At 73.6% G+C, this 57,303-nt stretch carries 50 protein-coding genes and 1 pseudogene (2 of these 51 only partly in view); 34 read left to right on the forward strand and 17 right to left on the reverse strand.

All coding sequences use genetic code 11. The features are described from left to right. Positions 1–522: the start of an LLM class flavin-dependent oxidoreductase gene (locus tag OG900_24290; protein WUH92921.1), read on the reverse strand. 555 nt of this gene lie to the left of the window's left edge; only the first 522 of its 1,077 coding nucleotides appear in the window; it begins with the start codon at positions 520–522; its stop codon lies beyond the left edge, outside the window. A gap of 294 nt (positions 523–816) precedes the next feature. Next, positions 817–1,899: an aldo/keto reductase gene (locus tag OG900_24295; GenBank protein ID WUH92922.1), complete on the reverse strand. Its 1,083-nt coding sequence runs from the start codon at positions 1,897–1,899 to the stop codon at positions 817–819. Positions 1,900–2,076: 177 nt separating this feature from the next. Between OG900_24295 and OG900_24300 the strand changes: the two genes are divergently transcribed. The 4 genes from OG900_24300 (at position 2,077) to OG900_24315 (ending at position 5,063) form a co-directional block, all read left to right on the forward strand. Next, entirely contained in the window at positions 2,077–3,006 is a 930-nt protein-coding gene (locus OG900_24300) for an AraC family transcriptional regulator (protein ID WUH92923.1), read from the forward strand. A gap of 148 nt (positions 3,007–3,154) precedes the next feature. Continuing rightward, a complete protein-coding gene (locus tag OG900_24305; GenBank protein ID WUH92924.1) occupies positions 3,155–4,123 on the forward strand; it encodes a hypothetical protein in 969 nt (322 codons plus the stop codon). A gap of 95 nt (positions 4,124–4,218) precedes the next feature. Then, positions 4,219–4,665: an SRPBCC domain-containing protein gene (locus OG900_24310; protein WUH92925.1), complete on the forward strand. Its 447-nt coding sequence runs from the start codon at positions 4,219–4,221 to the stop codon at positions 4,663–4,665. Positions 4,666–4,736: 71 nt separating this feature from the next. Beyond that, positions 4,737–5,063, forward strand: a complete 327-nt coding sequence (locus OG900_24315; protein WUH95900.1) for a metalloregulator ArsR/SmtB family transcription factor — start codon at positions 4,737–4,739, stop codon at positions 5,061–5,063. 37 nt (positions 5,064–5,100) lie between these two features. Here the strand turns inward: OG900_24315 and OG900_24320 are convergent, their stop codons facing one another. The 5 genes from OG900_24320 to OG900_24340 form a co-directional block, all read right to left on the reverse strand. Then, positions 5,101–6,729 (reverse strand): mucoidy inhibitor MuiA family protein, encoded by a 1,629-nt coding sequence (locus OG900_24320; protein ID WUH92926.1) that lies wholly within the window; start codon positions 6,727–6,729, stop codon positions 5,101–5,103. A 2-nt stretch (positions 6,730–6,731) separates the two neighbouring features. After that, positions 6,732–8,846 (reverse strand): DUF4139 domain-containing protein, encoded by a 2,115-nt coding sequence (locus OG900_24325; protein ID WUH92927.1) that lies wholly within the window; start codon positions 8,844–8,846, stop codon positions 6,732–6,734. 113 nt (positions 8,847–8,959) lie between these two features. Continuing rightward, positions 8,960–10,543 carry an ABC transporter substrate-binding protein gene (locus OG900_24330; protein ID WUH92928.1) on the reverse strand — a complete coding sequence of 528 codons (1,584 nt, stop codon included), beginning with the start codon at positions 10,541–10,543 and terminating at the stop codon, positions 8,960–8,962. 277 nt (positions 10,544–10,820) lie between these two features. Further along, positions 10,821–12,866, reverse strand: coding sequence for an ATP-binding protein (locus OG900_24335; protein ID WUH92929.1), 2,046 nt, complete (start codon positions 12,864–12,866; stop codon positions 10,821–10,823). Positions 12,867–13,008: 142 nt separating this feature from the next. After that, positions 13,009–14,304 (reverse strand): extracellular solute-binding protein, encoded by a 1,296-nt coding sequence (locus tag OG900_24340; GenBank protein ID WUH92930.1) that lies wholly within the window; start codon positions 14,302–14,304, stop codon positions 13,009–13,011. Positions 14,305–14,816: 512 nt separating this feature from the next. Here OG900_24340 and OG900_24345 point away from each other — a divergent pair. The 5 genes from OG900_24345 (at position 14,817) to OG900_24365 (ending at position 20,640) form a co-directional block, all read left to right on the forward strand. Further along, positions 14,817–15,788 carry an NAD(P)-dependent oxidoreductase gene (locus OG900_24345; GenBank protein WUH92931.1) on the forward strand — a complete coding sequence of 324 codons (972 nt, stop codon included), beginning with the start codon at positions 14,817–14,819 and terminating at the stop codon, positions 15,786–15,788. A gap of 55 nt (positions 15,789–15,843) precedes the next feature. Continuing rightward, complete coding sequence (gene sigJ, locus OG900_24350) at positions 15,844–16,770, forward strand: RNA polymerase sigma factor SigJ (protein WUH92932.1); 927 nt, start codon at positions 15,844–15,846, stop codon at positions 16,768–16,770. A gap of 27 nt (positions 16,771–16,797) precedes the next feature. Continuing rightward, a complete protein-coding gene (locus tag OG900_24355) occupies positions 16,798–16,947 on the forward strand; it encodes a helix-turn-helix domain-containing protein (protein ID WUH92933.1) in 150 nt (49 codons plus the stop codon). Between the two features lie 460 nt (positions 16,948–17,407). Further along, the gene (locus tag OG900_24360) at positions 17,408–17,929 is read left to right on the forward strand and encodes a hypothetical protein (GenBank protein ID WUH92934.1); all 522 of its coding nucleotides are present in this window, start codon (positions 17,408–17,410) and stop codon (positions 17,927–17,929) included. 23 nt (positions 17,930–17,952) lie between these two features. Further along, positions 17,953–20,640 carry a tetratricopeptide repeat protein gene (locus OG900_24365; GenBank protein ID WUH92935.1) on the forward strand — a complete coding sequence of 896 codons (2,688 nt, stop codon included), beginning with the start codon at positions 17,953–17,955 and terminating at the stop codon, positions 20,638–20,640. 93 nt (positions 20,641–20,733) lie between these two features. On the opposite strand, the gene OG900_24370 is transcribed toward OG900_24365, so the two are convergent. After that, positions 20,734–21,345, reverse strand: coding sequence for a TetR family transcriptional regulator (locus OG900_24370; protein WUH92936.1), 612 nt, complete (start codon positions 21,343–21,345; stop codon positions 20,734–20,736). Positions 21,346–21,464: 119 nt separating this feature from the next. Between OG900_24370 and OG900_24375 the strand changes: the two genes are divergently transcribed. The 3 genes from OG900_24375 to OG900_24385 all read left to right on the forward strand — a co-directional run bounded on the left by OG900_24375 (position 21,465) and on the right by OG900_24385 (position 24,339). Continuing rightward, the gene (locus tag OG900_24375; protein ID WUH92937.1) at positions 21,465–22,403 is read left to right on the forward strand and encodes an SDR family NAD(P)-dependent oxidoreductase; all 939 of its coding nucleotides are present in this window, start codon (positions 21,465–21,467) and stop codon (positions 22,401–22,403) included. A gap of 197 nt (positions 22,404–22,600) precedes the next feature. Beyond that, positions 22,601–23,512 (forward strand): hypothetical protein, encoded by a 912-nt coding sequence (locus tag OG900_24380; GenBank protein WUH92938.1) that lies wholly within the window; start codon positions 22,601–22,603, stop codon positions 23,510–23,512. After that, on the forward strand, positions 23,509–24,339 hold the full coding sequence (locus OG900_24385; GenBank protein ID WUH92939.1) for an alpha-L-glutamate ligase: 831 nt from the start codon (positions 23,509–23,511) through the stop codon (positions 24,337–24,339). Before OG900_24380 ends, OG900_24385 begins: the two co-directional genes overlap by 4 nt. Here OG900_24385 and OG900_24390 read toward each other — a convergent pair. Further along, the gene (locus OG900_24390) at positions 24,280–25,386 is read right to left on the reverse strand and encodes a DUF4037 domain-containing protein (GenBank protein ID WUH92940.1); all 1,107 of its coding nucleotides are present in this window, start codon (positions 25,384–25,386) and stop codon (positions 24,280–24,282) included. The two genes, OG900_24385 and OG900_24390, sit on opposite strands and share 60 nt — an antisense overlap. Positions 25,387–25,646: 260 nt before the next feature. On the opposite strand from OG900_24390, the gene OG900_24395 reads away from it, so the two are divergent. After that, positions 25,647–26,117 carry an SPW repeat protein gene (locus OG900_24395; GenBank protein WUH92941.1) on the forward strand — a complete coding sequence of 157 codons (471 nt, stop codon included), beginning with the start codon at positions 25,647–25,649 and terminating at the stop codon, positions 26,115–26,117. Between the two features lie 312 nt (positions 26,118–26,429). Here the strand turns inward: OG900_24395 and OG900_24400 are convergent, their stop codons facing one another. Together OG900_24400 and OG900_24405 are read right to left on the reverse strand one after the other, a co-directional pair. After that, positions 26,430–26,696, reverse strand: a complete 267-nt coding sequence (locus OG900_24400; GenBank protein ID WUH92942.1) for a DUF6295 family protein — start codon at positions 26,694–26,696, stop codon at positions 26,430–26,432. A 270-nt stretch (positions 26,697–26,966) separates the two neighbouring features. After that, the gene (locus OG900_24405; GenBank protein ID WUH92943.1) at positions 26,967–27,731 is read right to left on the reverse strand and encodes a dienelactone hydrolase family protein; all 765 of its coding nucleotides are present in this window, start codon (positions 27,729–27,731) and stop codon (positions 26,967–26,969) included. A gap of 48 nt (positions 27,732–27,779) precedes the next feature. Between OG900_24405 and OG900_24410 the strand changes: the two genes are divergently transcribed. The 6 genes from OG900_24410 (at position 27,780) to OG900_24435 (ending at position 33,578) form a co-directional block, all read left to right on the forward strand. After that, on the forward strand, positions 27,780–28,286 hold the full coding sequence (locus OG900_24410) for a MarR family transcriptional regulator (GenBank protein WUH92944.1): 507 nt from the start codon (positions 27,780–27,782) through the stop codon (positions 28,284–28,286). Positions 28,287–28,398: 112 nt separating this feature from the next. Beyond that, positions 28,399–30,018, forward strand: coding sequence for an MFS transporter (locus OG900_24415; GenBank protein ID WUH95901.1), 1,620 nt, complete (start codon positions 28,399–28,401; stop codon positions 30,016–30,018). A gap of 302 nt (positions 30,019–30,320) precedes the next feature. Next, positions 30,321–30,830, forward strand: a complete 510-nt coding sequence (locus OG900_24420) for a SigE family RNA polymerase sigma factor (protein ID WUH92945.1) — start codon at positions 30,321–30,323, stop codon at positions 30,828–30,830. A 91-nt stretch (positions 30,831–30,921) separates the two neighbouring features. After that, positions 30,922–31,785 carry a hypothetical protein gene (locus OG900_24425; GenBank protein ID WUH92946.1) on the forward strand — a complete coding sequence of 288 codons (864 nt, stop codon included), beginning with the start codon at positions 30,922–30,924 and terminating at the stop codon, positions 31,783–31,785. A gap of 163 nt (positions 31,786–31,948) precedes the next feature. Continuing rightward, a complete protein-coding gene (gene tatA / locus OG900_24430; protein ID WUH92947.1) occupies positions 31,949–32,233 on the forward strand; it encodes a Sec-independent protein translocase subunit TatA in 285 nt (94 codons plus the stop codon). A gap of 214 nt (positions 32,234–32,447) precedes the next feature. Next, a complete protein-coding gene (locus OG900_24435; GenBank protein ID WUH95902.1) occupies positions 32,448–33,578 on the forward strand; it encodes a helix-turn-helix domain-containing protein in 1,131 nt (376 codons plus the stop codon). Positions 33,579–33,582: 4 nt separating this feature from the next. On the opposite strand, the gene OG900_24440 is transcribed toward OG900_24435, so the two are convergent. Further along, on the reverse strand, positions 33,583–34,092 hold the full coding sequence (locus OG900_24440) for a MarR family transcriptional regulator (protein WUH92948.1): 510 nt from the start codon (positions 34,090–34,092) through the stop codon (positions 33,583–33,585). A gap of 103 nt (positions 34,093–34,195) precedes the next feature. On the opposite strand from OG900_24440, the gene OG900_24445 reads away from it, so the two are divergent. The 5 genes from OG900_24445 (at position 34,196) to OG900_24465 (ending at position 43,582) form a co-directional block, all read left to right on the forward strand. After that, positions 34,196–34,747 (forward strand): YceI family protein, encoded by a 552-nt coding sequence (locus OG900_24445; GenBank protein WUH92949.1) that lies wholly within the window; start codon positions 34,196–34,198, stop codon positions 34,745–34,747. 234 nt (positions 34,748–34,981) lie between these two features. Beyond that, the gene (locus OG900_24450) at positions 34,982–35,725 is read left to right on the forward strand and encodes a hypothetical protein (GenBank protein ID WUH92950.1); all 744 of its coding nucleotides are present in this window, start codon (positions 34,982–34,984) and stop codon (positions 35,723–35,725) included. A gap of 9 nt (positions 35,726–35,734) precedes the next feature. Beyond that, positions 35,735–37,768, forward strand: coding sequence for a flotillin family protein (locus OG900_24455; protein WUH92951.1), 2,034 nt, complete (start codon positions 35,735–35,737; stop codon positions 37,766–37,768). Between the two features lie 14 nt (positions 37,769–37,782). Beyond that, positions 37,783–42,540, forward strand: coding sequence for a DNA repair ATPase (locus tag OG900_24460; GenBank protein WUH92952.1), 4,758 nt, complete (start codon positions 37,783–37,785; stop codon positions 42,538–42,540). A gap of 166 nt (positions 42,541–42,706) precedes the next feature. Further along, positions 42,707–43,582, forward strand: coding sequence for a hypothetical protein (locus OG900_24465; GenBank protein WUH92953.1), 876 nt, complete (start codon positions 42,707–42,709; stop codon positions 43,580–43,582). Positions 43,583–43,630: 48 nt separating this feature from the next. Here the strand turns inward: OG900_24465 and OG900_24470 are convergent, their stop codons facing one another. Both OG900_24470 and OG900_24475 read right to left on the reverse strand, forming a co-directional pair. Beyond that, positions 43,631–44,227, reverse strand: a complete 597-nt coding sequence (locus tag OG900_24470) for a phosphatase PAP2 family protein (protein WUH92954.1) — start codon at positions 44,225–44,227, stop codon at positions 43,631–43,633. After that, the gene (locus OG900_24475; protein WUH92955.1) at positions 44,224–44,889 is read right to left on the reverse strand and encodes a DedA family protein; all 666 of its coding nucleotides are present in this window, start codon (positions 44,887–44,889) and stop codon (positions 44,224–44,226) included. The genes OG900_24470 and OG900_24475 overlap by 4 nt, the downstream gene beginning before the upstream one ends. A gap of 113 nt (positions 44,890–45,002) precedes the next feature. Here OG900_24475 and OG900_24480 point away from each other — a divergent pair. From OG900_24480 to OG900_24500, 5 genes and pseudogenes are all read left to right on the forward strand, one after another. Next, positions 45,003–45,380 (forward strand): annotated as a pseudogene (locus OG900_24480) (BlaI/MecI/CopY family transcriptional regulator). 182 nt (positions 45,381–45,562) lie between these two features. Then, positions 45,563–46,474 (forward strand): M56 family metallopeptidase, encoded by a 912-nt coding sequence (locus tag OG900_24485; protein ID WUH92956.1) that lies wholly within the window; start codon positions 45,563–45,565, stop codon positions 46,472–46,474. Between the two features lie 385 nt (positions 46,475–46,859). Next, positions 46,860–47,279, forward strand: coding sequence for a YciI family protein (locus tag OG900_24490; GenBank protein ID WUH92957.1), 420 nt, complete (start codon positions 46,860–46,862; stop codon positions 47,277–47,279). Next, positions 47,276–48,421 (forward strand): RNA polymerase subunit sigma-24, encoded by a 1,146-nt coding sequence (locus OG900_24495; GenBank protein ID WUH92958.1) that lies wholly within the window; start codon positions 47,276–47,278, stop codon positions 48,419–48,421. The genes OG900_24490 and OG900_24495 overlap by 4 nt, the downstream gene beginning before the upstream one ends. A 230-nt stretch (positions 48,422–48,651) precedes the next feature. Next, positions 48,652–49,677 carry a DUF2786 domain-containing protein gene (locus tag OG900_24500; protein ID WUH92959.1) on the forward strand — a complete coding sequence of 342 codons (1,026 nt, stop codon included), beginning with the start codon at positions 48,652–48,654 and terminating at the stop codon, positions 49,675–49,677. A gap of 134 nt (positions 49,678–49,811) precedes the next feature. Here OG900_24500 and OG900_24505 read toward each other — a convergent pair whose 3' ends face one another. Further along, positions 49,812–50,234, reverse strand: coding sequence for an ATP-binding protein (locus tag OG900_24505; protein ID WUH92960.1), 423 nt, complete (start codon positions 50,232–50,234; stop codon positions 49,812–49,814). Between the two features lie 225 nt (positions 50,235–50,459). Between OG900_24505 and OG900_24510 the strand changes: the two genes are divergently transcribed. From OG900_24510 to OG900_24530, 5 genes are all read left to right on the forward strand, one after another. Continuing rightward, on the forward strand, positions 50,460–51,299 hold the full coding sequence (locus tag OG900_24510) for a helix-turn-helix transcriptional regulator (protein WUH92961.1): 840 nt from the start codon (positions 50,460–50,462) through the stop codon (positions 51,297–51,299). Then, positions 51,275–51,493, forward strand: a complete 219-nt coding sequence (locus OG900_24515) for a DUF397 domain-containing protein (GenBank protein ID WUH92962.1) — start codon at positions 51,275–51,277, stop codon at positions 51,491–51,493. Before OG900_24510 ends, OG900_24515 begins: the two co-directional genes overlap by 25 nt. A gap of 32 nt (positions 51,494–51,525) precedes the next feature. After that, on the forward strand, positions 51,526–51,729 hold the full coding sequence (locus OG900_24520; protein ID WUH92963.1) for a hypothetical protein: 204 nt from the start codon (positions 51,526–51,528) through the stop codon (positions 51,727–51,729). Between the two features lie 177 nt (positions 51,730–51,906). Then, complete coding sequence (locus tag OG900_24525) at positions 51,907–52,908, forward strand: DUF3533 domain-containing protein (protein ID WUH92964.1); 1,002 nt, start codon at positions 51,907–51,909, stop codon at positions 52,906–52,908. 100 nt (positions 52,909–53,008) lie between these two features. Then, complete coding sequence (locus OG900_24530) at positions 53,009–54,601, forward strand: pentapeptide repeat-containing protein (protein ID WUH92965.1); 1,593 nt, start codon at positions 53,009–53,011, stop codon at positions 54,599–54,601. A 38-nt stretch (positions 54,602–54,639) separates the two neighbouring features. On the opposite strand, the gene OG900_24535 is transcribed toward OG900_24530, so the two are convergent. After that, positions 54,640–55,791, reverse strand: a complete 1,152-nt coding sequence (locus OG900_24535) for a DUF3103 domain-containing protein (protein WUH92966.1) — start codon at positions 55,789–55,791, stop codon at positions 54,640–54,642. Between the two features lie 495 nt (positions 55,792–56,286). Then, positions 56,287–57,303, reverse strand: partial view of a rod shape-determining protein gene (locus tag OG900_24540; GenBank protein ID WUH92967.1) — the 3' portion only. 30 nt of this gene lie beyond the right edge of the window; 1,017 of the gene's 1,047 nt are visible here — the last part of the coding sequence; its start codon lies beyond the right edge, outside the window; the stop codon is at positions 56,287–56,289.

A 57,303-nucleotide genomic window follows, 5' to 3' on the forward strand; every position in this document is an offset into this window, starting at 1 on the left:
CGGGGTGCGGCCCTGCTCGGCGCCATGCGGCCGCGGGCTGACCGTGGAGCCCTCGACGGCGAAGAAGTCGCCCCGGTAGGTGACGTCCTCCTCGGTCCACAACCGCCGCACGATTTCCAGGAATTCGCGCGTGCGGTCGTAGCGGCGGGCCGGGTCGGCCTCCCCGTCGCCGTAGGCCGCCGCATTGTCCAGGCCGCTGACGATGTTGACCAGCAGCCGCCCGCCGCTGAGCTGGTCGAGGGTGGCCGCGGCGCTCGCGAAGTGCGCGGGCTGCCAGTAGCCGGGGCGTATCGCCACCAGCGGCTTGAAGGTGGTGGTGCGGGCGGCCAGCGCGGTCGCCACCGTGAAGGTGTCGGGCCGCCCCCAGCCGGTGCCGAGCAGCGCACCGCCCCACCCGTGCTCCTCGGCGGCCAGGGCCAGCTCGGTGGAGAAGTCGAGCGTGCCCCAGCCGGTGGTGGTGTCGTCGCCGCGGTGTCCGGGCTCGACGGTGTTGGGGATGTACCAGAGGTGTTCGTGGCTCATGCCAGGACTCCGTAGCGCAGCAGAGTGCGGGGCGATGACTGTGACCGCCCAGCGGGGATGTCCGAAGAGGTGTCGGAAGGCGCACACGCGCAGCGGCGGCGCGGTGGTACGACGGGCGGCCGCCGGCCGGTGCTACGGCGCCGACGGCCCTACGGACACAGTGCGCTCGCCGACCGCAGGAGGTCGACGTGGAGGCGGCAGACCAGCCTCGTTCCCTGATGCACACGCCAGACGGTAATCGAGGCCGCGGACCCTGGCAATGCGCGTCCGACCTGTGGCCGGGCCGCCGGGCGCTCAGTAGCGGACGTCGCTCTGCAGCAGCGGCGGATACACCGTCGAGGTCTCGCCGTCGACCGTCGCACCGGCGAACTGGAGCATCGCGCGCTGAGCGCCGTGCATCGGGGCGGGGTAGTCGAGGTCGGGTGCGGAGACCTCGTCCAGCAGGGCGAGGTGCTTCGGGCCGAGTTCCAGCTCCAGGGCCGCGAGGTTGGTGGTCAGGTGGTCCACCCGGCGGGCGCCGAGCAGCGGCACGACGGTGCCCTCGCGGGCGCGCAGCCAGGCCAGCGAGACGGCGGCGGACGTGGTGTGCAGCTCGCCGGCGACGGCGGCGACCGCGTCGATGACGGCGTACTGCCCCTCGTCGGGCCCGCCGACGAAGGCGGCGCGCGCGGAGTCGGCGACCTCGGCGCCGCGGCGGTATTTCCCGGACAGGAAGCCGTTCTTCAGCGGGCTCCACGGCACCAGCGCCATGCCCTGGTCGCGGGCGAGCGGCGCGAGTTCGCCCTCGACGGTGCGGGCCAGCAGCGAGTATTCGACCTGGAGCGCGATCAGCGGGCTCCAGCCCTTGAGCAGGGCCGTGGTCTGGGCCTGCGCGGTGACCCAGGCGGGGGTGTTGGAGAAGCCGACGTAGCGGACGCGGCCGGCGGTGACCAGGTCGTCGAGGGTCCGCAGGGTCTCCTCGATCGGGGTGTGCCGGTCCCAATTGTGCAACCAGTACAGGTCGAGGTAGTCCGTCTGCAGCCGGCGCAGCGTCGCGTCGAGCTGCGCGCGGACCGCGGTGCGGCCCGCGCCGCCGCCGTTGGGGTCGCCGGGGAAGAGGTTGCCGAAGAACTTCGACGCGAGGACGACGCGCTCGCGCCGGCCGGGGCGGGCGGCGAAGTAGTCGCCGAGGATCCTCTCTGAGTGGCCGTTGGTGTAGAAGTTCGCGGTGTCGATGAAGTTGCCGCCCAGGTCGAGGTAGGACGACAGGATCCGCCCGGACTCCTCGACGCTGCATCCGGCGCCTCCGGGGTCCTCCCCGAAGGTCATCGCGCCCAGCGCGAACGGGCTGACCCGCAGGCCGGAGCGGCCGAGGGTGACGTAGTGGTCGAGTGCCATGGGAGTGCTCCTCACGAGGGTTCTTCCGGTGGGTCCCGGCCGCTTCCGGCCGTGCTTCCAGCGAACCGCGGACCGCACCCCCACCGGTAGGCCGATCCGCGCGAGGTCTTGCACGATCCTGCTCCTCTGGCCCGGATCGGGCTTGCCTCCCTGCCCGCGCGGTGCTTCGGTGGCCGTATGCGTACCGCCGCCGACCTGCTGACCGAGATCCGCCACCTGGTCACCGTGCACGCCCGCCCCGACCTGCGGACCCCGGTCGACGGGCTGCTGCTGTCGAGGGTCGAGACGGCGGAGCCCGACTACTCGCTGACCGAACCGCTGCTGGTCGTCATGGCGCAGGGCGCCAAGCAGCTGCTGCTCGGCGACCGGGTCTTCGAATACGGCGCCGGGCAGTGCCTCGTCGTGACCGCCGACCTGCCCGTGACCGGCCACTTCGCCGGCGCCTCGCCCGACACCCCGGCGCTCGGCGTCGGGCTCGCGCTGCGGCCCGCGGCGATCGCACCGCTGCTGCTCGCCGCCCCGCCGCAGGGCCCCGCCGCGGCGGGACCGCGTACCACCGAGGGCCTGCCCGCGATCACCACAGGCCCTGCGGGGCCGGAGCTGCTGGACGCCGTGGTCCGGCTGCTGCGGCTGCTCGACCACCCCGCCGACCGGCCCGTGCTGGCCCCGCTGATCGAGCAGGAGATCATGTGGCGGCTGCTCACCGGCCCGTACGCCGGTGCGCTGCGCCAGATCGGCCGTGCGGACAGCGGCCTGGCCCTGGTCGGCCGGGCCATCCGCTGGATCCGCGACCACTATGCCGAGCCGCTGCGGATCGCCGACCTCGCCGGGCTGGCCGCGCTGAGCCCGTCGGCCTTCCACCGGCACTTCCGTGCCGTCACGGCGATGAGCCCGCTGCAGTTCCAGAAGCGCATCCGGTTGCAGGAGGCCCGCTCGCTGCTCGCGGTAAGGCCCGGTGACGTGGCGGGCGTCGGGCACCTGGTCGGCTACGACAGCCCGTCGCAGTTCAACCGCGAATACCGGCGGCTCTTCGGTGCACCGCCGGGCCTCGACGCGGCCCGGCTGCGCGCGGCCGCCGGGGTGCCGGGGGCGGCCCGGCTGCCGTGAGCTGAGGGGCCTGGGCTCCCGGTCGCGGGCAGCCGCACCCTGCCGGGGCTAGGCAGCGGCGGGGCTGGTTGCCCCGGTCGGCCCGGCCGCACAGTGAGGCGACCGGGCCCGGGATCGACGGGCCCACCTCGGCAGGAAGCAGACAACCGTGCTCTCGAAGTCCGTACGAAGCCTCGTCGTCGGCGTGCTGGCGTCCGCGACGCTCGCCGTCGCCTGGCCTGGCGCGGCCGGCGCCGCCACCGCGCCCGTGCCGCACGCCCGGGTCGCCGCCCACTTCGACTTCGCCGCAGGCCAGATGCCCGAGAACATCGCGCTGGAGCCTGACGGCTCCGTCGACCTGACCTTCGCCGGCGCCCGCCAGATCGCCCGGATCGACCGGCGGGGCGCGATCCGGGTGCTGGCCACCCCGCCGCTGCCCGCCGACTCCGGCGTGCACACCCCCGTACTGGGATTCCCGCTGGTCACCGGCCTGGTCAGGGCCTCAGGCGGCACGCTGTACTTCCTGTACGCCACCGGCACCGCCGACCTGACCGGCGTCTGGCGGCTGGCCCCGGGCGGCGTCCCGCGGCGTATCGCCGCCCTCCCGGCCGACGGCCTGCCCAACGGCCTGGCCCTGGACCCGGGCGGCCGCGTGCTCTACGCGACCGACTCCGTCAAGGGCGTCATCTGGCGCGTCCCGACCGCGGGCGGCCGCGCCACCACCTGGGCGTCCGGCCCCGAACTGGCCTCCACCGGCTTCCTCGGCGCCAACGGGATCAAGGTCCACGGCGGCGCCGTCTGGGTCTCCGACCTCGACCAGGGCACCCTCGTCCGCTACCCCGTCACCCGCAGCGGGCGGGCCGGCCGGCCCCGTATCGTCGCCACCGGACTGGTCGGCATCGACGACTTCGCCTTCCTCCCGCACGGCGACCGCGTCCTCGCGGCGCTCAACGGCCCGAGCGAGGTCGCCCTGGTCGAGCCCGACGGCAGCCACACGACCGTGCTCTCCGCGGCCGACGGCCTCCAGAACCCGACGGCGGTGGCGGTGCGCGGCAGCACCGTCTACGTCCCCTCCGCCGCCTACACCACGAAGCAGGACCCCAACCTGCTCACCGCCCGCATCCCGGGTCACACCTGAGAGTGATGGTGCAACTCCGGGGTTGCGTCTCGCCGGCGGGACGTGCAACCCTGGAGTTGCACTGGTCGTGAGACGGACGGACGAGGGAGCTTGCCATGGCTGAGGACCGTATCGAGCGCGAGACGCTGATCGAGGCGTCGGTGGAAAGGGTCTGGTCGCTCGTGGCCGAGCCGGGTTTCTGGGCCGCGGACGCGGGGAGTGTGTCCGGGACGGTGGCCAGGGAGGGCGAGCTGGTGGTGGCCAAGCACGCGGAATACGGCGAATTCCCGGTGCGGGTGGAGAAGGTCGACCCGCCGACGTATCTGGCGTATCGCTGGGCCAGCGCCTTCGCCGGGCAGGAGCCGGCGGACGGCAACAGCACGCTGGTGGAGTTCACCCTCACCGCGGAGGGGAGCCGGACGCGGCTTCGGGTCGTCGAGAGCGGGTTCGCGGCGCTGAGCGGCTCGGAGGAGCTGCGCGGCGGAGCCCTCCGGGACAATACGGGCGGATGGGCGCAGGTCATAGGCGACCTCCAGGCCCGCGCGGAACAGAAGGCGGGGTGACCGACGCGGAGAGCGGGACCGGGACCGCCGGGACCGGCGAGGGCGGCCCAGGTGGCGGCGGCGTCGACGTCGTGCTGGCGGCGCTCGTCGACCCGACGCGGCGCCACCTGCTCGACCTGCTGGCCGCGCAGGGCGAGGTGACCGCCACGACGCTGGCCGAGGGGCTCCCCGTCACGCGCCAGGCAGTGGTCAAACACCTCGCCGTGCTGGACGCGGCGGGCCTGGTCGGCGGCCGCCGGGTGGGCCGCGAGGTGCGGTACGAGGTCCGCCCGGCGGCCCTGGACGCGACCGCCCGCTGGATGGTCGCCCTGGCCGCCGACTGGGACCGCAGGCTGGCCCGCGTCAAGCGGGTCGCGGAAGCGGCGGAAGCGGCGGAGGCCGCGGAGCGGGAGGGGTGACAGGCCGCGCGGTTCAGCCGCCGCGCGGCCGTGCGGGCTACAGGCCGGTCACCGAGCTGGCGGCCGTGATGTCGTAGGCGAGGGTGATCTCGCGGTGGGCGCCGGGTGCCAGGCGGAGCGTGTAGTGCGCGATGCCCTCGGCGTCGAGGGTGTCGGGCGGCGGCTGGCAGTCGGCGGTGCGGAGGTCGACCTCGACGGCGGAGACCTCCGAGACGGGGACGCGCTCGCGCACGGTGATCTCGTGCTCGGGGTCGCCGGGCCGGGCGTCCAGGCGGGAGACGAAGAGGCGGACCCTGCGGGTCAGGACGGTGCGCTGGTTGATCGCCGCCAGGCCCGTGGTGTCACGGCTCTCCTCGGTGTGGCGGACGACCCGGAAGGTGTCCTCGCTGCCGAAGGGGACCTCGAAGTCCTCGCCCGCACCCGCGAAGTCGAGCTTCCCGCGGCCGACGAAGCCGCTGCCGCGGACCAGGTCGACCGGCCCGGCGAGCAGCACATGACCCGAGGTGTTGGTGAGGCGGGCGGTGGTGACCACCAGCGGGGACAGTTCGGGGACGCAGGCGTTCTCGACGGTGCAGGGGGCGGTGAAGGACGTCACGTGCACCCGGTGCGGGCGGTGGTCGGAGGGCACGCTGACCGGGTGCGGCGCGGCCAGCACACGGACGTCGCCGCCGTCGTGCAGTCCGGGCAGCGCGGCGGAAGCGGCCGGGGACGCGTCGCCGACCGTACGGATCTCCTCCTCGCGGAGGTTCACCTCGACCGTGCGCCGCTCCTCCACCGAGCGCTCCCGCAGCGTCAGGACGTCGTCGGCCAGCACCGGCGGGCTCGCCGCCAGCGTCGGGCGGGCGGTGGACAGCGTCAGCCGCACCCCGGTCCAGTCCTCGCCGGTCTGCTGCCACACGAAGGCGTCGGTCTCCACCCGTACCGACTTCCGGTCGGCGGCCAGCGTCGCCCGGTAGGCGGGCCGCCACAGCGCGCACGGCACGAGGCCCGTCACCCGCAGCTCGGCCGTCGCGTCCCGCTCCGCCTCGACCACCACGTCGAGATAGGCGGTCAGCTGCTGCGGCTCGGTCTCCACCGCCGCCAACGCCTGCCGCGCCTCGCGCAGCTCCTCGGCGAGGTCGTGCAACCGTCGGCGCAGCTTGTGGAGTTCGCCGATGCGCGGCTCCGCCTCCTGCTCGACCCGGTCGAGCCGGTCGGCCCACCGCTCCGGGTCGGCGTCGCCGCCGCCCGCGCCCTGCACGATGTCGCGGTGCAGATCGGTCCTGGCCTGCCCGACCACCGCGAGCGCGCTCTCCAGCCGCTGCCGCAGCAGTTCGGCGTCGGCCGACTCCTGCTCCAGCTCGTGCACTTCGCGGCGCAGCCCGGAGGCGTCCCGGCCGGGTTCGCCGGGCGGGGTGGGGGTGTAGGTGCGGACGACGCGCGCGTCGACCACCCGGGCGCCGCTGTCCGCGGCGAAGTCGGCACGCAGCGAGCGGTCCGCGGTCAGCGGGGTGACCGGGCCGACCCGCAGCCGGGTCACACCCTCGGCGAGGGTCACGGCGCCGGTCCGCTCGACCTGGGCGCGGTCCTCCATGAGGGTGACCGCGGTGATCGGCAGCGCGGTCAACTCGGGCAGGCCGCCCGGTGTCCCGTCGTCCTGGCCGGTGTGCAGGGTGTCGTCGTCCACGGTCAGTTCCTCCTGTTGCCGCCGACGACGGCCTTGCCCGCGGGCACCCGGATCTCGTAGCCCCCGTTGAGGGTCGCGGTGCCGCCCGGCTCCAGCGCCACCCGCCAGCCGCGCACCCCGCGCACGTAGTCGTCCTCCTGCCCGTCGACCGGCCGCTCGGCCGCGGCCCACGGCGGACGCGCCTTGTGCTCCTCGATGCGCACGTCCTTGTCCGCCGACACCGGCACGCGCTCGCGCACCTGGACGACGACCGGGTAGGGCAGCCGGTTGGCGACGTCGATCTCCACGGTGTGGTCGAGCACGGTCGTACCGCCGCGCAGCCCGGCCGTCGACTCGCGCATGTGCGCCCGCCGCGCGACCCGTACGCTCTCCGCGACGCCCACGCCGACCGCCTGCCGCTGCCCGGAGGCCAGCGTCGGCAGCGGGGCGGTGAGCACGAAGTCGCCGTCGACCATGACGTCCACGGGACCGGCGAGCAGCGCGTGCGGCGAGGTGTTGGTGACCAGGACGGTGCCGAAGACCGCCGGGTCGACCGCGGGCACGCACACGTACTCGAACTCGGTGCTCACCGGCACCTCGCTGACCGGCACGGTGTGCCAGCGGCCGTCAGCGGCCACGTCCACCGGGGCGGCGGTGTCGAAGCGGTAGTCGAAGGACCCGGCCGACTTCCGCACGTCCACGGCGTGCGCGGGCCGGGCGAGGGCTGAGACCGCCGCGGCCCGCCGCCGGTATTCGGCGGCGATCGGGTGCGCGGCCCGGGAGGCGGGCCGCAGGGTGCCGCGCTCCTCGCCCGCGTCGGGCCCGGCGAGCGTCAGCCGGGCGTAGTCCAGCAGGTCGGCGCCGGGCGCCAGGGGAGCGGCATCCGCCCTGTCCGCGCTCTCCGCCGCTTCGGCCCAGCCGTCCGGTGCGCCACCCCCGGGGGCGGCCGCGGCGAGGGCGGTAGGCGGCATGGCACCGCGGGAGCGGGCCATGGGCGCGGCCGGTGCGGAAGGAGCCGGGGGCGGCGCCGTGGCGGGAACGAGCGTGTCGGCCACGGCCCCGTAGCCGACGGCCACCGGCGGGAAGGCGGGTATGGGCGCGCCCAGCGGTGGCGGCGGGGGGAGGCTGGAGGCCCTGGGCACGGCGGCGGCGTCGTAGCCGGTGAAGAGGTCGGCGAGCCCGGCGGGCGGCTCGCGCCAGCTCAGGTCGGCGGGCGCCTCCTGCCGCCGCCCGATCCGCAGCGACCGCAGCTCGGGCAGATCGGGCCGCCGCAGCAGGTCCGCGGTGGACAGCCCGAGCCGCACCCCGGCCCAGTCCTCCCCGCTGCGCTGCGCCACACAGGCCCGCAGCACCAGCGTCCCGACCCCGCTGCGGCCGTCGAGCCGCAACTGGTAAACGGGCGCCCAGGTGGCCCCGGGGACGTGGTACTCCAACTCCAGCTCGACCGCGCCGGGTCGGGCGGGAGCGTCGGGCGCGGGGCCGCTGCCCGGTTCGTCCGCGTCCCCGGCGCCGCTCGCGAGGGCGCTCTCGGGGGCGCGGCCCGGCGCAAGGGTCACCAGGGCGGTCGCCGTCGGGGCCGCGCGTCCCGTGTCGACCGCGCTCGACGCCTCCGCCACGCGGTGGCGCAGGACGTCGGACTCGTGGTCGGCCTGGGCGAGTTCCTCCTCGACCGCACGCAGGCGGCGGTGGAGGACCGCGAGCCGCGAGTCGACGAAGCCGGCCAGCGCGAGGATCGACTCGACCGGCGCCCAGCGCGGCGGGTCGCCGCGGCGCGGGGCCGGAGGCTCGGCGCGCAGGGCGGCCACCTCCGCGACCTCGGCGGCGAGCCGCTCCTTGCGGTCCCGCAGCCGCGACTGCCGGTCCTCGGCGTCCTCCAGGTCCAGCCGCAGCCGCGGCAGTTCGTCACCGCGGCGCAGCGTCGCGCCGAATTCGACGCGGATGTCGGTGACCCGCAGCCCGCCGGCCCCGTCGGCGCCGCCCGCCCCCTCCGGCCCGCTGACGATACGGCCGCGCAGCGACTCCTCGTAGAGGGTCGGCGGCAGCCCGGTGACACGCACGGTCACCGTGTCGCCGCCGCCGGGCGGCAGTTCGAAGCGGGCCAGCCGGGTGCAGACGGCGCCCGAGGAATGCACCGCCACCGATGTCACCGCGGACGATGCCACAGGGCCGCCACCAGCCGATATGCGCGTGCTCGCGTGCACCGTCGCTCCCCCTCAGGACCCTGGCCGTGCTCTCGTCCGTACCCTACCGGTCAGCCCACCGGCGGGGCCTGATCGGGCCATTTGACCGTCTGGACGCGGGGGTTGCCCTGCGGCATGAGGCGGATGATCGGAATCGGCTTGGCGACCGGATTGCTGCCGGTGTGGCTGGTCTGGTAGTTGGCGGTGAACTGGATGGGGCCGCTGGAGCCCAGCACCTTGTGCGCTCCCTGGAGTGCGCCCAGTTCGTTGACGACCGCGTCGGGCTCGGGCTGCGGCTGCTCGGTGAGGCGGATCGCCGAGGTGGCGGTGAGCACGGCGTCGTAGGCCATCATCGCGTTGCCGTCGCCGAGGTAGCCGCTGGGGAAGAGCGTCTGGAAGGACGTGTCGAACATCCGGAAGCCCCGGGTGCCGTCCGCCACGGCCGCGGCATGGGCCTTGTCGTGCCCGGCCGACGCCTTCCACTCCTCGGGGTGGGCCACACCCGCGTAGTCGACGGTGACATGGCCGCGCAGGTCCGCCCGCAGTTGCCGGCTGTCGGGCAGGTTGGTGACGTCGTCACCGCTGACGATGCGGATCTGCTTGTCCAGGCAGGTGTTGGAGAAGGCGTGCACCAGCACCCCGAGGTCCTGCCCGCGACCGGCGAACAGCACCACCGCGGGCTGCGGTTCCTGCGCGGCGCAGATGTTGGTGGTCATCTGGCTGATCCTGGTGGCCACTTCGGTCTGGTGCCGCTTGCGCTCCTCCGCGGACTGTCCGTCCCGGTCCCGCTCGGTGGTGTCGTAGGGCTCCACGCCGACGATCTGGTGGCCCCCCGGTATGTCCCTGAACTTCTTGAAGCCGCTGACGAGCGTGACGTCGTAGGAGTCACCGGCATTGCCGTCCTCGACCAGCACCGCCCGCTTGTAGTCGGACTGGACGTAGGACAGGGCCGCGGCCATGTTGTCCACGTTGCTGGGCGAGGCCCGGACGAAACCCTTGATGTTGTCGTAGTTGTCCGAGGTGAGGGTCGCGCCGAAAGCGGGAATGCTGTGCGCGGTCAGATCGCGTATCGCGCTCTCCGTGCCGGCCAGGCTCAGGCCGAAGCCGGTCACCGCCGCGATGTGCCGGCCGCGGTCGTCCTCGATGTTCGAGACGGCCGCCTGCCAGGCGTTGGCCTGGTAGCCGTCGCTGCCGATCAGCAGCTGGATGTAGGGCGTGATGCCCTCGACGTTGTTGCGGTTGGCGTAGTACTGCGCCGTGAAGGCGCCCTCGATCTGCTCCAGGGCGTTCGGCATCGACAGGATGCTGCCCTTGTCGGCGGATATCGGCAGGATCATCACCACGCTCACGTAGTTCGTCCGGTGGTTCTCGACGATCCTCCGGTTCTCTTCGCGGACCTTGTCCTCGGCGGCCCGCAGCGAGGGGTGGAAGGCGTAGCTGCCGTCCGTGATGCCCACGCATTCGCCGTTCGCGCCCTGGTGGGTGACGGTGGTCGCGCCCTTGCGCATGCACGGCTTGTTCAGCAGGTGGTCGATCGGCAGGTAGACGCCGTAGGCGGCGAGGGCCAGCGCCAGCACGCAGGCCACGGCCAGCAGCCTCCTGGCACCGACCGGGAGGCGCGCGACATACCCGCGAACGGAGTCGAGGACGTGCACGTCAGTCCTGCTTTCTTGTCGGGGCGGACTTTCCTCCTCGCTTCCTTCGCGGACGGCCTCGTACCTCGGCCGGCCACTGCGGGAGCTCGGTCGTCAGTCCTGCTTTCTTGTCGGGGCGGACTTTCCTCCTCGCTTCCTTCGCGGACGGCCTCGTACCTCGGCCGGCCACTCCGGGAGCTCGGTCGTCAGTCCTGCTTTCTTGTCGGGGCGGACTTTCCTCCTCGCTTCCTTCGCGGACGGCCTCGTACCTCGGCCGGCCACTCCGGGAGCTCGGTCGTCAGTCCTTCCAGTTGTTCTCGATGCGGCGGAAGAGTCCCGCCTGCCGGTAGAGGAGTTCGTTGTCCTCGGTGATCTCCGCCAGGTGCTCGTATCCGTCGGCGATGGTGTGGGCCAGCTGGTGCGCCGGGTCGAAGGAGCGGTCGCCGTGCAGCCAACGGGCCACCGCCAGGCGGGTGATGGTCCTGCGCCGGTTGCGCGCCTCGGCGGGGCCCGCGAGCGAGGTGACGAAGGTGCGCGGGTCGAGCGGGGTGCTCAGCCGGTTGGGCGCCGCGGTGACCTGGTCGAGCACGCGCAGCCAGTCCTGCGCGGTCGCGCTGCGCTCGTACTCCTCGTCCAGGTGGCCGACCACCGTGGTCAGCGGCTCGCGCCGGGCCAACTCCACCTGGGCCAGCGTGTGGTGGTGCCGCAGCGGCGCGTCCGCGCGGCTCGAATAGTGCGTCGCGTAGCCCGCGTGCACCGCGCGCCAGGTGTCGGGGGTGCGGGCCAGCCAGCGGCGCAGCAGCAGGGCGATCAGCGGGTGCAGCCGGGTCGCGTCGCCCTCCGGCGTCTCGTCCAGCCACATCGAGGCGGTCAGCCGCAGTTGCGCGGAGTCCGCGTCGACACCGCTCCACCCCAGGTACTGCAGTGCCGCGTTGCAGGCGCCGCGGCGCAGGCCGGGCGTCGCGGCCAGGACCGCCATCGCGTTGAGCGGGGCGTTGTCCTCGGGCGCGAGCCTGCCGTTCGGGCCCGCGGTGAGGTGGTCGGCGAGCACGCGCCGCAGCAGGTAGTCCTCGACGGTGGAGTCGGCCCTGGCGGGCGCCGGCCAGTGGTCGGGCAGCGCGTGGTCGGTGGTGAGCCGCCCGGTCAGCAGCTGCCGCGGGTCGAAGGGCTCCGGCGCCTCCGCGGGCGGGCGGTGCGGGTCACGCGGGGGAGTGCGGCCGAAGCGGGCCAGCAGGTGCGCCAGCCGGTCGGTGGACTCCGGGTGCCCGCCGGCCAGTTCGTAGAGGAAGTCCGCGTCGCGGTTGTGCCGCCCGAGCACGCTGCTCGCGCACAGGGCGAGCACCTGCTCGCCGTTGAGATCGGCCAGCGCCACCGGATACCACCACACCGGGTGGCCGTCGCCGCCGGGCGCGTACGGGTGGCGTAAGCCGAACTCCAGGCGCTCGTCCGTCGGGTCGAGCAGCCGGTCCGCCTCGGGCCGCACCCGGCCCCGCTGGACGGCCACCACCACGGCGGGGTCGGGGCGTTCGCCGGCCGCGGCGGACTCCCTGCGGCATTCGGCGAGCAGTTCGAGGAAGAGGTCGGCGGTCCTGCCGCCCGCGTTGTCGAGTAACAGCAGGCAGTTGCGCGGGCGTTGCATACGCGGCCAGGAGTCGTTGAAGTCGGACCGTAAGTCCGCGAGCAGCGCCGCGCACAGGGTGCGCGCCACCACCCGCGGGGTGCCGGTCGGCGTGTCCTGCGCGTGGTGCTGCCGGTAGAGCTCCCACAGCGATTCGTATTCCCGCCCGCCGTCGCCGCGTTCCGCCAGCCAGCGCAGCGCCTTGCTGTCCCGGTGCTTGCCCACCGCGGAGTGCAGCGCGCCCAGCAGGCCGGTCAGCACGTCGAGCAGGCCGCGCTGCTCAGGGCTGAGCAGCACGGCGGCCCGGCTGCCCCAGTCGTTCAGCGACGACTGCGCCTGCGCGTCCTGGGCGCGGGCCCGCAAGTACGTCTCGAAGGCGGTGCGGCCGCCGCCGGTGTCCACGAAGCTCAGCGCCTTGAGCAGCATCGCGGTGCGGGGGAAGTCGATCGCCCTGATCCCCGCGATGCGCCGCCCGAGGCCGCGGACCGCCGCGAGCACGATGTCCTCGACGCCCTGCGCCGAGCGAAGGTCGAGCCGCACGCTCAGGCAGTCGTCGGCGCACTGCGCCCACAGCGTGTCGAGCAGCACCGACCCGCCGGACCCGCGGGGTCCGGCGAGCAGCACGATCGGCAGCGGTCGCTCCGGCACCCCGCGGCGCACCAGGGCCGCCTTGGTGTAGTCCACCACCCGCTCACGGCCGTGCAGCCTGGCCTTGGCGTCCGTCATCCGACCCCGTCCCCCGCTGCTGCGGACCGTCACCCGGCCCGCACGATGTGCTACCGCTCGGAAGGGGGATCGTAATGCGTCCGGCTCGGGACCGGTCCCGTAACCGGGAATTCGGCCCAGGGCGTCGGCAGGGGGCGGCCCCTTACGAGGCCATGGCCTGGACGAACTGCTTCGGCGCCATCTGCCGGTTGAAGACCTTCTGCAGATCCGTCAGCATCTTGGCCGACACGTCCGGCGCCAGCGCCTGGTCCCAGGACTGCGTGAAGGTCGGCGCGTCCGCGACCATCCCGTAGATGAAGCCGGTGTATTCGGGGTTCACCCCGCCCATCAACTGGCCCTTGATACCGGCGATGGCCGGCACATGGCCGATGGACAGCAGGTCCGCGATGTACGACGGCTGCGCCACCGTCCTCTCGATGAAGTCGACGGCACCGGCCTTGTCGGCTGACTTCTGCGTGACGGAGAAGTAGTTGCAGGGGTTGCCGACCACGTTCTTGGGGTCGCCCTTGCCGCCGGGCACCGTCGGGAAGGTGGTCCAGCCGAGCTTGCCGGCCTTGACGAGGGCCGGGGCGGTGGTGAGGAGGTCGGCGTAGGCCCAGGAGCCCATGAGTTCCATGCCGGCCCGGCCGCTGGACAGCAGCGCGTTGGCGCCGCCGGAGTCCTGGCCGAGGGTGCTGTACTTCTTGCCGAAGGCGCCGCGGTCGACCAGGTCGCGGATCATGGAGAGCGCGGTGGCGACGGCCGGGTTGTCCCACGCGCCGGCCTTGCCGGCCTCGATCGCGGCGAAGGCCTGGGGGCCGCCGACCCGGTCGAGCAGGTATTCCAGCCACATCAGTTCGGTCCACGACTGCGAGCCGGCCAGGGCGATCGGCGTGATGTGCCGGGCCTTGAGCCTGTCGATGTCGGCGAGCAACTGGGCCCAGGTGGCCGGGGGTTCCTTGATGCCGGCGGAGGCGAAGACGGTCTTGTTGTAGAAGAGCGCGACGGGCTGCACGCCTTCCATCGGGACGCCGTAGACCTTGCCGCCGACGGTGCCGCCGGCCAGCACGCTGGGCAGGAACTCCTTCTGGAAGCCGGAGTCCAGCCGGGAGGTGAGGTCGGCGACATTGCCGGCCTCGACGTACTCGGCGAGGTTGCCGCCGCCCCAGTTGAGGAAGACGTCGGGGGCGTCGGCGCCGCCGAGTCCGCTCTGGAGCTTCGCCTTGTAGGGGTCGTTGATGAAGGTCTTCATCGTGACCTTCGCGTGGTGCGCGGTGTTGTAGGACGCGACGGAATTGCGCTGCACGGGGTTGAGGGTGTCGTTCTGCAGCGACCACACCGTCAGAGTGCCGGACCCGGCGGCCCCGGAGCCCTTGCTGCCGCAGGCGGACGCCGTCAGCGCGAGCGCGGTGACCGCGGCCACCGCTGCGGCGGTCCGCAGGGTGGCGAAACGTTTCATTCTCGGCACTGTCGGCACACGCTCCTCCGGGGAGCCGAGGAGCGCGGCTCCGATCCGTTCGGTGAGGTTTACGAAAGTTACGTTGGGAGGACCGTAGGATTGCAGTGACGTTTCGTCAACCGGTCGCCCGGTAACGGTGCGGACACGTAACCGTCGGGCGGGCGCCGCGTACCACCAGGTCAGCGGCCCCGACTCCGGGGTCGGCCGCCGGCCAGGCGGCGTCGGCGGGGCGGACGCCCGTATCCGGAACACCGGCCGGGTGGGGGCCCGGTCGGGCGGATCCCCGCGCCCTGCGGCCGTCCGGTGACGGCCCGCGTCGGCCGCCGATGAACGGCCCGAAGCAACGGCTGCGGACGGCCCGGCCCGGCTGCGTACCGCACCTCGCCCACCCCTGTGACCCGGATCACTTCTCGCGGCTGTCACGGGATCGCACGGTCGCCCGTCCTGATGCCGTCACCGCGCGACCCGGTCACGGCAGGGCCGCCGCACCACGAACTCAGGAGCCCGTCATCATGCGTGTTCTCGTCGCCGGAGCGAGCGGCGTCATCGGCAGCCGTCTCGTCCCCTTGCTGACCGCCGTCGGCCATCACGTGGTCGCCCTGGCCGGCAGCCCCCGGCGCACCGGCGCGCTCGAAGCGCTCGGCGCGGACGTGGCCGTCGCCGACGCCCTCGACCGCGCCCGACTCCTCGCCGCCGTGCGGCAGGCCGCGCCCGACGCGGTCGTCAACCTGCTCACCGCCATCCCCGCCGACATCAACCCGCGCCGTCTGGCCAGGGACTTCGCGCCCACCAACCGGCTGCGCACCGAAGGCACCCGCAATCTGCTGGAGGCCGCGCGGGCGGTGGGCGTACGGCGGATCGTCGCCCAGGGACTCGCGTACGGCTACCAGCCGGGCGCCGGACTCGCCAACGAGGACGCCCCGCTGTGGCACGACGCGACCCCCCGCCAGTTCGCACCGGTGCTCGCCGCGCTGATCTCCCTGGAGGAGCGGACCGTCGCGGCGGGCGGCACGGTCCTGCGGTTCGGGCACCTGTACGGCCCGGGGTCCGCCTATGCCGCCGACGGCGCCTTCACCGCGCAGGTACGGGCGGGCAAGGTCCCCCTGGTCGGCGGCGGCCATGCGGTGTTCTCCTTCACGCACGCCGACGACGCGGCCACGGCGATCGTCGCCGCACTCGACCGCGTGGCAATCGGCGTCCTCAACGTCGTCGACGACGAACCGGCCCCGCTGCACACGTGGCTGCCGGACTTCGCCGCCCGACTCGGCGCACCCGCGCCCAAGAGCGCTCCGGCCGCGCTGGCCCGGCTCGCCGTCGGCGGCTGGGGCGTCGCCTTCATGAACCGGCTGCGTGGCGCCGACAATGCCAGGGCCTGCCTCGCCCTCAACTGGCGCCCCGGATACGCCTCGTGGCGCGACGGCCTGCCCGTCGCGGACGCCGCCGTCACCCGGGCGGGTGCCCCGGGCTCGCGTCCCGCGGCATGATGCGGAGGCCGGGGCGCCCCGCACCGGGTGGGGAGGACCGAAGGAGGTTCCGCCGATGACCGCCACGCCCCGGCCTGCCACGGCGACCTCCGAGGCCGTCTTCGAGGAGTACCGGCCGCTGCTCCTGGGCCTCGCCTACCGGCTCCTGGGCAGCATGTGGGACGCCGAGGACGCGGTGCAGGAGGCGTACGTGCGCTGGGCCGCGGCGGACCGTACCGGGATCCGCGTGCCGCGCGCCTTCCTCGTCACCGTCGTCTCGCGCCTGGCCCTGGACCAGCTGCGGTCGGCGCGCGTGACCCGCGAGGCGTACACCGGGCCGTGGCTGCCCGAACCGGTCGCGTCCGACGCGTTCGGACCGTCCGGGACCGCCGAGCTGCGGGACTCGCTCGCGTACGCGACGCTCCACCTCATGGAGCGGCTGACCCCGCCGGAGCGGGCGGTGTTCGTGCTGCGCGAGGCGTTCGAGCTGCCCTACGACGAGATCGCCTCGATCGTCGGTGTGACAGCCGCGAACTGCCGCCAGTTGCACAGCCGCGCCGGCCGCCACCTCGCCGCCGACCGCGAGCGCTTCCGCCCCGACCCCGCCGCGCACAGCGAACTGCTGGGCCGCTTCCTCGCCGCGGCCCAGCAGGGCGACCTGGCCGCCCTCACCGACCTGTTGAGCGAGGACGTCGTGGTCTGGAACGACGGCGGCGGCAAGGTCCGCGCCGCGCTGCGCCCGGTCGAGGGCCGCGAGGCCGTCCTGGCGTTCCTGACCGGCCTCCTCGCCCGCTACGGTCTGGGCGAGACCCGCCTGGTCAGGGTGAACGACGGCTCACCCGCGGCGTGGACCCGACTCGACGGCAGCCACCAGCTCGTCACACTCGACATCCGCGAAGACGGCCTGATCCACGGCATCTTCGCCGTCCTCAACCCGGCCAAACTCACCCGCGTGGCCCCCGGTCGTGACCAGGGGGCTCCGCACGCGGGCGGCGTACCGTAGAGCCACCGTCCTTGACCGGGGGTGGACGTGGGCGTATTCGAGTCCCGAACGGGTGACCGTATCGCGGAGCTTCGACTGCGGCGCCGTCCGTCCCAGGAGGCGCCGGCCGACAAGGCAGGCCTGTCGGTCGACGTCGTCCGGAAACTGGAACAGGGCCGGGGACCTCCGCGAGGCTGACCACGGTCAATGCCCTGGCGCGGACGTCGGACACCGAACCGTCGTTCCTCGTGGGCCAGCCCTCGACGTTCGTGGGTTCTCCCGCGGTGGAGTCCGAACCGCCCTCGGTGCTCGCGTTGCGCCAGGCGGTGTCGCGCTGACCCCCGCCGTCCGCCACCTGCTCGCCAACGCGCCCTTCAGGACCCGGCGTTACGCGGAGGCGGCGGAGCAGTTCCGCGCGATCGGCGGCTACGCGGGCGCCGTCCCGTGGACGTATTCCCACGACCCGCTCAAGAAGTTCGTCCACGCGCGGACCCACACCTTCACCGAAGGGGAGAAGGCGGGACGCCCCGCGGCCCCGCCGCGGACCACCGTCTGAGCCCCCGGCCGGATCCGTCCCCGCTCTCCGGGCCAATGCCGGGGACAGCGCCCCCGCTACGGGCTACCGTCTCCTCAACGGCTTTCGCGTACAGGGGTGTTCATGCTGGACGAAGCACTCGCCGCACTCGCGGCGTCGGGGGGAGCCGCTGTCGCCACGGCAGCCGGCACGGACGCCTGGACCGGCCTGCGGGCAGGGCTGGCCCGCTGGTTCGGCCGCGGCAGCGAGCGCCGGGAGACGGCGGTGCTGCAACGGCTCGACCAGACCGGCGCGGAATTGGCCGAGGTGGAGCCCGCGCAGGCGGAGACCCTGCGGTCGGCCTACCGGGCGATCTGGCAGACCCGCATCATGGACCTGCTCGAAGACCTCGAAGACGACGCGGAGCGCGCCCGCGCCGCCTCGGGTCTGCGCGAGCTGCTGGCCCGGCTCCCCGCCGCCCAGAGCCAGGTGAGCGCCGACCACGGCGCCGTGGCGGTCGGCGGCGACCTCAACGTCACGTCGGACGGCGACGGTTCGGTGGCCGCGGCCGTCATACGGGGAGACGTGCACGTCGGCCGGCCCGGTCCCGCCGTCGCCGCGGAGGGCCCGGACCTCCCTACCCCGCCGGACGCCTCCCAGGGCTGAGCGATCCGGCGTCCCACAGCCCCGTGCTCCAGCCGGCCCCGCCGCCGGCCGCCGCCCCCGTCGCACCCGCCCCGCGTGCCGACGGCGACCTGCACGTCGAGAGCCGCAGCGGCGGTGTGTCCGTCGGCCGGACCCAGACCTTCACCTACCAGGCCGCCGCCGCGCTGACTCCCGTGCCGCTGCCCCACCGCATCGGCCGCGTCCCCGCCCTGGCGCCGCACTTCCAGGACCGCGAGCTGGCCAAGACCCTGATCGTGCAGCCCGGCCGTCCGCTGATCCTCACCGGCACCACCGGTACAGGGAAGAGCCAGCTCGCCGCCCAGTACGCGGAAAGCGCCTGGGAGCACGGCGAGTTGAAACTGCTGCTGTGGGTCGCCGACGCCACCCGCGAGACGATCACCGCCGCCTACGCCCGCGCGGCCCAGGACATCCTCGGGCGCTCCTTCGACCCGGCCGAAGGCGCCCAGACACTCCTCAACTGGCTGCGCCCGGCAGGCGGTACGAAGCCGCGCCCCTGGCTGGTCGTGCTGGACGGCGTGACCGAGCCCGCCGACCTCTCCGACGGACTGTGGCCCCCGGCCAGCCCAGTCGGCCGGGTGCTGGTCAGCAGCAGCCGCCGCGACTTCGACCGGGCCGTGGACCCGCTGATCGTCCAGGTGCGCTCCTACCGCCGCCAGGAGGCCATCGCCTACCTGGAACGCGCCCTCGACCACCACCGGTTGAGCCCCGCCAGCCTCGCCGCCCTGCCCGCGCTGTCCGACCGCCTCGGCGCCGTGCCCGCGTCGCTGGCCCTCGCCGTCCGCCACATCGCCGCGGAGGGCATCGACGTCGAGACGTACATCCAGCGCCTGGACGACCGCAGCACCGGCATCTCCGCCGCCCACGCCCCGCTGCGGCTCACGATCGACGCCGCGAACCGCAGGCACCCCGCGGGCCTCGCGGCGCCCGTCCTGCAACTGGCCTCCGTCCTCTCCGAGTCGGGCACCCCGCAGCAGGTCCTGGCCAGTGCGCCGGCGCTGGCGCTGCTCACCCGGCAGCGCAACGGCGGCGGCGACGCTGCGGTGACCGCGGAGGACGTCACCCGCGCGGTGCGGGTGCTGTACGACCTGAGCCTGGTCGAACTCCAGAGCCTCCGCTCCCACACCGAGGTGCTCGTCGACGCGACCGTACGCGGCGACGTCCTGGCCGCGCTCCCGGACGACCTGCTGGTCGACCTGGTGCGGTGCGCGGCCGACGCACTGGCCGCCGCGTGGCCGGACGTCGAGAAGGACGCCGATCTCGCCGCCGGCCTCCGGGACAACACCGAGGCGCTGCTGAACGGCCTCCGTGGCGAGGTCCTGCTGTGCGACGGCATCCACCCGGTGGCCCTCCGCGTCGGTCTCAGCAGTGCGGAATGGGGGCATCTCGACAAGTCCGAGGGCTACTTCCGCGATCTGGCCGGCGACGCCGCCCTCCTGCTCGGCCCCGACCATCCCGACGTGCTGAACGCCCGTGCCTGCGCGGCGCGGTGCCGCGGCGAGAGAGGCGACCTCCAGGGCGCGACACGCGAGTTGACGGAGGTGCTCGCGGCACAGCAGCGCTTCGGCAGGCTCCGCCCCGACACGCTCGTGACCCGCCATCTCCTCGCGGTCTTCGCCAGCAGGATGACCAACGCCGCGCCCGACGCGCTGACCGCTCTCGCGGATGTGCTGGCCGATCGCCTGCGCGTCCTCGGCCCCGACCATCTCGACACCCTGGTGAGCCGGGTGGTGCTGCTGGCGGACCACCTGTACGTGGGCCGGACGAAGTCGACGGCCGACGCGCGCGCCCTGCTCGCCGATGTGCAGCGGGTCGCCGGCGCCGACCACCGGCGGACCTTCGAGATGCGGCGGCTGGTGTCGCACGCGTGTCTGCTCGGCGGCGACCATGACGAGGCAGGGGACTTGGCGGCCGAGGTGCTCGCCGACGCCCTTCGGGCGCTCGGACCCGAGCACCCCGTCACGCTCGACTGCCGCCAGTGGGCGGCGTATCTCAGCATCGAGCGGGGTGAACTGGACGCCGCCGCATCGGAGTTGCCCGGCCTGCTCGCCGACCAGCAGCAGCTGCTCGGCCCCGACCATCCCTCCACGCTCTTCACCCGCAGCCATCTGGCCTCGTGCCAGCAGCAGTCCGGTGACACGGAGGGGGCCCTGCGGTCCTACGTCTCCCTGCTGGCGGACCGCCGCCGGGTGCTGGGGCCGGAGCACCCGCAGACACTCGACACGCTGAGAGTGGTGGCCAACGCCCACGCGTCCGCGAACGACCCGGTGAGCGCGGTCGTGGCGCTCGCCGAACTGGTCGCCTCGGGAAGCCGGGTGTTCGGCCCCGACCACGAGCTGACGCTGATCGCCCGGGTGAGTCTCGGCAGATGCCGCGGCGACGCCGGAGACGCCGTCGGCGCCGTCATCGACCTCGCGGCGGTGATCGCGGACCTGGCCCGCGTCCTCGGCCCCTACCACCAGTCCAGCCTCCTCGCCCGGCGCAACCTCGCCTGGTTCCGCGGTATAGCGGGCGATGCCCCGGGCGCGGTCGCCACGCTCACCGAGCTGCTCTCCTACCGGGAGACGCTCTCGGGTCCCGACCACCCCGAGGCGGTGATCACTCGCGGGGCCCTCGCGTACTGGCAGAGCAAGGCCGCCGAGCAGCGCGCCGACAGCACCCGCGCCCCTGCGGACGTCGATCCCGCCCGCTGACCCGCTACGGGGACCCTCCGTGGCGGCCCGCGCGCTAGGCCACGACGGCGGTCCGGTCGCGGTGCCGGGGGACACGGGGGCATCCGCGCGTCGTCAGGGGTGCAGCAGCGCCGCCACCGCGGCGACGACGACCTCGCGGCGGTCGGCCGCCGACCCGGCGGAACAGTCGGAGACCACCGCGTCGTACTCCGGCACGTTGCTGCTCCAGAAGCCCGAGAGGTGCAGCACCAGCCCCAGCAGTACGGCGGGCGGGAAGCGGGCGGGCAGCCTGCCCGCCTCCTGGGCCTCGGCTATGGCCCGCACCTTGGCCGCGTTGCTGTCGAGCACGACGGGCAGCAGCGCGCCGCTGCCGGCCCGCTCCAGGCGGTACCAGGTGGCGAGGCGCTGCACCCAGGGGCGCTCGACGTAGGAGTCGTGGAGGCGGCCGGCGTATTCGGGGAGGTCGTCCGGGTCGATGGGGACCGCGTCGACCGTCTCGCGGCACATCGCGTCGAAGACGGCGTCGAAGAGGCCGTCCTTGCTGCCGAAGTAGTGGTAAATCTGCGCCTTGTTGCTGCGGGCCTCGGCCGCGATGCGGTCGACCCTGCCGCCGGCGATGCCGTACGCGGCGAATTCGCGGGTCGCCGCGTCCAGCAGGCGGCGCCTGGTGGCTTCCGCGTCCCGGCCGACGGCGATGGCCTTGCTGGCGGCGACGTCCCTGTTCATGACATCCAGCGTATCAACTAACCAGACAGTTGACATCTGCCCTGTCGAGGTGTTCTCTGGAGACAGACAGTTACTAATCAACCGGTTAGTAAGGACCCTGCCCGTCTAAGGAGCCCCCCATGTCCGCCAATGACTCGACCAACGACCCGACCAACGACCCGACCACCGCGAAAGCCGCCGCCGAGGCCGCCACGCCCTCCGTCTTCCTGGTCAGCGGCGCCTCCCGCGGGCTCGGCAGGGAGATCGTCAAGGCCGCGCTGGAGGCCGGGCACGAGGTCGTCGCGGGCGTGCGCGGCACCACCGCGCTGGACGACCTCGCCGCCGAGCACGGCGACCGGCTCGCGGTCGTCGCTCTCGACGTGACCGACGACGAGGCCGCCCGCGCGGCGGTGCGCACTGCCGTCGACCGCTTCGGGCGGCTCGACGTGCTGGTCAACAACGCCGGATACGCCAACATCGGCTCGGTCGAGGACGTCGGCTTCGACGACTTCCGCACGCAGGTCGACACCAACTTCCTCGGCGTCGTCCGGCTCACCCAGGCCGCACTGCCGGTGATGCGTGAGCAGGGCTCCGGGCATGTCGTGCAGGTGTCCTCGGTCGGCGGGCGGATGGCGACGCCGGGCCTGTCGGCCTACCAGTCCGCGAAGTGGGCCGTCGGCGGCTTCTCCTCGGTGCTGGCCCGCGAGGTCGGCCCGCTGGGCGTCAAGGTGACCGTGCTGGAGCCGGGCGGCATGCGCACCGACTGGGCCGGCTCCTCGATGCGGGTCGACCCGATCCGCCCGGAGTATGCGGGCACGGTCGGCGCGATGGCCGCCATGCACAGCCCGGAGTCGACCGCGGCCAGCGACCCGGCGAAGGTCGCCCGCCTCGTTCTCGACGTCGTCGCGCTCGACGAACCGCCGCTGCGGCTGCTCGTCGGCCCGGACGCGTATGCGTACGCCACCGCCGCGGGCCGCGCGCTGCTGGCCGAGGACGAGCGGTGGAGCGACCTCAGCCGCTCCACCGCGGCGGACGACGCCACGCCCGAGCAGCTCGACCCGCTGGGCCATGCGCAGTGACGGTGCGGTGCGCTCCGACTCCCCGCGCACGGCGGTGCGGCACCGCGTCGGCCACCGGGATATCGGCGACAAAGCCCGTTGTCCCAGGGGGAGTTGGGACCTGCGTGGGAAGTCCCTGACACGCGTGGCATCCTGTGACCTTCACGCTTCGCCGGCCGCGACCGGCGAACGGACAGGGGGGTTGGGGGGAAGGTCGCATGAAGCTCTGCTTCCTCGTGGAGGAGAACTACCGTTACGACGGGATGCCGGTCGAGGTGATCCGCCGACTCCACGCCTGGGGCCACCACGTGGACGTGCTGAGGCCGGGGGGATCGCTGCACCGCATGACCGAGGTGGTCAGGGCCGGCAGCCATGACGCCTGGGTGCTCAAGACCGTCTCCGGCGGCCCCGGACTCACCCTGCTGGAGGCCGCCGCCTCGGCCGGGATGACCACCGTCAACGACGCCCGCTCGATCCGCGGGGTCCGCGACAAAGCGCTCGCCGCGGCGATCGGCCGCAGCCGCGGCCTGCCCATGCCCACGACATACGCGGCCGCCCGGCCCGAACTCCTCGCCGAGATACCCGAGTCCGACTACCCGCTGGTGGTCAAGCCCGCCGACGGCAGCTCGGGCCGTGCGGTGCACCTGCTGGCCGCGCCCGACCGGCTGCCCGCACTGGTCCCGGCGCTGCGCGGCGAAGGCCTCCTCATCGCACAGCCGTATGTGCCCAACGCGGGCGTCGACATCAAGGTCTACTGCGTCGGCGACGACTTCTACGCCACCGAGCGCCGCTCGCCGCTGCACCCCGACCACCCGCACCGCGAACGCCGGATGCCGCTGCCGCGCGAGGTCGCCGCGATCGCCGCGCAGGTCGGCGCCGTCTACGGGCTCGACCTCTACGGCCTCGACGTGCTCCTCGGCCCGGACGGCCCCGTCGTCGTGGACGTCAACGACTTCCCGAGCTTCCGCCAGGTCCCGGACGCGGCGTCCCGCGTCGCCAGCGCCGTCCTGGCACTGGCGGCAGGGGAGCGGCCGAGCGTGGTCGGGGCGGCAGGGCCCGCGAAAGCGCCCGGTGCCGGGCTGCGGGCGACGGCGGGTGCCATGGCGGTCGCGGCCGGCGACCCGCTGTGAGGATCGGCCTCATCACGCCGGACCCCGGCCATCCCCTGCTGGCCGCGGCCACCGCGCTGCTCACCGCCCCGGGTGCCGGCCACCGGGTCGAGGTGCTCGACCCGGTCACCGCCCCGGCCCCGGCCGACCCCGCCGACGTCTACCTGCTCAAGGCCCGCACCCCCCGCGCTCTCGCCCTCGCCCGTGCGGCGGAGGCGGCCGGCGCCCTGGTGGTCAACTCGGCCGCCGCGACGGAGCGGTGCCAGGACCGTACGGCGATGGCGGAGGACGCGCTGCGGGCCGGACTGCCCTTCGCGCCGACCCGCGGCTACGCCTCCGCCGCCGACCTCGCCGCGTCGCCCCCGGCCGGTGCCGTGGTCGTCAAGAGCCGGCACAGCAGGAAGGGGGACATCGTCGTACGGCTCGAAGGTGCCGCGCGGATAAGGGACTTCGCGGACTCGGCGCCGTATGAGCCCTTCGTCGTCCAGGACTTCGTCCCGAACCCCGGCTGGGACCACAAGCTGTGGGCCATCGGCCCGCAGGTCTTCGCGGCCCTGCGTCGCTCCGAGATCGCCCCCGCCGCCCCGGGCGGCGGCCCCGTCCCCCTCACCGACCTCCCACCGGCCTGGCCCGCCCTGGTCCGCCGCGTCGGCCAGGTCTTCGGCCTCCAGGTCTACGGCGTCGACGTGATCGACACGGGCGCCGGCCGCCCGCTGATCGTCGACATCAACGCCTTCCCCGGCGTCCGCGACCAGCCGGGCGCCCCGGAAGCCCTGGCCGAGCTGGTGCTAGGGGCCCTCGCCGACGGCGTCCACGGCAGCCCGGATCGCGCGCGGCTGCCCGAGTAGGTCGGTGTTGTCCGCCCACTGGTCCACCCCGCCCACCAGCGGCAGGGCCCGCAGCTCCGGGTCGGTGACGGTATGGGCCAGCGCCTGCGCGAAGCGCTCCGCATGCAGCACGAGGTAGGGGCGTGAGTGGTAGGGGCGCCGCGTCGGGTCCACCCAGGCGGCGAGCCCGGACGCGTTCTGCTGGGCGGCCACCGCCTCGTAGGCGTCGCACAGGCACGCCTCCCTGACCTCGGCGTCCGTCGCCGCCAGCGCCCCACGCAGCGCGGGCCCGACCGTCCGGGCCGCGTCCAGCCGGGCGAAGGCACTCCCGAGCCACTTGCCGTAGGGGGCGTAGCGGCGTTCGAGCAGCAGGCACAGGCGCATCACGTCCCGCGCCAGGCGGGCGGCGACCACCGCGGAGCCGAGGTCGTCCCCGACCTCCGCGCACCGCCCGACGAACGCCTCCTCCTGCGACAACCGCTGCCACTGGCAGGCCAGCAGATAGCGCCACACCTGGTCCGGATACCAGGCCAGCCGCCGCCGCAGGCCGGTGAGCGTGCCGAGCCCGTCATGGAAGACGGCACCCCCGGTGACCTCGGCGAGGCGCTGCTGCGGCACGGCCAGCCAGTCGCGGGCGCCCGGCTCGGCGCCCTTCGGTCCGAGCCGCTCGGCCGCCCACGTGTCCACGGTGTGGACCCGCACCCGGTGGTCGACCGGCCCGTCGGTCACCTCCATGTGCCCCACCGGGTCCAGCGGACCACCGCCCGCCCGAAAATGCGTCGGCCACCCCCTGACCTGCTTGGGCAGCCGCTCCGCCAGCGCCAGGCCGATGCCCCGCGCCAGCCGCTGGTGGTCCTCCGCCCGCAGGAAGAGGTCGAGACGCGGACCCCAGTCGTGGTCCGCCGACCGGGCGGTGTCGAACCCCAGCACCTCGGAGCCGGCCCCCACCCGGGCGGCGGCATGGGGCACACCCGGCGCCACGTCCCGCAGGACCGGCCGGACGCCTTCCTCGTACAGAGCCCTGGCCAGGTCGAGGCCGGAAACGAACGGTCCGCCGGAGGTCGTCATGGCCCTACTCTCCGCGCCCCGGGCGCCTGGCGCCCAGCTATTTCGTGCCGGCCGTGCCCGCCGTGCAAGCCGCCGGATCGCGGCCCTGGAGCGGCCCGGACAAATCAGTACAAAGTTAAGGCCCGTATAAGTGGCCGCGGGGCTCCCTACGGATTTACGCTGAGTAAGGATGCAGCACTTCCGGGCGGGAGACCCGGAGGACATCCGTCGGTAGAACGACAACACTGCACAGTGCTCACACTGCGAAGGAGGTGGCTGGAATGGCCACCGATTCGACTCACTCGACATCGCAGGGCCGCTCGACATCCGGGATAGAGAGCCACCCGGACCTTATGGCCCTCCGGGGCCGTTACGCCGAGGCGTCTGCGAAGCCGATCTCGGGGCTGATCGAGGGCCTCTGCCTGCTGACCGGTCTCTACCTGGCGATCTCGCCCTGGGTGGTCGGCTTCACGAACTTCACCAACCTGCGGGTCAGCAATCTGATCACGGGCATCGCGCTGGCCGTCCTGGCGATGGGCTTCGGCTCGGTGCTGGAACGGACAGTCGGGCTCGGCTGGTGCGCCATCGCGATCGGCGTGTGGACGATCCTGGCGCCCTGGGCGATCGCCGGACCCAACGCCGCCATCACGCACACGATCGTCAACAACGCGATTGTCGGTGGTGTGGCTATTGCGCTTGGGCTGGCCACCATGGGCCTCGGGTTCATGGGCGGCAGGCGGCACGCGCACTGAGGCAGAGCGCGAGTCGTACACCCTGCGGATGCACCACGGTGCGGACGGCAACTTGCCGCCCGCACCGCATTTTCCCCACGTGGGGGTTCCCTTTTCCCCCGTGCTGGGGGTCCGCTTTCCCTGGGGACGGGGGGTTCCCTTGCGCAGGGGGGCGCCCCCCAGGGGCGCGGGGAACTGCGCGCTCAGCCCCCCACCGGCCGGTGGTCCGGATGCGACAGCAACAGCCCCTTTCGCACGGTGGCGACGTGCAGCTTGTCGACGGCTGGTCGCGCAGTTCCCCGCGCCCCTGGGGGCCCCGGCGTGGGGGGACCGTCAGACGCGCATCTCGGCCGGGACGGCCGCCAGGGCGGCCTGGACGGCGGCGACGAGCCGCTGCGCGGACTCGGCGGTGAGTTCGACAGCCACGCGGGCCGCAGGCCCCCGGCTGGGATCGGCGAAGTCGATGTTCAGGGTGTGTTCGGCCATCGCGTGAACGGGGTGGTCGAAGTAGACGGTCACGTCGGAGACGTGGAACCACGAACCCCCCGGACCCTTCGCGCTCCCGTCAACGGCGTCCTTGACCGTCGTGTACGTGCACAACCTTCAGCCCTCATCTCTTGGGGTCGGTCTTCCTGCTCGCTTCCTGCGCGGACGGCCTCGTTCCTCGGCCGGCCACTACGGAAGCTCGGGCGTCAGCCCTCATCTTTTGGGGTCGGTCTTCCTGCTCGCTTCCTGCGCGGACGGCCTCGTTCCTCGGCCGGCCACTACGGAAGCTCGGGCGTCAGCCCTCATTTTTTGGGGTCGGTCTTCCTGCTCGCTTCCTGCGCGGACGGCCTCGTTCCTCGGCCGGCCACTACGGAAGCTCGGGCGTCAGCCCTCCAGGTGCTTCGCGAAGAACGTCGCGATCCGCTCCCAGCCGTCGACCGCGGCAGCGACGCGGTAGCCGGGACGGTTGACCGCGAAGAAGCCGTGGCCGGCGTCCTCGTAGCTGTGGAATTCGAAGTCGTTGCCCTGCTCGGTGAGGATGCGGCCGAGTTCGGCCACCTGCTCGGGGCCGGGGTGCTGGTCCTCGGCGCCGAAGAGGCCGAGCAGGGGGGCGGAGAGGCCGGGCAGGTCGGCGAGCAGGTTGGTGACGCGGAGGTCGAGGCCCGGCGGCACCTCGCCCACGACGAAGGCGCCGTAGCAGTCGACGGCGGCGTCGAGGTCGAGGCGGCAGGCGGCCAGGACGGACTGGCGGCCGCCGGAGCAGTGGCCGATGACGCCGACCTTGCCGTTGGCGGCGGGCAGCGCCCGCAGATACGCGGCGGCGCCGGCGACATCGCCGACCAGGCGGTCGTCGGGGACGCCGCCGCGGGAGCGGGCCACGGCGCTGGCGTCGGCGGGGTCCGCGCCGGGGGCCTCACGGCTGTAGAGGTTGGGGCAGATCGCGTCGTAGCCCAGCTCCGCGAAGTGCCGCACCATCTCCTTGGTCTCACGGTCGTATCCGGGCATGTGGTGGATGACCACGACGCCGCCGCGGGGGGCGTCGCCGGCGGGACGGGCGAGATACGCCTCGATCTGGTCGCCGTCGTGCCCGGCGACGGAGAGGGTCGTCGCGAAGAGTGAGCCGGGGGACGTATCCGGGTATTGAGTCATGGCGCCAGCTATACCATAAGGCTGGACTGATCAGTTTATACTGAATACATGGCTGCCAGCAGCACAGACCCGGAGCAGCACGGGGAGCCGGACCCGGACAAGGATCCGGCGGACGCGCCACCCGCCGACAGCGGCCCGGCCCGCATCGCGGCCGACCTGCGCGCGGCGATCGGACCCCTGGTCAGACGGCTGCGGCAGTTCAGGCCCGACGACGAGCTGACGCTCTCCCAGACCTCCGCCCTGGTGCGGCTCGACCGCGAAGGGCCCGCGACGGGCTCGGAGTTGGCGGCCGGCGAGGGCGTACGCCCGCAGTCCATGGCCGCGATCCTGGCCGTGCTCTACGAGCGCGGCCTCATCGTCCGCGACCCGGACCCGGTGGACGGCCGGCGCATCGTCGTATCGTTGTCGGCGGCCGGGCGCGAGGGCCTGCGCGGCGCCCGGCAGAAGAAGGGGCGGCGGCTGACGCAGGCCATCGCCGACGAGTTGACACCCGATGAGCAGGCCGTACTCGCGGCCGCTCTCCCGCTGCTGGAGAGGATCACCCGACGTGTCTGAGCCCGCGGACATACGGCTCGCCCCGGACGGCGACGCTCCGGGCGGCGGCGCCACGGCGGTCGAGCCCCCGGACCGCTACAAGTGGGTGGCGCTGTCCAACACCAGCCTGGGGATGTTCATGGCCACGGTGGACTCGTCCATCGTGATCATCTCCATGCCGGCGATCTTCCGCGGCATCCACCTGGACCCCTTCGCGGCCGGAAACATCAGCTACCTGCTGTGGATGATCATGGGGTATCTGCTGGTCACCGCGGTGCTGGTGGTCACCCTCGGGCGGCTCGGCGACATCATGGGCCGGGTGCGGATGTACAACCTCGGCTTCGTCGTCTTCACGCTCGCCTCCGTCGCGCTGTCCTTCGACCCCTTCCTCGGCGGCTCCGGGGCGATGTGGCTGATCGCCTGGCGGGTGGTGCAGGCGCTCGGCGGCTCCATGCTGATGGCGAACTCCGCCGCGATCATCACCGACGCCTTCCCCGCGCACCAGCGCGGCACGGCGCTCGGCATCAACCAGATATCGGCGCTGAGCGGGACCTTCATCGGCCTGGTGCTGGGCGGGCTGCTGTCCGCGTGGGACTGGCGGGCGGTCTTCTGGGTCAACCTGCCGGTCGGCATCCTCGGCACGATCTGGGCCTACCGCTCGCTGCGCGAGACCTCGGCCCGGCAGAAGTCCCGCATCGACTGGTGGGGCAACCTCACCTTCGCCTGCGGCCTGGGCGCGCTGCTGATCTCCATCACCTACGGCATCCAGCCCTACGCCGGCCACACGATGGGCTGGACCAGCCCCAAGGTGCTGTCCGGCCTGATCGGCGGCGTGGTGCTGCTGGCGGTCTTCTGCGTCATCGAGTCCCGGGTGCCCGAGCCGATGTTCCACCTCTCGCTCTTCCGCAACCGGGCCTTCGCGGCCGGCAACGCCGCCTCCCTGCTCGCGTCCGTGGCACGCGGCGGGCTGCAGTTCATGCTGATCATCTGGCTCCAGGGCATCTGGCTGCCCCTGCACGGCTACGACTTCGCCGACGCGCCGCTGTGGGCGGGCATCTTCCTGCTGCCGCTGACCGCCGGCTTCCTCATCTCGGGACCGCTGTGCGGCTGGCTGTCCGACCGCTACGGGGTGCGCTTCTTCACCACCGGCGGCCTGCTGCTCTTCTCGGCCAGCTTCGTCGGGCTGCTGCTGCTGCCGATCGTCTTCCCCTACTGGGCGTTCGCGCTGCTCATCATGTGCAACGGGATGGGCTCGGGGATGTTCGCCGCGCCGAACACCTCGGCGATCATGAGCAGCGTCCCGGTCACCCACCGGGGGGCCGCGTCCGGGATGCGGTCCACCTTCCAGAACAGCGGGATGTCGCTGTCGATCGGCATCTTCTTCTCGCTGCTGATCATCGGGCTGGCGAACCGGTTGCCCGCGGCGCTCTCCTCGGGGCTGCAGGCGCAGGGCGTGCCGGCCGCCACCGCCGAGCACGCGGCCTCGCTGCCGCCCGTCTCGACGGTCTTCTCCGCCTTCCTCGGCATCAACCCGGTCCAGACGCTGCTCGGGCCCAGCGGGGTCCTCGACACGCTGCCCGCGCACAACCGGGAGGTGCTGACGGGCAAGTCGTTCTTCCCGAACCTGATTTCGGGGCCCTTCCACCACGGCCTGCTGATCGTCTTCGCGACGGCGACCGTGATGGGTCTGCTGGCGGCCACCGCCTCGCTCCTGCGCGGAGGGGCGCGTCCGCGGTCCGCACAAGACGACTAAGCGGTTGCCCCCCGCACCTGTCGGTCGACCGCGGCTCCGTCGCGGTTGAGCGCGCAGTTCCCCGCGCCCCTTTTGGCCTGCGTCCTCCTACGCCCAGCGTCGGCTCCTGGAGGGTGAGCGTTTTTCAGGGGCGCGGGGAACTGCGCGACCAGCCACGACGAGGCCGCAGGCGAGCAACGCCACCGCGAGTGGCAATCACCCAGGCGCCCAGGCCGCACGCAGTGGTCGGGGCGAGGCCGTAACGAAGAAGGCGCGCCGGCGCGTCAAGAAGGTGGAGGTCGAACCCGAAGGGAGCCGCAGGCGTGCGTCATGTGCAAACCCAGGCGTATCTGGAGTTCGCGCGGGCCAGAACGGGCCCGTTATACCGGTCTGCCTGCCTGCTCACCAGCGGCGACACGCACCTGGCGGAGGACCTGGTCCAGGAGACCCTGGGCCGGATGTACCTGGTCTGGGCGCGGACGTCCAAGGTGGGAAATCCGGCCGCGTACGCGCAAACCGTGCTGGTGCGGGCCTTCCTGACGCACCAGCGGCGCCGCAGCAGTACGGAGCGCCCGATCGCCGAGCCGCCCGACCGGCCGTCGCCGCCCGGCGGGGACGCGACCTTGCGCATCACCCTGCTGGACGCGCTCGCCCGGCTCGCCCCGAAGGACCGGGCCGTGCTGGTGCTGCGCTACTGGGAGGACCGCAGCATCGAGGAGACGGCCGCCGCCCTGGACGCGACCCCCGGCGCGATACGCACCCGGTGCGTCCGCGCGCTTGGCCGGCTGCGGGACGAACTCGGCGGAGAACTCGCCGATCTCGTCGCCCGCTGAACGGCCCGCTGAACGGCCCGCTGAACTGCCCACCGAACCGCCCCACCGAACCGCCCCACTGACGTACCACCACCCCCGTGAGGACACCCCCATGCCCGTGGAATTCGAGGACGAGCTCGGCGACGCGCTGCGCTCCACCGCCGACACCTTCCAGCCCGACGACCCGCACGCCCTGGTGGGCGGGGGTCACCAGCGAGGCCGCCGGCTGCGCCGCCGGCGTACGGTCACCGTCGTGGCGGGCGCCGCCGCCTTCGCGGCGGTCGCGGTCGGCGGGGTGCTGGCCGGCGGGCTCGCGCAGGGCGGGGGCCACAGCAGCGGTGTGGCCGCGGCGCCCGAGCGGCCGAAGCCCGTGCGGTCGGTCGACGCGGCGGCCCCCGTGGTGACCGGCACGCAGGTCGCCCGGATCTTCGCCGGCCTGCTGCCCGTCGGGAAGGTCACCGAACTGACGGGTTACGGTCCGCAGGACCGGCCGGTCCCGGACGCGCTCGCGACGGCCGTCTTCGACAACGGCCCCGGCCCCGGCCTGGTCGAGGTCGACCTCCAGCGCCAGGCCAACCCCGTCGACAACTGCCCGCACCCCGCGCCCTCGGGCACGTGGTGCTCCCTCACCCATGTGCACGGCGGCTCGCTGACGCTCTTCAAGGGCTACGAGTACCCGGACCGCCGCACCGACGTGAAGGAGTGGGTGGCGACGTTCGTCACACCGAACGGCGCCCAGATCCAGCTGAGCCAGTGGAATTCGCGGCAGGAGAAGGGCTCCCCCGTCTCGCGGCCGACCCCGCCGCTGAGCCTCGCCCAGATGACCGCGGTGGTCACCAGCGGCAAGTGGAAGCCGGTGCTGGCCGGGCTTCCCGCGTCGGACGACCTCGGCGGGGGCAAGGACGACGCGCCCGGCGCGTCGGCGGACGGCGGGAAGGCCCCGCAGTCCAAGGCGGACACCGCGGCGAACGGCTGACACATCGGGTCGGACGGCGCCAGACCTGGGGGGTCTTCCCGTTCACGCGCTTTTTGCGCATGCTTTGAGTACCCGGGTGCCGTCTGCGGCGGCTTTCGGGTGACAATGCGAAGTCGAGGCGCAAGACGTACGAAGCACGCCCCCTGAGTGAAGCGAGGATCCCATGTTGCGAAACGGGCTGGAGCCGTGGCACCTGATCGTGGTGGCGATCGTCGTCATCGTGCTCTTCGGTTCGAAGAAGCTCCCCGAGGCCGCCCGCGGCCTGGGCAAGTCGATGCGCATCCTGAAGTCCGAGGCCAAGGCGATGAAGAGCGACGACCCGGGCGCCACGGCGAGTGCCGCCCCGGCGTCCACGCCGACCCCGGCGCCGGAGGCCATCACCCCCACTGACGTGGTGGCGGCCAACGAGGCCGCCCCGGCGCCGCAGGCCACGACCACGGTGAAGTAGCGCGCACCCGCCGGCAAGGCGGCGAGCCCCGGACGGGACCCATCGGGACCCGTCCGGGGCTTTGTGCTGCCAGGGGCTTGCGCCGGGGCCGGCGGCGGGATCCGGGCCGCCTTTTCCGGGATCCGGCAGTGTTGGTAGGTTCTCGGCGTCCGGGTTGTGGAAGCCGGTCAGGGGTGGGGTTGCGGTGACGGCCGTTACGGGCACGGGCACGGGCATGCACAGCGGTACGCACGGGGGCGGAGGTGCGCACGCGGGCGCGGTGCCGGCGGAATTCCTGGCCGGCTTCACCGAGACGCTCGCCGACGTCTCGCGCAGTTGCCGGACGCTGACCCGCGCGGAGCGCGAGAGCCGCAGGGCGCTCGGCGAGCAGGCCGCGGACGCCGGGATCGGCCTGCGCGAACTCACCGTGGGCCACCTCGCCGCCGCCCGCCGCGCCTGGCCCGCGCTGCCGGGTGTGGCCGGCGCCCACGACACCGCCGAGCTGCGCAAGGCCGGCGCCGCCGTACTGGCCGCGCTCGAAGCGGGGGTCGGCGCGCTCGCCGAGGGCCACTCGCGGGCCCAGCGGCACGCGGTGCGCAGGGCCGAGGCGGCCCGCCGCGCCTTCGTCGACGACCTGCTCTACGGCCGCAGCGACCCGGGGCGTATCGCGGAACAGGCCGAGGGTTTCGGGCTGCGGCTCGCCGAGCGCCACACCGTCGCGGTCGCCGCGCCGCCGCCGGGGGAGCCGTACGACCAGGCGCACCCGCTGCTGCGGCGGGTCGAGCGCGAACTCGTCGGCCGCTTCGGCGACCACGACGCGCTGGTCGCGCCGAAGGACGGGCGGCTGGTGTGCGTCGCGCCCACCGGGCAGCGGCATGTGCTCGACGCGTTCGTGAAGCTGGCGTCCGCGCCCGACGGCGCCCGGGTCGCGGTCAGCCGCCCGCACAGCGGGGCGGTGGGGGTCGTGCGCTCCTACGAGGAGGCGCTCAGCGCGCTCGACCTCGCCGAGCGGCTCGGCCTGGAGGGCCGTGTCCTGAGCGCTGCGGACCTGCTGGTCTTCCCGGTCCTGATGCGCGACCGGGCCGCGATGTCCGACCTGGTCCAGTCGGTCCTCGGCCCGCTGGAGGCGGCGCGGGGCGGGGCCGGGCCGCTGCTGGAGACCATCGCGGCCTACGGGGCGGCGGGCTATGTCAACGCGGAGGCCGCGCGCCGCCTCGACCTGAGCGTGCGCGCCTTGTCCTACCGGCTGGAGCGGATAGCCGCCCTCACCGGCTTCGACCCGGACGACCCGCTCCAGCGCTACACCCTGGAGACCGCCGCGCTGGGCGCCCGCCTCCTCGGCTGGCCGCCCGCCGCCCGGCCGTAGGCGGTCAGGGGTCGCAGGCGTCGCCCTGGCCGTCGTCCTCGGCCTTGGCGGCGTCGCACTCCGTACGCAGCCCGGCGCTGATCGCGCGCCCGATGTCCCGCAGCGACGCGAGCTGCTCCGGGGTGAGCACGTCGAACATGTGTTCACGTACGGTCGTGACGTGCCCGGGGGCGGCGGCGGCGAGGGCGGCGTGACCGGACTCGGTCAGCGAGCAGACCCATCCGCGGCGGTCGCCGTCGGCGGGGCGCCGCTCGACCCAGCCGTTGCGTTCCAGGGCGGTGACCGCGTGCGAGAGGCGGCTGCGGGAAGAGAGCGAGGCATCGGCGAGTTCACTCATGCGGAGGCGCCGGTGCGGGGCCTCCGAGAGGCGGACCAGGATCTCGTAGTAGGCCATCGGCATGCCGGAGTCCTGCCGCATCTGCCGGTCTATGTGTGCGGAGAAGGCGACACTGGCGGACAGGTAGGCCCGCCATATCTCCTGTTCCTCGGCACTCAGCCAGCGCACATCATCCATACCTTCATCATACCGGTGGTTGAACTCTCAACACCATCGGGATATGGTGAATGAGCTTTCAATCACCACCCCCCTTTGATGGTCCAGTGCAAGGAGCAACCGCATGAGCGCGCAGACCGCAGTGATCGACGGCTACGTCGCCGGCAAGTGGACGATCGACACCGTGCACTCCGACGTGTCCTTCTACGTCCGTCACCTCGGCGTTTCCAAGGTCCGCGGTCAGTTCGCGACCTTCGAGGGCAGCATCGTCACGGGCGAGGACCCGCTGGACTCCTCCGTCACCGCGGTGGTCAAGACCGCGTCGGTGAACACCAACAACGAGACGCGGGACGCCCACGTCCGCAGCGCGGACTTCCTGGACGTCGAGAACTTCCCGGAGATGACCTTCACCTCGACCGGCGTCCGCCCGCAGACCTCCGAGCTGTTCGAGGTCGACGGTGAGCTGACCCTGCACGGCGTGACCAAGCCCGTCACCCTCCAGCTGGAGCTGAACGGCTTCGGCAAGGGCTTCGACGGCAACGCGGTGGCCGGCTTCTCGGCCGCCACCGAGATCAGCCGCGGCGACTTCGGTGTCACCGGCGGCGCCGCGGGTGCCGCGGTCAGCGACAAGATCAAGATCGCGCTGGAGATCGAGGCGGGCCTCGCGCAGGACTGACCTCCGCCGAGCCCCACCCCCGCACCACCCCGGCCAGGCCCCCCGCATGCCGGTACGGCCCCGGCCGCCCTCCGCGTCAGCACGCGGACGGCGGCCGGGGCCGTTTCGGTTCCCGTATGACCCGGACACGATCGGCGCAAGAAGTCTGCCGGAATGCGGCAATGCCCGGCCCGCCCCCGTGCTGCCACGATCGCTGCGGCGGTCGAAGAGCCGGCAGGGGGAGGCGAACGGGGAATGGGGCAGTTCACCGATGTCGTCCTCGGCTTTCCGACCGTGCTGTTCACCGGGGGACTGGTGGCCGTGGTCGCCTTCTGGGCCGTCGTGCTGGCCGGCGGAGCCGACGCGCACGGGCCCTGGCACCACGGCGCCACCGGCGGACATGGGGGAGCGGGGGGGCACAGCGGTCATGGCGTCCACGGGGGGCGCCATGACCGGCTGGTCGGCGAGGGGGCCGGCCGGCCCGACGGCCACGGCGGCGAGGCCGGTGCGCTGGCCGCCGCCGGCCTCGGCGGAGTGCCCGTCACCGTCGTCCTGTCGCTGCTCGTGGCCCTGTCCTGGTTCATCACGCTCGCCGGCTCCGCCGCCCTGCGCGGCACGCACGCCGGCGGCCCCGTCCGCTTCCTGATCGCGCTCGCCGTGACCGCCGCCGCGCTGGTCGGCGCCTGGTCCGGCACCTGGCTGCTGGTACGCCCGCTGCGCCGCCTCTTCCCCGACGTCAGGCCGCCCTCCCGGGAGGACTTCGTCGGGCAGGTGTGCGTCATCCGCACCGGCAGCGTCACCGCCCGCTTCGGCCAGGCCGAGGTCGCCGCGCCCGACGGCTCCACCGCCGTGGTGCAGGTGCGGCAGACCGGCGAGGACGCCTTCAGATCCGGCGGCAGCGCGCTGCTCTACGCCTACGACCCGGACGGCGAGTTCTTCTGGGTCGCGCCTTTCGACGCCTTCGGGACCGTCACCGCCTTCGACACCTTCACCACCTGAGGATCCGCCATGGATGCCACTGCCATCGGGATCGGTGTGCTCGTCGCCGTTCTCGCGCTCATCGCACTCGGAGTGCTCTTCACCGTCAGCCGGCTCTTCCGCAAGGTCGAGCAGGGCCAGGCGCTGATCATCTCCCGCACCCGGCAGGTGGACGTCACCTTCACCGGGTCCGTCGTCCTGCCGGTGCTGCACAATGCCGAGCTGATGGACATCTCGGTCAAGACCATCGAGATCCAGCGGACCGGCCGCGAGGGCCTGATCTGCCAGGACAACATCCGCGCCGACATCCACCTCACCTTCTTCGTCCGGGTCAACAAGACCAAGGAGGACGTGGTGAAGGTCGCGCAGGCGATCGGCACCGAGCGGGCCAGCCACCAGGCCACGCTGCAGGCGCTCTTCAGCGCGAAATTCTCCGAGGCGCTCAAGACGGTCGGCAAGCAGCTGGACTTCGTGGACCTCTACACCCACCGCGAGCACTTCCGCGACCAGATCATCCAGGTCATCGGCACCGACCTCAACGGCTACCACCTGGAGGACTGTGCGATCGACTTCCTGGAGCAGACCCCGCTGACCCAGCTGGACCCGGCCAACATCCTGGACGCGCAGGGCATCAGGAAGATCACCGAGCTGACCGCCATCGAGCACGTGCGCACCAACGAATTCCAGCGCACCGAGCAGAAGGAGATCACCCGGCAGAACGTCGACGCCCGCGAGACCATCCTGGAGCTGGAACGCCGCCAGGCCGAGGCCGAGATCAAGCAGCGCCGCGAGGTCGAGACGCTGCGGGCCAAGGAGGAGGCGGTCACCGCCCGGGTCCAGGAGGAGGAACGCCTCGGCGCCCAGGGCGCCTTCCTGCGCACCGAGGAGCAACTCGGCGTGCAGCGCGAGAACCAGGCCAGGGAGATCGCGGTGGCGCAGAAGAACCGCGAGCGGGTCATCGCGGTGGAGAACGAGCGCATCGAGAAGGACCGGGTGCTCGAAGTCATCGCGCGCGAGCGGGAGACGGAGCTGGCCAGGATCTCCAAGGAGAAGGAGGTCGAGGGCGAGCGCCGCGAGGTCGCCGACGTCGTCCGCGAGCGCATCGCGGTCGACCGCACGGTCGCCGAGCAGGAGGAGTCCATCAAGGCGCTGCGCATGGTCCAGGAGGCCGAGCGGGAGCGCCAGGCGCTGGTGATCACCGCGGAGGCGCAGGCGCAGGAGCAGTTGGTCAAGGACATCAAGGCGGCGGAGGCGGCCGAGCAGGCCGCGCAGCACAAGGCGCGCGAGACGCTGACCATGGCCGAGGCCCGCAAGGCCGCGTCCGAGCTGGACGCCGTGGCCAAGATCCGGCTGGCCGAGGGGCTGCGTGCCGAGGCCGCCGCGGCAGGCCTCGCCGAGGTCGAGGTGCGCGAGCGCAGCGCCGAGGCGATCAGCAAGGTGGGCATCGCCGAGGCCGACGCGACGGCCGCGCGCCTCAGGGCCGAGGCCGAGGGCGTCAGGGCCAAGGCGCTGGCGCAGGCCGAGGGCACCACCGCGCAGGCGGCTGCCGAATCCGCCCTGATCGGCGGGCGGTTGAAGGCGGAGGCGGCGGGCCTGACCGAGAAGGCGGCCGCGATGGCGGCGCTGGACGACGCCTCGCGCGGCCACGAGGAATACCGCCTGCGGCTGGCGGCGGAGAAGGACGTACGCCTCGCGGGCCTGGAGACGCAGCGGCAGATCGCCGAGGCGCAGGCCACCGTGCTGGCCACCGGTCTGGAGAAGGCCGACATCCAGATCGTCGGCGGCGACACCGTCTTCTTCGACCGGCTGCTGGGCGCGGTCGCGGCGGGCCGCAGCGTCGACTCCTTCGTCGGCAGCTCGGAGACGGTACGGGCGCTGGGCGCCGACTGGCTCGACGGCTCCGGCCGCTTCACCGAGGACGCGACGAAGGTCCTGAGCGCCCTGGCCGCGGGCAACGGCGGCAACGGCAACGCGGCGACCGTGCTGGCCGCCCTGCTCGGCGGGCTCCAGGACCAGAAGGCTCCGTTGGCGGCCGCGCAGGCCAACGGCATCGCGAAGAAGTGAGCGGGCGGTACGGGATGAGCGGGGACGGCGGCGCGGAGCGCGGGCGCGGCGGGCAAGGCGGCTCGGCGGAACCGGGCGGTCGCGGCGGGCGGCACGGGGACGGGCTCGACGCCGACGCCTACGACGTGCTGCGCGAGCGGCTGGCGGGCGCGGCAAGGGAGTTGGCGGGCCGCGCCGAGGCGCTGAACTCCGCGCGGCAGCACGTCTTCGGCGGCGGCGAGCTGCGGCTCGCGGGAGCCGAGCGGATCGGGACCGTACGGGCGTCGCTGCCCGCCGACGTCGCGCCGGTCGGCGGGCGGCTGCTGTTCGCCGCGAACCCGGCGCAGGTCGAGGACGTCGCCGACGTCCTCCGGCTGCGGGACGCCGACGAGCCGGTCCCCGGGCTGCTGGACGACCCGCGGTTCGTGCGGGACTTCCGCGAGCTGTACCGCTACTACCGGCAGACCCGGCTGCTGCGGCTGCGCGCCCTCGACGGCCGGCTGCTCGCCGTCTTCCGCACCGGTCCCTCCCCCGCCGACGTCAAGGCGCTCGGCTGGCGGGTCGGCACCGACGGCGGCTACACCTACCAGGGCACCGCGCGGGACACCGCCGAGGCGGACGGCGGGGCTTACGCCGTGGCCTGGACCCCGGCCGGGCGCGAGGCCCACGTGTCCGGGCGCCGCCCGCACCTGGCCTTCGGCGACGTCACCGTCGACACCACCGGCGGCACCCTGGTGATCGCCGTCGGCGACACCGTCCACGAGGAGCCCGTCGAGGACGCCTTGCAGTCGCTCGCCGACGCCGAGGTCGAACACGCCACCGTGGAGCCGCTGCTGCTGCTCCGGGTGCGCCCCTACCACGAGGACGCCGACCGCTACTTCGCCGTCAACACCCGTACCGAGCAGGTCGAAAGGCTCGACGCGATCGGCCAGGCCTGCCTGCGGCTGCCCGACGAGCAGGGCGTCGTCTTCCCCGGCGGCTACGCGCTCGCCACCGGCGGCACCCGCACCTTCGACCTCGAAACCGGCGGTGCGCGGCTGGACTTCGAGCGGCTCGTGCGGTCCGCGAACGGCGAGGACGTGCTCTACGTCTTCCACGCCGAGGGCCGCAGGCTGCTGCTGCCCTACAACCTCATACGCAAGGAGGTCGCCGCCCCGCTCACCGTGCAGGGCTGCGCCCTCTACGACGACGGCACGCTGCTCACCCTGCGCCCGGCCGACGGCGGTGAACCGGGCCGCGTGCACACCCTCCAGCGCTGGGAGACCCCCTTCGTCTCCGACACCTGGGCCGCCGCCCGGCCCGCCGGCGACGGGCCGCTGGCCAGGATCGGCAATGCCGACCTCGTCCGCGCCGTCTCCGACGCGCTGTCGGTGGCCCGCGCCGCCCTGGAGACCGCGCCGGGCGCCGCCGTCTACGAGGCGCTCGCCGCCTCCTGCGACCGGGTGCTCGACCGCCACCACTGGCTGGCCGATGACGGCACCGGCGACCTCGCCGCCCCGCTGAACCTGGTGCGCGACACCGCCCGCGACGTACTGTCCGAATACGCCCGCGTCCGCGAGGCCACCGCCCGCGCCGCCCAGGCCGTCGAGGAGACCGCGGCCCGCATCGCCGGCCTCGTCCGCCGGGCACGCGGCGAGGCCGCGGCGAGCGCCGCGGAATGGGTCACCCGGCTGACCGAACTGCGGCGGGCACAAGGCCGGTTGGCCACCCTGCGCGAGCTGCGGTACGCCGACCTCGACCGGCTCGACTCCCTCGGTGCCTCCCTGGCAGGCGAGTCGGCGGCCGCCGCGGCACGGGCCGCCGACTGCTTCGCCGACGAGCACGCCTTCGACGGCTTCCGCGAACGGGCCGCCGAACTGGCCTCTTCAGCAGCCGGGTTGGAGACGGCCGCCGACGGCGACGCGGTGGCCGCCGACCTGGACGAGCTGGCGGGCGGCCTCGCCACCGTCACCGAGACGGCCGCCACCCTGGAGATCGCCGACGCGACCGTACGCACCCGCATCCTCGCCTCGGCCGCCGACGTCCTCGGCGCGGTCAACCAGGCCCGCGCCGTGCTCGACGCGCGCCGCCGCTCGCTGCTCGCCGCCGAGTCCGCGGCCGAATTCGCCGCGGAGAGCGCCCTGCTGGCGCAGAGCGCCAGCGGCGCGCTGGCCGCGGCGGACACCCCGGACGCCTGCGACCTGCACCTGGGCCGGCTGCTGGTCCAGGTCGAGAACCTCACCACCCGCTTCGCGACCGACCCCGACCGCCTCGCCGACCTCGCCGAGCGCCGCGACGAGATCCAGCAGACCCTCACCGCCCGCAAGCAGTCGCTCGCCGACGAGCGCGCCGCGCGGGCCGCCCGCCTGGCCGCCTCCGCCGACCGCATCCTCGACGGCATCCGCCGCCGCGCCGCCGCGCTGACCTCCGCGGACGACGTCAACACCTACTTCGCCGCCGACCCGATGGCGACCGAACACCGCCGCATCGCCGCCGAGTTGAGCGCCCTCGGCGACCCGGCCCGCGCCGCGGAACTGACCGGGGCCCTCGCCGCCACCCGCCAGGACACCGCCCGCACCCTCCGCGACCGCCAGGACCTCTACGAGGACGACGGCACCACCCTGCGCCTCGGCCGCCACCGCTTCCCGGTCAACACCCAGCCCTTCGACCTGGCCCTCGTCCCGCACGGTGACGCTCTGGCTTTCACGATCACCGGCACGGACTACCTCGCGCCGGTGGCCGACCCGGCCTTCGCCGCCACCCGCCCCTTCTGGACCCGCCCCCTCGTCTCCGAGACCCCGGAGCTCTACCGCTCCGAATACCTGGCGGCGACCTTGCTCCTGTCCGTGATGCCCTCGGCGGGCGGCCCGACGGGAGACGCCCCGGCCACCGGGGCAGGTCTGGCTGATCCGGCCGCGTTCGTGCGGGAGGCCGCTGCGGGGCGGGTGGACGAGGGGTATCAGCGCGGGGTGCACGACCACGACGCCGAGGCGCTGCTGCGCGCGCTCGTGGCGATCGCTCCAGGGGCCGGGTTGCTGCGGTATCCGCCGGGGGTGCGGGCGGTCGCGCAGGTCTTCTGGGCGTACGGGACCGACGCGGCCGGGCGGGCGGCGTGGACGACCAGGGCGCGGTCGCTCACCCGGGCGGCGGCCTTCGGCGGGGCCTTCGCCGCCGAAGGGCCGGCGGTGCCCGCCGGCGCCGGAGCCGCCGGACTGCCCACCGGTACGGCCCTGGACGCGCTCGGCGCGGAGATCGGGGGTGCCGCCGGGGACTTCCTGCGGGCGGCCGGGCTCGGCGGGGTCGCCGTGGACGACGGGCTCGTCGGGGAATACCTCGTCGCCGAACTCGCCGCCGAGCAGCCCGGCTTCGTGGCCGGGCAGGCCGCCGGGGACGTCGGGCGGCGGTTCGCGGCGGCGCTCGGGGGGACCGAGGGCGTGCCGTACAAGGACGTCGTCGGGGACCTGGACGCGCTCGGCGGGGATCTGGCCGCGCGCTGGCAGCTGGCGATCGGGTGGCTCGGGCCGCTCGCCGGGGTGCACGGCGATCATCTGGAGGCGGCCGCCGCGCTGGTGTGCGGCGCGGACGCCGTGCGCTACGCGGCCGGCGGGCCCGCCGAGGTGACCGTGGACGGGCTGCTCGGGGCACACCCCCGGGTCGTCCAGGGGCGGTTGACCGTCCGGCTGGACGAACTGCTCACCCGGGTGAGGCGGTTCCGTACGGACGAGGTGCCCGCCTACCGCGCCTACCAGCGCCACCGCACCGCCGTCGTCGCAGCGGAACGCGACCGCCTCGGGCTCGCCGCGTACCGCCCGCGCCCGCTCACCGGCTTCGTGCGCAACCGGCTGCTGGACGAGGTCTACCTCCCGCTGGTCGGCGACAGCCTCGCCAAGCAGTTCGGCACCGCGGGCGGCCTGCTGATGCTGCTGTCGCCGCCCGGCTACGGCAAGACGACCCTGGTCGAATACGTCGCCGCCCGCCTCGGGCTCGCCCTGGTCACCGTCTCCGGCCCGGCGCTCGGCACCGGCACGACCTCGCTCGACCCCGAGCGCGCGCCGGACGCCACCGCCCGGCGCGAGGTCGAGAAGCTCGACTTCGCCCTCCGCCTCGGCTCCAACGTCCTGCTCCACCTGGACGACATCCAGCACACCTCGCCCGAACTGCTGCAGAAATTCATCCCGTTGTGCGACGCGCAGCGCCGCGTCGAGGGCGCGGGCGGTACGTACTCGCTGCGCGGGAAGCGGTTCGCCGTCTGCATGTCGGGCAACCCCTACACCGAGTCGGGGCGGCTCTTCCGGGTGCCCGACATGCTCGCCAACCGCGCCGACGTCTGGAACCTGGGCGACGTCCTGTCCGGCCGCGAGGACGTCTTCGCGCTGAGCTACGTCGAGAACGCGCTCACCGCCAACCCGGTGCTGGCCCCGCTCGCGGGACGCGAGCGCGCCGACCTGGAGCTGCTGCTCCGGCTCGCCGCCGGCGACCCGACGGCCCGCGCGGACGCGCTCATCCACCCTTACGAGGCGGGCGAGTCGGCCGCGATCGTGGCGGTGCTGCGGCAGGCGCTGCACGTGCGGGGCGTGCTGCTTGCCGTCAACGCGGCCTATATCGCGGCCGCTTCAGAAGGGGGCGAGCCCTTCCTGCTCCAGGGCTCCTACCGCGACATGGGCCGCCTGACCGGCCGCCTGCACCCGTCCCTGACGTCCGCGGACGTCGACGCGCTGATCACCGACCACTACCGGGCGGAGGCCCACACCCTCGCCGCCGGCGCGGGCGCCGCACTCCGGCGACTCGCGGCCCTCCGCGGCACCCCCGCCTGAGGGGTGAGCGTTCTTCAGGGGCGCGGAGAACTGCGCGACGAGCCCCCGCGCACCGGCGCCGTGGGGCCGTGACAGCACCCCGCGGGGAGCGGCGTGACACCTCGGATTCACGCGAGCCACCCCCGGTGACAACCGGGCGCTCACCTGCCGCCGGAATTCTCTTGGCATGGCCACTTCTTCTCCGGCTCACCGCGCGCGCTCCGCCGCCGCGGTCGGCCTCGCCGTCTCGTTCACCGTCTCCCTCGCCGTCTTCGGCGGCGCCACGCCGGCGTTCGCGGACTCGAACGCGAAGCCGACCTACGAGGTGAAGATCGACCTCACGACGTCCGCGCTGGACGCCTCGCACGCCCCGACCGCCGCGGTGAAGTCGGCGTTCGGGATCAGCGGTTCGAGCAAGGCGCGCTCGTACGAGTACTTCGACACCTCCGCGCTTGCGCTGAACGCGCAGGGCTGGGACGTACGGCTGCGCCACAAGTCGGGCTCGGACTTCGAGGAGACCTACAAGAAGCGCTACCCGGTCACCGGCGGCGACATCGACGCGGCCCTGGACCAGGCGAACGACGAGGGCTTCGACAGCAGCGACACGAACTACGACGCCGAGGTCGACTGGGGCTACTCCAAGCAGACGCTGAGCTTCAGCAACGAGAAGAGCCACAGCGACAGCGGCTACTCGGGCACCGCGATGCCGTCGGGCACCACCGGCCGCTCCTGGGTGGTGGGCGAGATCCCCGGCAAGCTGGAGGACTGGAACAGCAAGAACTGGGGCGCCGACACCCTCAAGTCGTCGGTCGCGCAGGGCCCGGTGACCTCGCAGGTGTGGTCGGGCGCGTGGGAGTCGTCGGACGACGCCGGCATCGAGGTGCTGCCGGTGAAGGCCGCCGGCGGCTCCGGCACCGAATACGTCATCGAGGTGTCGTTCAAGGCCGACGACTACGACGACGCGGCGGAGCTGCACGCGGACGCGATCTCCGTCGCCGACGCGCACGGCTGGCTCTACCACGGCGACATCCTCAAGACCCAGCTCATCCTCGACCGCTACTGACCCCGCCGCTGAGCGGACACAGCCCCGGGGGGCCGCCACCCCCCGGCCCTACGCCGCCGCGGCGCTGCTCACCAGCGCCCTGAGCCTCGTCGCGCGCAGGCGCACCACCACCGGTGCCGCCCGCCGCGAGGCGAGGGCCAGCGGCCAGGCGACCAGGCCGCCCAGCACCAGGGCGGCCAGCACGTCGTGCGGGTAGTGCACCCCGATCCACACCCGGGAGAGCGCCATCAGCAGCGCGAGGGGCAGGGCGTAAAGCCCGGTCCACCGCGCGGCCGACAGCAGCGCGACCGCCGCGGCCGCGGCGATGGCGGAGTGGTTGCTCGGGAAGGCGTAGTCGCCGAGCGGCGGGCACGCCTCGACGGTCACCGCGTGCAGCGTCCGGCAGGGCCGCTGCTCGGCGACGGCGGACTTCACGGCGTCGTTGACGAGGAAAACGGCGACCACGACGAGCGGAACGCACAGCGCCGCCGCCATCCGGGCGGCGTCCGCGGACCGGGCCCGCCACCACACCGCGAGCATCATGGCGGCGAAGACGCCGAGCCCGTAGTCGCTGAAGAAGCGGACGGCGTCGTCGAGGGGCTGCGGGGCGCGCTGGGCGAGATCGGTGACCCAGCGGTAGAGGCCCGCGTCGAACTGCGAGGTCACAGGCCCTCCGGGGAGTCGCCGGCCGAACCGCGGCGGCGGCCGCGCAGGACTTCCAGGCCGAGCGGGGCCAGCGAGACCACGACGATGACGGCGACGATCGGCAGCAGGTACGTGTCGACGTGCGGGACGGACGAGCCGAGGCCGTAGCCGCCCAGGACGAGCCCGACGCTCCACACGGTGCCGCCGACGACCTGCCAGAGGGTGAAGGTGCGCGCCGAGACGCCGAGCGCGCCGGCCAGCGGGTTCAGCACGGTGCGGACCACCGGGACGAAGCGGGCCAGGACGACGGCCTTGGCGTGGCCGTACCTTTCCAGCAGCTCACCGGCGCGTTCCGTGCCCTGGTGGATCTTCCGGCTCCTGGTCCTGGCCAGCAGGGCGGGGCCGCCGCGCCGCCCGATGGCGTAACCGGTCTGCGCCCCGAGCAGCGCGCCCGCGACCGAGGCGACGAGCACCTGCCACAGCGAGAGGTGCACCACGTCGGACGCGCCGGACACGCTGAGCAGGCCCGCGGTGAACAGGAGGGAGTCGCCGGGCAGGAAGAAGCCGATGAGCAGACCGGTTTCGGCGAACAGGACGACGGCGATGCCGACGGCTCCGAAGGAGGACAGCAGCGAGGTCGCGTCCAGTACGTTCACGGCCTGGTCCAAGGCGGGCAGGGGCATGGCGGTGGGGCCCTCCCATAATGGGTCCGGGGGCGCGGTGCGGCACCCCTCCGACTACAGTCATGTAGTCGGTCTACAGAACTGTAGACGAACGAGCGGGAAGGAGCGATTCCATGCAGGACGCCAACGCGTCTGCCCGCCGCCCTTCGGGCGAGCTGGAAGCAAGCGTGCTCGCCGCGCTCTGGGCGGCGAACGGCCGGGCGCTCACCCCCGCCGACGTCCAGCGGGACCTGGTCGCCGCCCTCGGCGCCGACCTCGCACGCACCACGGTCACCACGATCCTCGCCCGCCTCCACGAGAAGGGCTCCGTGAGCCGCACCCGCGCGGGCCGCGGCTACGCCTACCTCCCCGCCCAGGACCCCCCCGGCCTCGCCGCCCGCCGCATGCGCACCGAGCTGGACAAATCAGCCGACGGCCTGCGCGGCACGGTTCTGGCCCGCTTCGTCTCCGAGCTCGACCCGGACGACGAGCGCCTGCTGCGCTCGCTTCTGGCCCAGGTCCCGGGCGAGGGGGGCTCCGCCTCGCCTGCCGCCGGGGGCGCCGACCCCGCCGGGGGCGCTCCCGCGCGGGGTCCCGGCGCGGACGCCGTTGACGGTACGGACGCCGGTGCGCGGGGTGCCCGTACGGTCGGCGGTACGGGCGCCGGTGACGGCCGTCGCGGGGGTGCCGGATCGTGAACTACGCCGTGTGGGTCCCCCTGCTGCTCCCCCTCCTGGCCGTGCCCGCCGCGAAGCGCCTGGCCGAGGCGCTGTCGCCGCGCGCCGCGGCCTGGCTGCTGGCCGGCTCCGCGGTGGCGCTGGCCGCGTGCAGTACGGCCGCGCTGGCGCTGCTCGCCGGGGCCGGGGCGCTGCGGCTGCCGCCGGTGGCCGCGCTCGGCCACCTCGTCCTGCCGGTCGTCGGCGACCAGGTCACCGTGCCGGCCGCGTGCGTCGCCGCGGCGCTGCTGGCCGCGGTCGGCGTCGCCCTGCTGCGTACGTCACGCCAGCGCGTCGTGCTCGCCGCCCGCGCCCGCCGCGTCGCCGCCGCCTCCGGTGCGGCGGCCGGCGACCTCACCGTCCTGGACGACGACGGGCCCGACGCGTACGCCCTCCCCGGGCGGCCAGGTCGGATCGTCGTCACCACCGGGATGCTCAGGGCGCTCGACCCGGCGGAACGGGAGGTGCTGCTCGCGCACGAACGCGCCCACCTCACCGGCCGCCACCACCACTTCCTCACCGCCCTCGCCCTGTCCTGCGCCGCCCACCCGGCCCTGCGGATACTGCGCGGCCCGCTCTCCTACGCCCTCGAACGCTGCGCCGACGAGGCCGCCGCCACCGCGATCGGCGACCGCCGCGTCGCCGCCCGCGCGATCGGGCGGGCAGCGCTGGCCACCCGCCCGACGGCGCCCCGCCCCCTCGCGGCCCTGTCCGCGAGCACCGGCCCCGTCCCCCGCCGCGTCGCCGCCCTCCTCACCCGCCCCCACCCCTCCCGCACCCCCCGCACCGTCGCCGCCGCCCTCGCCTGCTGCCTCGCCCTCTCCGCAGGCTGCGCCCTGGAGGCCGCCCACGACCTCCACGGCTCGATCGAGGTGGCCCAGGCCGAATAGCCCGCATCGCGCCCCGCCCCGATGGTGGCCCGGGTCGCCACCGCCCGAAGGCGGCTCCCCGGTCCGTTCGGGACCACCGGCGGGTGTGTGGCCGGCCGCGCCGTCCCCCGCGCTCCTGGGGGTGCCCTCCGGGGCAGAGGGCGAGCGTTTCCAGGGGCGCGTGGGGGTACCCCCAGGCGAGGCTCTGGGGGAGAACTGCGCGCCCAGCCCCGATGGTGGCGGGGGCCGCCACCGCCCGAACGGGGCGGCGCACGCTCGCGGCCGGACCCGCCCGCCGGTGGGCGGGAAAAGAACTTCGCGCCGCGATGTCGAGAAGCGGCGCCCGGCTCCGTCCCCGAGGTGAACGCGGCCACAATGGGCCGCATCCGCACCGAGGAGAACGACCATGGCCAAGTACCTGCTGCTGAAGCACTACCGGGGCGCCCCGTCCGCGGTCAACGACATCCCCATGGACCAGTGGACGCAGGAGGAGATCACCGCGCACCTCGCGTACATGAACGACTTCGCGGCCCGGCTGGAGAAGACCGGGGAGTACGTCGACGGGCAGGCGCTGAGCCCGGAGGGGACGTTCGTGCGGTACGACGGTGAGGGGCGGCCGCCGGTGACGGACGGGCCGTTCGCGGAGAGCAAGGACCTCATCGCCGGCTGGATGGTGATCGACGTCGACACGTACGAGCGTGCCGTCGAGCTGGCCGGGGAGCTGTCGGCGGCGCCCGGGGCGGGCGGGCGGCCGATCCACGAGTGGCTGGAGCTGCGCCCGTTCCTGACCGCCTCGCACAGCACCACGGAGTGCCCTCACCGGTGAACGAGGTCCTGCTCAGGAGCCTGACGCCGAGCGTGCTCGGCATCCTCGTCCGCCGCGGAGCCGATTTCGCGGCGGCCGAGGACGCCGTCCAGGACGCGCTGGTCGAGGCGGTACGGGTCTGGCCGGCCGACATGCCGCGGGACCCGAAGGGCTGGCTGGTCACCGTGGCCTGGCGGCGGTTCCTCGACGCGACGCGGGCGGACACCGCCCGCCGCCGGCGCGAGGACCGCGTCGAGGAGGAGCCGCCGCCGGGCCCCGCGCCCTCCGTGGACGACACGCTCCAGCTCTACTTCCTGTGCGCCCACCCCTCGCTGACACCGTCCTCGGCGGTCGCGCTCACGCTGCGCGCCGTCGGCGGGCTGACCACCCGCCAGATCGCCCAGGCGTACCTCGTGCCCGAGGCGACCATGGCGCAGCGCATCAGCCGCGCCAAGCGCACCGTCTCGGGGGTGCGGTTCGACCAGCCCGGCGACGTCGCGACCGTGCTGCGCGTCCTTTACCTGGTCTTCAACGAGGGCTATTCCGGCGACGTCGACCTCGCCGCCGAGTCGATCCGGCTGACCCGCCGGCTCTCCGCCGCGATCGACCACCCCGAGGTCGCGGGCCTGCTCGCGCTGATGCTGCTCCACCACGCCCGCCACGCCTCCCGCACCGCGCCGGACGGCAGCCTCGTACCGCTCGCCGAGCAGGACCGCGGCCGGTGGGACACCGGGATGATCACCGAGGGCGTGGCGATCCTGCAATCGGCCCTCGCCCGCGACCGGCTGGGCGAATACCAGGCGCAGGCCGCCGTCGCGGCGCTGCACGCGGACGCGCCCAAGGCCGAGGAGACCGACTGGGTGCAGATCGTGGAGTGGTACGACGAGCTGGTGCGCCTCACCGACAGCCCGGTGGTCCGCCTCAACCGCGCGGTGGCCGTCGGCGAGGCGGACGGCCCGCCCGCGGGCCTCTCGGCCCTCGCGTCCGTCCCGGACTCCGTCCCGCGCCGCACGGCGGCAGCCGCGTACCTCCACGAGCGGGCGGGCGATCTGCCGACGGCCGCCCGCCTCTACGCCGAGGCGGCTTACCTGGCCCCGAGCCTCCCGGAACGCACCCACCTGGCCCGTCAGGCGGCCCGCCTCAACGCGCGGGAGCACGCGTAAGCCCCCCGTGCCCAGCGGAAGCGGGCTGACCCGGGGGCCGCGCTGTCCCGCGGGGCCGGGGTGATCCGGGGGCCGGTCTGTCCCGCGAGGGCGGTCTGCCCCGGGGCCGGGCTGTCGCGCGGGGCGATGTGCCACGCCGGGCCGCGTGCGGGCGCGGGGTGGCACGGCCGTGGTCGCCTACGACCCGGCCGCGTGCGGGCCGAAGGCGTCCGGCCAGGGACAATGGCGGGGTGGAAGACACCTTCGCCGCCGCCCTGGCCCGCGCGATCCGAGGCGGCACCGACGACGTGGACGCCGCCGCGTCCGTGCTCGCCGCCGCGGCGGAGTGGGACGCGGTGGCGCGGCGCCACGCGGACGACGCCGTGAAGAACAGCGCCCTGCGCGGCTGGCAGCCGCAGGACCTGCTGCGGATGGCCGGCCGCGAGCTGGAGCCGCTGCACCAGCGGCTGGCGGCGGCACTGCCCGAACCGGGCCTCGGCGCCTTCGCCCGGACCGAGCGCCTCGACCGCTTCTCCGCGGCGACGGCGTATGTCGAGGTCCTCCGCCTGTACGCCCGCCTCCCGGCGATCCCCGCCCTGACCAGCGCTCCTGCCGAGGAATCCGCACCGCCGAAGATGCTGGCCCGCATCCGGGCCCTGCTGGCGAAGGCGGAGTCGACCGGCTACCCGGACGAGGCCGAGGCCCTCTCGGCGAAGGCCCAGCACCTGATGGCCCGCCACAGCATCGACGCGGCCCTGCTGGCCGCGTCCCACGACACGCAGTCCACCGCCGGCGCCCGCCGTATCGGCGTCGAGCGCCCGTACGAGGGCGCGAAGGCCCTCCTCCTGGACGCCGTCGCGGCGGCGAACCGCTGCCAGTCCGTGTGGTCCTCCGAGCTGGGCTTCTCCACCGTCGTCGGCCACGCCCCCGACCTCGACGCGGTCGAACTCCTCTACACCTCCCTCCTCGTCCAGGCCGACCGCGCCCTCCACCGCGGCCGCACCTCGCGCTCCCGCGACTTCCGCGAGTCCTTCCTGATCGCCTACGCCTCCCGCATCCGCGCCCGCCTGCTGACGGCCACCGAGGAGGAGGAGTCCGCGACCCCCGACCTCCTCCCGGCCCTGACCTCCCGCGCCCTGGCGGTCGAGGACACCACCCGCCGCCTCTTCCCGACCACGACGACCTCGCGTCTGAAGGCCCGCGACGCGGACGGCTGGCAGGAGGGCGAGTCGGCGGCGGACACGGCCCACCTCGCCACCGGCCGCGATCGCCAGTAGCCAGGAATATCTGCGACGAGATCGTCATGGACGCCCTGGCTGCGGAATTCGCCTGCCCCTCCCTCGTCGGCCCCGCTGTGGACGGGCCATCGGCCTGAAGCTCCGGGTGCGGACTACGCAAGGGAAGAGGGAGGTCAGGCGTCCGGGTGGGTGCAGAGGGCCCAGACGATTTTGCCGGGGCCGTCGCGGTCGGTGACGCCCCACTGGTGGGCGGTCAGGGTGTCCACCAGGGTGAGGCCGCGGCCCCGTTCGGCGTCGGTGGGGGCCTGGCGGAGGGTGGGGGTGCGCTCGGCGGGGTTGATCGAGTCGTGGACCTCGATGCGGATGCCGCCGGGGGCGGGGAGGATACTCACGCCCGTGCGGCGGCCGGGGGCGGTGGCGTGCTGGGCGGCGTTCGTCATCAGCTCGGTCAGCACGAGGCCCGCCGTAGGGGCCAGGTCAGCGAGGTCCCACTCGGCGAGTTTGCGCTCCAGGGAGTGGCGGGCCTGGTGGACGCCGCGGGGGGTGGCGGGCCACAGGATCTGGGCGGGGAGGTAGGGGGATGTCGTGGTCGCCATCGGGAGGAGCCGCCTCTGCGTGATCGGGGTTTGACGTTCTGTAGGCAAGAGTGGGCGTCGCCGCCTACGATCACCAGGGGTGGGGTATTGCCCCCTCCGACTGGCACCCGGCTGTGCCGCCGACGCGGGTTCGTCACGCTCCGCACGCAGGTGGCCGCGGCTGTCGCCGGGTCCGCCGGGCCGTTGCCCGGACGCAAGGCAAGGAAAGTGGGGTGCGTACTTCGCATGAACGGCAACGGGGATGACGGGCCGTCGGCTCGGGCGACCTATCGCAACGAGCTGCTACGGCAACGGGAGCACAACGGGTGGACCCTCGCCGAGCTGTCCGAGCGGACCCGATACGACGGCTCGTATCTGCAACGGCTGGAAAAGGGCGGCCGGTTGGGATCGGTCGACGCCGCCCGCGTGCTCGACCGGACCTACGGCACCGGTGAACTCCTCCACAACCTGTGGACATTGGCCAAGCGGGAGGCGGGCGCCAGTCGCTTCGCGGGGTTCAGCGAGGTGGAGGCGGAAGCCACCGGCATCCATGAGTTCAGTGTGAGCACGGTGCCGGGGCTGTTGCAGACCCCCGAGTACGCAGAGGCTCTGCTGCGAATGGAAGGGCCGGTGACCGAGGAAGTGCTGGCGCAACAGGTCCAGGCCCGGATAGCGCGGCAGGACCGCCTCGCCGGGCCCAAGCCACTGCCCTACCGGGGGCTGCTGGACGAGTCGGCGATCCGTCGTCCGGTCGCCGATCGGCAGGTGTGGGCCGACCAGTTGGAGCGGCTCGTCCAAGCGGCCCACATGCCGAACGTCTCATTGCAGATCGTGCCGTTCGGGATCGGCCCCCACCCTCTGGTCATGAGTTCGGTGCAGCTTCTGTGGCTTCCCAGCGGGCGCACTGTCGCGTACATCGAGGGCAGTTGGAGTGGCCAGCTGGTCCAGGAAATCGAGGACGTGGAGCGGCTTCGCTTGGCCTACGATCTCCTGAGGGATTCCGCGCTATCGACCGCCAACTCTCTCGCACTGTTGCGAACCATGCTGGAGGACCACACGTCATGCCGAACTCCGCACCAGACCTGAGCACCGCCACGTGGCGTAAGTCGTCGTACAGCGGCGGTACGAACCCCGACAGCTGCATCGAGGTCGCGGACGGCTACCCGGGCGTGGTCCCCGTACGCGACTCCAAGGACCCCCAGGGCCCCGCCCTGGTCTTCCCGGCGGCGGCCTGGGCCGCCTTCGTCGCCGACGTGCGGGCGGACCGCTTCCCCGGCTGAGGTCCGGGTGACGACAAGCGAGGGGGGACGTCATGGCGAAGGTGACGATCAGCCTGGACAGTGATCTGGCGATCGAGGTCATGCTGCTGGCCGGCACGCGAAGTCCGCAGGACGCGGTCGAGTTGATCGTCCGGGACTATCTGGAACGCGGGCACCGCACCGAGGCCCGTACCGGTGACACCGCCGACGGGCATCGCGTCGCCGATCGGCGCATCGCGCCGGAAGAAGGTCGATGAGGGCGGCGGACCGCTTCCCGCTCTGACCGGGTGGCGGACGCGTTCTGCCGCCCTCAGGTGCTTCTATGGTGACTCAGCGCAGCCGAGTAACCGCATGGAGCGACCATGGCCGAATCGTCGACCCCTCCGGGGGCCCCTGCCGGGTTCCGGCCGTCGAAAGGGTTTCGGCGGGAGGTCATGGACGCGATGACGCCGCGGGCCTCGATTCTGCTGCTCGGGGTGCTGATCATCGAACTGGCCTTCGTCGTCTCCTACATCGGGGCCTTCCACTCGCCGAAGCCGAGCCGTATTCCGCTGGCCGTGGTGGCGCCGGCGCGGGCGCAGGCGCAGGTGGCGGTCGTCGGGAAGCTGAACGAGCTGCCGGGCACGCCGCTGTCGGCGAGGTCGGCGGACAGCGTGGGCCAGGCGCGGAGCATGGTGCTGGACCGCAGCGTGGAGGCGGCGCTGGTGATCGGGCCGGCTCGGGGGCCCGACCAGCTGCTGGTGGCGTCGGCCGGGGGGCCCGCGGGGGTGCAGTCCCTGCAGCTGGTCTTCCAGAAGGTCAACGGGCCGGGGCGTGCCGTGGTGATCACCGACCTGCGGCCGCCGAACTCCGCCGACGGGCGCGGGCTGAGCAGCTTCTACCTGGTCGTGGGCCTGATCGTGGGCGGCTATCTGGCGTCCGCCGCCCTGTCGATGTCGTTCGGGGTGCGGCCCGCGAACCCGCACCGTACGGCCATCAGGCTGGGGGCGCTCGCGGTGCTGTCCGTGCTGTCCGGGCTCGGCGGGGCGATCATCGCCGACATTGTCTTCGGGGCGCTGACCGGTCACTTCTGGTCGCTCTGGTGGATCTCGGTGCTGGTCACCTTCGCGGCCGCGGCGGCTGGGATGGCCTTCCAGGTGCTGCTCGGGTCGGCCGGTGTCGCCCTCTCCGTGCTGATCTTCGTGGTGCTGGGGAATCCGAGCGCGGGCGGGGTCTTCCCGGCGTCGCTGCTGCCGCCGTTCTGGCGCGATCTCGGGCCCGCGCTGCCGAACGGCGCCGGGGTGACGCTGGTGCGCAACTACTCCTACTTCGGCGGCCACGACACCGCCACCGCCTGGTGGGTGCTGTCCGCGTGGGCGGTGGGCGGGGTGCTGGTCGGCGTCGCGGCGTCGCTGCTCGGCAAGCGGCGTGCGGAGCGCGCGGCCGGCACGGCCTGACCGGGGCGGGGCCAGGGCCTTCTTCCCGGGGCCGGGGTGGTGGGTAACGGTTCGGGGACGTCGCGACCGGCGGGTGCAGGGGCTGGGCTAAGACCGGGTCATGACGACTGATGCCCCCTTGTGGGTTCACTGCGGCCAAGGCGCCGGTCCAGGTGACCCGTTCGCCGGATGCACCGGGATCACTGTCACCGCCTCCGGGCGGTGTCTGGCCGACGCCGACGCCACCGAACAGACCGCGTATCTCGCATCCCTGTCACCCGGCGCCGACCTGGACTTACGGGGCACCACCATCGGCCGGCAACTCCTGTCCCGCATCCTCAGTGTCATGGTCGACCCGGCAACCAGACGAGCAACATTAGGAACCGCCCGATTCGACTCGGCCATTTTCACCGGGGACGCCCGATTCGACTCGGTCGCCTTCGCCGGGGACGCCTGGTTCACCTCGGTCACCTTCGCCGGGGTCGCCCGATTCACCTGGGCCACCTTCGCCGGGGTCGCCTGGTTCGACTCGGCCACTTTCACCGGGGTCGCCTGGTTCGACTCGGCCACCTTCACCCGGAACGCCTCGTTCACCTCTGCGGTGTTCGAGAGCACTCGTGACGTGGGACCGCTGGTGTGTGCGGGAGTCCTGGATCTGTCGACCGCGTCGTTCGCGATGCCGGTCGCGTTGCAGGTCGCAGCGTGGCGGGTGGTGTGCCGGCGGACGCGGTGGGCGCAGGCGGCCACGGTGTGGGTGCGCTACGCGGAGGTCGACCTCAGCGATGCCGTGGTCGACCATCCGCTGGCCGTGGCCACGCGGCAGCGCCCCTTCGACGGTCTGCGGGGGCCGCTGGACGAGAGCGCCATGGGCAGTGCCCGGGCGCAGGCCAAGGTGGTGTCGTTACGGGGTGTGGACGCCGCCCACCTGGTGCTGACCGATCTGGACCTGTCCGCGTGCCTGTTCTGCGGCACGATCCACCTGGACCTGTTGCGGCTGGAGGGACGCTGCCCCTTCGGCCTGCCCAATCCCGCCGGCATCCACTGGCGGCGCGGACTGCCGGTGCGGCACACCCAGCGCCTCCTGCTCGCCGAGGAGCAGCACTGGCGCCACAGCAGACACCACCCGGTACCGGGGTGGCTGCCGGCTCCTCCTGGCGTCGACATCGTGGAGCCGCCCGCGCTGGCCGCCCTCTACCGGGCACTGCGCAAATCCTACGAAGACTCCCGCAACGAGCCCGGCGCCGCCGACTTCTACTACGGCGAGATGGAAATGCGCCGCGCCGACCCCACCATCGCTCCTGCCGAGCGCGGCCTGCTCAACATCTACTGGGCGCTCTCCGGTTACGGCCTGCGGGCCGCTCGGGCCGTCGGATGGCTGTTGGCCGCCGTAGCACTGACCATGCTGCTCATGATGCTGTGGGGCCTGCCCGCACACGACACCGCGACGCGGAGCACCGGCACCGTCACCGGTCGCCGCATCATCCTCACCACCGACGCTTCCGCCCCCGAGAACCCCACCGGGCCACCCGGCGACCGCCTCACCACCGGGCGGTTCGAGAAGAGCCTGCGCGTCGTCGTCAACTCCGTGATCTTCCGGTCCTCCGGCCAGGACCTCACCACCACCGGCACTTACACGGAAATGGCCTCCCGCCTGACCGAGCCCGTCCTCCTCGGCCTGGCCGCCCTCGCCGTCCGGGGTCGCATCAAACGCTGACCCCGGACGGAGAGGCCGTCCCGCTGACGGGCGAGGGGTCAGAACTGCTGGACGAAGTACGGCGACACCGTCATCCGGCCGTTGCCCCGGGCGCCGTTGAGCTGGCCCGAGGAGGACTGGGCGAGGGTGTACCAGGAGTCGACGTAGTCCGCGTCGTTCGTGTACCAGGACGACGGGATGGCGGCCAGGATCGCGTCGACCAGGGGGATGTAGGCGCCCTGGTCGGTGATGGTGAGCAGGGCGTCCGCCAACGCCTTGGCCAGGGTGGCGTAGTTGGTGTCGCCGTCGTCCTCCATCATCACGACGTCGGCCAGGTTGTACTTGTAGTTGGACCAGTTGACCAGGATCTGGTTGGGGTAGTACGTGGTGCCGTCGTTGTCCAGGTAGGGCATGTCGACGGTGTCGACCCGCACCTTGCCGTCGAATCCGAAGCCGCTGACGACCGAGAAGATCTCGGCGTCGCCGAGTATCCAGGGCTCCTCGTCGTCGTTGAGGTGGACGGAGTTGACCTTGGTGGTCCAGTAGCCGCCGGTGGCCGGGGTGGCGGCGGGGGCGGTCCTGGCCGAGGTCTTGCCCAGGGCCTTGCCGAAGGCTTTGTCGACCTGGGCGAGCCCGGTGGTGGCGGCCTTGGTCACGTCGACGTCCACGACGTAGACGGGCCGGCTCGGCGCCTGGCGGGCGCTGAGGGTGTGGACGCGGCCGGCGCTGTCGTAGGCGGTGACCGCGGCGCCGTTGTCGTCGTCGGCGGCGACGGCCACGAGCGGGACGGCGTCCGGGGTCAGGGCGGGCTTCATGCTGTCGGCGCCGAGCCGGACCCGCAGCAGCGACCCGGTCTGCGGGCCGAGGCCCTTGGCCGCGGCGATCCGCTGGTCGGCGGCGGCGACGGCCGCGCCGAAACCGGCGGGGGCGTGGCGGGCCGCGCTGAGCGGGGCGAGGTCCACCTGCGCGGAGCCGAGCGCGGCGGCCCGCACCTGGCCGCGCCAGGCGGGGTCGGCGAGCGAGGCGGCGAGGCCGCGGGCGACGGCGGTCTCCGCGGCGGAGACGGCGGAGACGGCGGAGACGGGGGATGCGGCAGGAGCGGTGGGCGCCGCCGCATGGGCGGCGGGCAGGGCGAGGCCCTGGACGGCCAGGACGCAGGACGCGCTGAGTGCGAGGGTGATCGCGGCGCGCTTGGTCGCGGTGAGGTGCACGGGGGTTCCTCCTGGAGGCGTGCCGGTGCCGCGGGTGAGCGGCGTGGCGGCGGGCGAGGGGACTTCAGGGCGGAGCCGATCTATGCGGGTAGAAAACCCGCACCCATGGTGTCCGTAGCATGCCAACTCGCACAAGACGTTCTTCCGGACATGGTCGAGCCGAGCATGCCGGCACCGGCTCGAAACGGACCTTCGCGGCGGTTTTCCGGAGGGCCGTCTCCGTCAGGCGGCGTTGCCGTGCGGGGTGGGGCTGATCGTCAGGTCGGCGTCGACGGCGTGTTCGCCGGCAGGCTCGTGGCGGGTCTCGCAGGCGATCCGGGCTGCGTGGGTGCGGTCCACCTCGGCCGGCTCCCGCGTCCTGGCTCTGCGGAAGACCGTCAAGAGCACGAAACGGCGGCCGGGGGCGGGCCAGTTGGCACGGGTGTCAGGGGGCCATCGGTTGCACGCCGAGGGCGGTCCCCGCCGGTGGCCGGGACCGCCCTCGTGCGGGTGGGGTCAGACGGTCAGGGGGTCCAGGAGCAGGGGGCGGACGCGGCCCTCGATCATGGCGCCCAGGCCCTGGACGGCCACGGTGTCGGGGTGGTCGGCCACGTGGACGGGCATGCCCGTGGCCTGGCGGAGCATCAGGTCGAGGCCGGGCATCAGCGCGCTGCCGCCGGCCAGCATGATGCCGCGGTCGCCGAGGTCGGCGACCAGGTCAGGGGGGCAGCGGCGCAGGACGCCGGTGATGGCGTCGACGACCGCGGTCAGCGGGGTGCGCATCGCGTGGCGTACGCCCTCGGTCTCTACCAGGACCGAGCGGGCCATGCCGCTGACCACGTCGCGGCCGTGCACCTCGGTGGTGGGGGTGCCGCCGGTGGCGGGGGCGCCGAGCATCTGGTGCAGGGGCCGGACGGACTGGCTGGGCAGCATCAGCTCGTGCGCGTTGCGCAGGTGCTGCACGACCGCGCGGTCGATGGCGTCGCCGCCGACCGGCACGGTCTCCGCCGACACGATCGAGCCGAGCGAGAGGACGGCGACCTGGGTGGTGCCCGCGCCGCACACCACGATCATGGTGGCCTCGGGGTGCTCCACCGGCAGCCCGCAGCCGACCGCCGCGGCGATCAGCGTGTCGACCAGCTCGACCCGGCGCGCGCCGAGCCCGTACATCGTCTCGACGGCGGCCCTGCGGGCGATCGGCTCGCTGCCGTGCGGGGTGCACACCGCGGCCCGCATCATCGGCATCCGCAGCCTGCGGCGGCCGAGCTTGTCGCCGAGGATGTGCCGCAGCATCCGCTGGGCCATGGCGATGTCGACCACCGCGCCGCCCGCGACCGGGCGGGCGACCCGGATGTGCTCGGGGGTGCGGCCGGCCATCTGCTCGGCATTGGCGCCGACCGCGATGAGCGCGCCGGTGCGGACGTCGACCGCGACCACGCTGGGCTCGTCGGCGACCAGGCCGCTGCCCCGCAGGTAGACCCGGGTGCGTGCGGCACCCAGGTCGACCGCGACGGTGCAGCGGCGCAGCTGGAC

This window comes from Streptomyces sp. NBC_00433, from assembly GCA_036015235.1.
Lineage (GTDB): Bacteria > Actinomycetota > Actinomycetes > Streptomycetales > Streptomycetaceae > Actinacidiphila.

Excerpts from the sequence above, each read along its gene's own strand:
- OG900_24425 (WUH92946.1), top strand. The coding sequence starts at position 30,922 with ATGCCCGTGGAATTCGAGGACGAGCTCGGCGACGCGCTGCGCTCCACC.
- OG900_24295 (WUH92922.1), bottom strand. The coding sequence starts at position 1,899 with ATGGCACTCGACCACTACGTCACCCTCGGCCGCTCCGGCCTGCGGGTC.
- OG900_24345 (WUH92931.1), top strand. The coding sequence starts at position 14,817 with ATGCGTGTTCTCGTCGCCGGAGCGAGCGGCGTCATCGGCAGCCGTCTC.
- OG900_24450 (WUH92950.1), top strand. The coding sequence starts at position 34,982 with ATGGGGCAGTTCACCGATGTCGTCCTCGGCTTTCCGACCGTGCTGTTC.
- OG900_24525 (WUH92964.1), top strand. The coding sequence starts at position 51,907 with ATGGACGCGATGACGCCGCGGGCCTCGATTCTGCTGCTCGGGGTGCTG.
- OG900_24520 (WUH92963.1), top strand. The coding sequence starts at position 51,526 with ATGGCGAAGGTGACGATCAGCCTGGACAGTGATCTGGCGATCGAGGTC.
- OG900_24445 (WUH92949.1), top strand. The coding sequence starts at position 34,196 with ATGAGCGCGCAGACCGCAGTGATCGACGGCTACGTCGCCGGCAAGTGG.
- OG900_24435 (WUH95902.1), top strand. The coding sequence starts at position 32,448 with ATGCACAGCGGTACGCACGGGGGCGGAGGTGCGCACGCGGGCGCGGTG.
- OG900_24375 (WUH92937.1), top strand. The coding sequence starts at position 21,465 with ATGTCCGCCAATGACTCGACCAACGACCCGACCAACGACCCGACCACC.
- OG900_24340 (WUH92930.1), bottom strand. The coding sequence starts at position 14,304 with ATGAAACGTTTCGCCACCCTGCGGACCGCCGCAGCGGTGGCCGCGGTC.
- OG900_24405 (WUH92943.1), bottom strand. The coding sequence starts at position 27,731 with ATGACTCAATACCCGGATACGTCCCCCGGCTCACTCTTCGCGACGACC.
- OG900_24530 (WUH92965.1), top strand. The coding sequence starts at position 53,009 with ATGACGACTGATGCCCCCTTGTGGGTTCACTGCGGCCAAGGCGCCGGT.
- OG900_24465 (WUH92953.1), top strand. The coding sequence starts at position 42,707 with ATGGCCACTTCTTCTCCGGCTCACCGCGCGCGCTCCGCCGCCGCGGTC.
- OG900_24510 (WUH92961.1), top strand. The coding sequence starts at position 50,460 with ATGAACGGCAACGGGGATGACGGGCCGTCGGCTCGGGCGACCTATCGC.
- OG900_24360 (WUH92934.1), top strand. The coding sequence starts at position 17,408 with ATGCTGGACGAAGCACTCGCCGCACTCGCGGCGTCGGGGGGAGCCGCT.
- OG900_24475 (WUH92955.1), bottom strand. The coding sequence starts at position 44,889 with ATGCCCCTGCCCGCCTTGGACCAGGCCGTGAACGTACTGGACGCGACC.
- OG900_24505 (WUH92960.1), bottom strand. The coding sequence starts at position 50,234 with ATGGCGACCACGACATCCCCCTACCTCCCCGCCCAGATCCTGTGGCCC.
- OG900_24390 (WUH92940.1), bottom strand. The coding sequence starts at position 25,386 with ATGACGACCTCCGGCGGACCGTTCGTTTCCGGCCTCGACCTGGCCAGG.
- OG900_24380 (WUH92938.1), top strand. The coding sequence starts at position 22,601 with ATGAAGCTCTGCTTCCTCGTGGAGGAGAACTACCGTTACGACGGGATG.
- OG900_24515 (WUH92962.1), top strand. The coding sequence starts at position 51,275 with ATGCCGAACTCCGCACCAGACCTGAGCACCGCCACGTGGCGTAAGTCG.
- OG900_24395 (WUH92941.1), top strand. The coding sequence starts at position 25,647 with ATGGCCACCGATTCGACTCACTCGACATCGCAGGGCCGCTCGACATCC.
- OG900_24300 (WUH92923.1), top strand. The coding sequence starts at position 2,077 with ATGCGTACCGCCGCCGACCTGCTGACCGAGATCCGCCACCTGGTCACC.
- OG900_24455 (WUH92951.1), top strand. The coding sequence starts at position 35,735 with ATGGATGCCACTGCCATCGGGATCGGTGTGCTCGTCGCCGTTCTCGCG.
- OG900_24490 (WUH92957.1), top strand. The coding sequence starts at position 46,860 with ATGGCCAAGTACCTGCTGCTGAAGCACTACCGGGGCGCCCCGTCCGCG.
- sigJ (WUH92932.1), top strand. The coding sequence starts at position 15,844 with ATGACCGCCACGCCCCGGCCTGCCACGGCGACCTCCGAGGCCGTCTTC.
- OG900_24310 (WUH92925.1), top strand. The coding sequence starts at position 4,219 with ATGGCTGAGGACCGTATCGAGCGCGAGACGCTGATCGAGGCGTCGGTG.
- OG900_24440 (WUH92948.1), bottom strand. The coding sequence starts at position 34,092 with ATGGATGATGTGCGCTGGCTGAGTGCCGAGGAACAGGAGATATGGCGG.
- OG900_24460 (WUH92952.1), top strand. The coding sequence starts at position 37,783 with ATGAGCGGGGACGGCGGCGCGGAGCGCGGGCGCGGCGGGCAAGGCGGC.
- OG900_24415 (WUH95901.1), top strand. The coding sequence starts at position 28,399 with ATGTTCATGGCCACGGTGGACTCGTCCATCGTGATCATCTCCATGCCG.
- tatA (WUH92947.1), top strand. The coding sequence starts at position 31,949 with ATGTTGCGAAACGGGCTGGAGCCGTGGCACCTGATCGTGGTGGCGATC.
- OG900_24335 (WUH92929.1), bottom strand. The coding sequence starts at position 12,866 with ATGACGGACGCCAAGGCCAGGCTGCACGGCCGTGAGCGGGTGGTGGAC.
- OG900_24410 (WUH92944.1), top strand. The coding sequence starts at position 27,780 with ATGGCTGCCAGCAGCACAGACCCGGAGCAGCACGGGGAGCCGGACCCG.
- OG900_24370 (WUH92936.1), bottom strand. The coding sequence starts at position 21,345 with ATGAACAGGGACGTCGCCGCCAGCAAGGCCATCGCCGTCGGCCGGGAC.